Genomic DNA, 55,510 nt, shown 5'->3' with positions numbered 1-55,510 from the left:
GCGGGCGGCGACCACCGGGTTCTGCTCGGTGGACAGGATGAGCAGCGGGATCCCGGCGTCCCGCAGCGCGGCGATCCCCAGCCCGTCCCCGCGGTGCACGGCGACCGTCTCGCGGCCCTCGGCGTCGATGAGCACCCGGTCGTCGGTCTGCGTCCCGTCGAAGTCGAGGACGACGGCGTCGACGTCGCCGCGGGTGGGGTACGCCGCCGTGTCGAGGAGCGGCGCGAGCGCACGGGCCCGGTCCAGGTCGCGGGGGTCGTCGACCTCCAGCACGCGGGCGGGGTCGGTCCGTACGAGGGCGGTCCGCCCGAAGAACCGGTGCCGGTGCCGGCGGAACCCGGTGGCGTCCATGGCGTAGGCGGCCCCGGTCTCCAGCAGGTCCTCCGGCCGGTCCTGGCGGCGCGGGCGGGTGGCCTTGTCGTGGTTGACCCCGGTCCCCTTCCGGGCGCCGGAGCGCGGGGTGACGGCGGAGGCCGCGCTGTCCGCGCCGGGCGGGGACGTGACGGCGGGGGCCGCGCCGGGGGCGTCCTGTTCCTCGTCCTCCTCCCGCCACACGAAGCCGTGGAACGCCGCCACCGTCACCGCCGTGTCCGCCCCGTCGAGGACCGCACGGGCGACCCCGTCCACGTCCTCCCCGGTCACGAAGGGGCTCGTGCACTGCACCAGGAGCACGACGCCGGGCTCGTCGGCCCGCACGTCGAGTGCGTCCAGGGCGTGCAGCACGGCCGCCTCGCTGCTCGCGGTGTCCCCGGCCAGCGCGCCCGGCCGGACGACCACTTCGGCTCCCGCCGCCAGCGCGGCCGCGGCTATCGCGTCGTCGTCCGTGGAGACGACGACCTCGGTGACGTGCCGGGCGGCGAGGCAGGCCCGTACCGCCCGTACGACCAGGGGTACGCCGCCCACCGGCGCCAGGTTCTTGCCGGGGACGCCCTTGGAGCCTCCCCTGGCGGGGATCACCGCCAGGACCCGTCGCGCGCGTTCCATCAGAGTTCTCCCATACGTCGGATGACCGGTGCCACTCGCTGCACCCCGTGCCGGTACGCCCCCCGGGCCGCCTCCCGCACCGCGTGGCGCACGGCCTGCCGCACGCCGCTGCCGCGCTCGGGCGGAGCCTCGTCGAGGCGGTGGCGGGCGAGAATGCCGGGGAGGTAGCCGGTGGCGGTCCCGGCGGTGTAGTACGGGGCCGGGGGCGCGAGCCGGGGCTGTGCGAGGAGAGCGGCGAGCTTCGCCCGCACGGCGTCGTAGGGGTCCCCCGGCGTCCGCACCCCGTGCCGCACCAGCCACTGCTCGTCGGCCTCCGGCCGGTGCCCGGCGTCCAGCCGGTCCCACGAGGTGAGGCAGCCAGAGCCGAGGAAGTGGTGGTTGCCGAGGGGTTCGCGTACGCCCAGGTCTGTCAGCACCGCCGTCGGGATCCCCCGGTGCAGGGACTCCAGCGCGGCGGTGGAACTGACGGTGACCAGCAGCCCGGTCCGGTCCAGCACGTCACCCATGTGCCCGTATGCCAGACGGAAGTTGGGCGGCGGTGCCAGGTCCCGCACGAGCCGCTGGTAGGGCAGCTCCTCGATGTGCGTGGTGTGTTCGCCCGGCTTGCTGCGCAGCTTGAGGACGACCTCGCGGTCCGGGTGGAGGCGGGCATGCCCGACGAGCCGCCGCAGCAGGTACGTCCGGTCCGCCCGCCGCTCGGGCACCGAGGGCTGGGCCGCGAAGACGACCGTGTCGGCGACACCGCCGTAGGGCGTCCCGCCCAGGAAGGGCAGGGCGGCCCGGGTCACGCAGGACGCGTCGGCGCCGACACCTTCGTACACCGCCCTGAACCTCTCCTCGTCGTACGGCGAGTTGGCGAGGACGAGGTCGGCGCCGTGACGCAGCAGGAGACCGTCGGCGAGCTTCTCGTAGACGACGCCCACGTACCCGGTGACGAGGACCGGGCGGCGGGCCGGCTGCGGCCAGAGCCGGGCGAGACCGTGCAGCAGGGCCTGTACGGAACCACCGACGAGAGCGAGGACGATCACGTCGTACGGCCCGCCGCGCACCAGGCCGAGGAACTCGGTCCCCGTCACCTCACGGGGCGCGGGCAGGCCCGCGCCGACCTCGCCGAGCTGGCGGGCGGTCGGAGTCGCGCGTCCCCGCAGCAGGAATCCGGTGATCGCCGCGTCGGCGCCGGAAATGTCCCCGGCAATCCGCCGCGCCGTGAGTGCTCCCCATTTCCATCGGGTGTCCGAGTCTGCGAGTACGGCGACCCGCAGCGTTTTGCGGCTGCTTGTTTCTGCTGGCACGAGGAAAAAATTAGAGACCGGTTCCGTTTCCCGGCCCAACTCGACAGCAACAGACGGTTAACAGCAGTCGACGGACGGACGGGACACCGGGAAAAGATTGCGATTCACCTTTGCGACACGGCCAGTTCACCCGGCATCCGCCGCCACGCCCTAATGTCCGGCGGGTGGTCAAGCTCTCCGTCGTCGTGCCGTTCTACAACGTGCAGACATACGCCCCAGATGCCCTGAGAAGTCTCCGCGCGAACGCACGCGACGACTTCGAATTCCTTCTCGTCGACGACTGCTCGACGGACGAGACCCCGGAGCTCCTCAACCGCGCGGAACGCGACCTGCCCGGTGCGGTCCTGCTCAGACACGAACGCAACGGCGGTCTGGCGACGGCCCGCAACACCGGGCTGGACGCCGCGCGCGGCCAATACGTGACCTTCCTGGACGGGGACGACTGGTACGCCCCCGGGTACCTCACCCAACTGGTCGACACCATCTCCTCCTTGGGCTGCGACTTCGTCCGCACCGACCACGTGCGCTGCGACGGCCGCAACCGGTCGGTGCAGCGCGTCCCGCACGGCAGGCGCGGCGAGTGTGTCCCGCCGCGCTCGGCGATACTGCCCGCCGACCGCTCCACCTCCGTGGACTACGCGTTCGCCTGGGCCGGCGTCTACCACCGGCGCCTGCTGGACCGCGGTCTGCTGCATTTCACCGACGGACTGCGCACGGCGGAGGACAGGCCGTGGATCTGGCGGCTGCACCGGGAGGCGGAATCCTTCGCCGTAGTGGGACTTCTCGGCATTTTCTACCGGCGCGGAGTTTCCTCCTCGCTCACCCGGATCGGCGACGTGCGACAACTGGATTTCATCCGCGCCTTTGATCAGATACTGGAGGAAACGGCACGCGACCCGGACGCGTCGTCCCTGCTCCCGAAGGCCGTACGGACGTACTGCGCCATCATCTCCCACCATTTGGGGAGTGCGGCGGAACCGAACAGATTCGAACCGGCGGTGGCGAGACAATTGCGGGCGATGAGCGCGGCGGCCCTGCGGCGGATGCCGCAGGACGTCCTGACGGAGGCACTGAACTCGATGGACGCACAGCGCGCGGGGCGTCTGCGTCGGCTGCGGCGGGGCCTTTCGGGGGTGGCGGCCTGATGTCCCGTACGACCGACTCCGCGCCGGACCCCACGGCAGCCGGTTCCTCGATGTCCGGCCCCACCGCGACCGACCGCACGACGGGTGCCGCGACGGCGACCGGATCGGCATCGAGCCGTCCCGTGCCGACCGGTTCCGCACCCGCGACGCAGATCTTCCTCGCGTCCACCCTGTACGGGACCGCGACGCTCGCCGCCGCCATCGACAGCGGCTGCTTCCCGCCCGCCGCCCGCCGCATCCTCCTGGCCAGCAACAACGCGGCCGTCCCGGAGACCACGCCGCCCCTGACGCAGTCCCCCGGCTTCGCCCGGCTCCGTACCCGCTTCGACGACGTGCGCGACTGGAACGAGGCGATCGCCCCGCTGCACCCGAGCGGCTGGACGCCCCGCGCCGACGACGTGCCGCTGTGGGAACGGCGGTTGAGGAGGGAGTGGGGCGTCGCGGACGACGAACCCGTCTCCCTCGTCCTGGAGTCGATCCAGGTCGCTCCCGCCCAGGCGGTCGCCCAGCTCTTCCCGGACGCGCCCGTCGACGTGTACGCGGACGGCCTGATGAGCTACGGGCCCACCCGCAACAAGCTGGACCCGCTGATCGGGGGCCGGGTCCGTCGTCTCCTCCACCTGGACCTGGTGCCGGACCTGAGGCCGCTGCTGCTGAGCGAGTTCGGGGTGCGGCCCGCCCTCGTACCGACGGACGCCTTCCTGGACGTCCTGTCGGAACTCTGCGACGCCGAAGCGGACTTGGCCGTCGGCGACTTCGACGAGCGGCCCGCGCTCCTGCTCGGCCAGTACCTCTCCGCCCTCGCCATCCTCACTCCGGAGGAGGAAGAGGACCTGCACATCCGGATGCTGCGGGGCGCGGTGCGGCGGGGGCACAAGCGCGTGGTGTTCAAGCCGCACCCGTCGGCGCCGTCCCGCTGGTCGTCGCGGCTGGAGCGGGAGGCGGCCGAGCTGGGCGCCGAACTCCTGGTATTCGACACTCCGTTGCTTGCGGAGGTCCTCTTCCGCCGACTGCGCCCGGCTCTGGTGGTCGGCTGCTTCTCGACGGCCCTGTTCACGGCGCACGCGCTGTACGGGATCCCGACCGCACGCGTCGGCACCGAACTGCTGCTCGAACGCCTCACCCCGTACGAGAACAGCAACCGCATCCCGGTGACACTGGCCGACGCACTGCTCCCGGACCTGGAGGAGGCTTCCCCCGCCGCGCCCCCGGCCGACCCGACGGCACTCGTGGCGGCCGTCGGGTACGCGATGCAGCCGCAGCTTCTGCCCGCCCAACGGCCGCACGCGGAGCGCTACTTGCGCGCTCACTCGCACCGGCGCTACTTCAAGCGACGGCGGCTCACCGCGCTCGGGCTGCCCGGCGGCCTGCCGCAGCGCCTGGCCTTCGTACCGCGCAACGCGACCGTGCGGAGGATGGCCCGCAGGGTCCGCAGGCTCACGGCTTGACGCCGAGGACGTGCACGATGCCCCGTCGTGTCGCCGAGCCGTCCCTCCCTCCCTCCACACAGGCGGAAACCGGGTCGCCGTCCTCGTACCGGAGTACGACAGCGGAATCGGGCCCGTGGTGTGACGCCGCGCGCCCGTTTCCCGGCCTACCTTCCTCTCCTCGCCGGCTCATCGGCCCGTCTCGCGGCAAACCGGGCCGGCTGCCGTACTGCCCGCCCACCCGGGAGAGGAATTCCGCCATGGTCACCCGACTCCCGCGCCGGCACGTGATCCTCGCGGCCGTCGCGCTGGTCCTCCAGCTCGTACTGCTGCACGCCCACGCGTCGCAGCCGCCCGCACGCCCGGCCCTCACGCACGAGGCGGGCCGGCTCGCCCCGTGAAGCCCGGCTTCCCCGTCGGTCCGCCGGCTCCGGTGATCACGTCCGGTGCCAGTAGTCGACGTCGCCGCCGAGCCCCGGGGCGACCACCAGGCGGTGCCGCTCCCGGCCGGCCGCGTCGCTCACCACGAGGCGGCCGTCGCGGTACGAGACATGGGCGCAATCCGCGGTCCACAGCCGGGCTGTACAGGCCGCCTTCTTCGCGTCGTACGAGAAGGCGGTGACCGTGTGGCTCGTACAGGCCAGGTAGTGGCCGGCCGGGAGCATCACGTACGGCAGCCGGCCGCTCGCCTCGCGGACCGGCACCACGAGACGCACCCGGTCGCGCCGCTCGCCGCTGGGGGCGTCCCACGTCTCGTACCGCGCGCGGACCTCGTCGAGACCCACCGGCGGCCCGTGCCGTTTCCAGCGCAGCCAGGTCAGCGCGCCCACCAGCACGGCGAGTCCCGCGTACGCCCAGCCCTTCACCCAGGGGCTCCAGTCCACCCGGACAAGCACCTGCGCCAGCAGGGCGCAGGAGAACAGCGGCGTAAAGAGGCCGAGGGTCCGTAGAACCGCACGCGGGAGGTCCGCACCCTCCCGGCTCACCGGGGGTGGCCGTCCGCGTGCGGCGGCAGGTGCGTGGGGACATCGAGCGTGGTCACGACCTTTGGCACCCGGTGCGGCACCGTCGTCCGGATTCCGTCCACCGCTCTCGCCCCCTGCGCGCCCGTTCCGCCACCCGCCCCCCGTCTGCCCCTCGCCACGAGACGTATCCGCCTGCCCGCGGTCCCGTTCCTCCGGGACTACGCGGCGGTCGGGGGCGGACCCGAGGGCAGGGGGATCTCGGACAGGACCGGGAGGACGACGGACTCCTCGTAGTCCATGTGGGCCGTCAACTCGTCTGCGATCACGCTGAGTTCGGCGAGGAAGACCGCAGGGTCGGCTGTTGTGAAGGCGTCGAGGTGGGCGACGAGCCGGGACTTGAGGGCGGCCACCTTGCGGTGTTCCTCGCGCAGCCGGCCGATCGCTTCCGCGAGGTGGGGGTGGTGGAGCTCGATCTGCGGGAGGACGGCCGCGTCCTCGCTCCTGTGGTGGAAGTCGAGGGTCTCGCAGAACGCCAGGCAGTGCTGGCGGATCTGGAGGCCCAGACCGGGGAGGGTGGGAGCGCCGGGAGCCGTCCGTGCCGCCGCGAAGTGGGCTTCGGCGTCGGCTTGTACGCGCTGGAGCTGGCCGCGCAGCCAGAGGTGGATTTCGAGGAGCTTGTCGCCGACGGTCAGGACCGGGCGGGGACCGCCGCCGGGGGCGGGCGGGCCGTATGCGGTGGGCTCCAGGACGACCACGGGAAGGGTGCGGGTGGTCTGCGCCTGGTACTCGGCGTAGCCGGGCTCGGCGCTGACCACCCGCTCGAAGAGGCGGTCGCGGTGCTCGCCCTCCGCGGGCACGGCCACCGCGTCGTAGGACCTCCTGCCGACCTCCACTTGCACGGCGGGGTGGGCGAGCACGTTGTGGTACCAGGCGGGGTGGCGTGGCGAGCCGAGGTGGGAGGCAACGATGAGCAGCCGGCCGTCCGTGTCGGTCACATGGCCGAGCGGGACGGTGTGCGGTGTGCCGGACTTCGCGCCGGTGGTGGTCAGCAGGAGCAGGTCGGCGCCTTCGAAGGGGCCGCCCACCGTGCCGCCGTTGGCGCGGAACTCGTCGATGACCCACTGGTTGAAGGAGGCGGGTCCGGTCTCGGACGTGACGGACGCGAACGCGGAGGGGGATTCGGATGCTGCGGACGACATGAGGTGTCGACACTCCTGAACAGGTGTGGGTGAACTCCGCGGCAAGCGAGGCGCGACGCGCGCTCGTGCGGCACGGAGCAGAGGAGAGGAGAGGGAAAAGCGGGCGGCGCAGAGCTGCCGGACGCCTCAGATACGGGGTGCGGAGCAGGTACTCATCACACGGGCCCCTTGGGGTGAAGGTGCTGGCTCGGTTGCCGGCCTGCCCACTTCTCTGTGGCCGGCGCCGCGCTGCACGGCGCTCATTACAGCCCGGCCGTTCGAGGGTGTCAACCCTGCACATGACGGTGGGCGCACGCCCGCCCGGAGGCGGCGCGAAGGGGACCCATCGGCGATCGGCCTCCGATGGCCGGGCGAAGGGGAAGGGAGAAAGAGGCGCGGACGGGACCGGGGGAACGGATCCCGCCCGCGCCAGGTGCGCAGAGCCGCAGGTACGGGGGGAACCCCGGCTCGTGCGCAGCCGATGACCAGTCGGCTCACTCAGTACTGCGCCGTCGCGCCGAAAAGTGTCACACCCGTGCGCGCGAGGGGCCCGCGAGCGGTACGGACGGCACATGCGCGGCGGACTCCGCCTGTGCGCGCCGAGGCGTCGGGGCGCTCTCGTCGAAACCCTGAAGGACGGCGGAGCTGCGGTTGACGACGGAGCTCCGCTTCGCGGCGCTGTGGCCACTGCCGAGCTGGCCGTTGCCCTTGCCGTCCCCGCTGTCGCCCCTGCCCTTGCCGTCGCTTCCGTTTCCCTCGTCCGGAGCGTGCCCGCCGGCCCCGCTTCCGCTTCCGCTTCCGTTTCCGCCGCCCTGGTTCCCGTTGTCCTGGCCGTCGCCACGGGGCGGCCTGGGGGCGGGGCGGGTGCCGTTGCCCTTTCCGCCCAGCAGGTCGTCGCAGAAGCGGGTGATGCGGCCGGCGCCCCTGGCCTCGGCCTCCAAAAACGTCCGGAGGTTGTCCGGCAGGCGGTTGGCCCGGTAGTCCCGGCAGGCCTTGACCGCGTGCTGCCGCCGGTCGCCCGACGGCCTGCCCCGCCCGTCGGAGGCGTTGGGCTGCCCGGCGTCCGAGGAGCCGGACGCCCCGGCCGAGTCGGACGCGCCCGAGGCACCGTCCGCACCGGAGGAGTCGGACGAGCCGGGCCCGCCGGTGGCCGGGCCGGTGCCCGCGCCGTCGGTCGCGCCGTGCGCGCCTCCCGCGTCGGAGCCTCCGCCGGACACCCCGGCGCTCGCTTCCGTACCGGCCGGCGCGTTGTCGCGACGGGGGTCGGCGGAGCTGCCGCCGGGCTGTCCGGGGCGTTCCGGATCGGTGTCCGGCCGGGGGTGCGGATCGTTGTCGGTGGATTCCGTTTCCTCGGGATCCGCCGCCGCGGAGACGGAGGAGGCGGGCTCGGGGCCGCCGAACGGGAACGGCGACGGCAGGACGCCCACCCCGGCGGCGACGGCCACCCCTCCCAGCGCACCGGCCGCGAGTGCCGACACCACGCCTATCCGCATCGGCCGCGCCCAGCGGGAACGCCGACGGGCCGGCGCGGTACCGGCCCTGGACTGCCGGAACGCGGCCAACGCGGCTGCTTCGCCCGGGAGTTCACCGCTACCGGTCGTACCGTCGGCCGTGCTGCCCGACCCTGCGAGGCCTGCCCCGGAGCGCAGCACGGCAAGCGCCTCGGCAAGCCGCTCGGCCTCGGCGCCCCCGGCCTGCGCACGACCCGCCGCACCGCCGGTCCGGCCCTGCGGACCCGCACCCGTGGCACTGCCCGCGCCTGCGGCACGATCCCCGCCGTCGGTACGACGCGCGCTTGCGGCGCCGCCCGCACTCCCGGCGTGAGGCGCGTCACCAGCGCCGTCCGCACCGTCCGCGTGGCCTGCCTCGCCGCGCAGCAGACGTTCCGCCACGTCCTCGTCAAGCCACTCGTAGCGCTCGTCGGCCATCACATGTCCTTCTGCGTCCGCGCGCGCGATTGCGTCACACCCTTGCCCCCGTGCGCACCGCGCGCCGGCCCCGCCACCGCGGCCGGACGCCGGCCCCGTTGCAGCGGTACACCTTCCAGTTCGGGCGATGGTACGGACGTACCGCCCCCCTCCGCCCGCCCCTCCGCCGCAGCCCCGGCGGGCGGTCCGCCCGCCGGCTGCCCGTCCTGGCCGCCCAGGAGTTCCGCGAGCCGCTTCAGCCCCCGGTGCGCGGCGGTGCGCACCGCGCCCGGCCGTTTGCCGAGCGTCTGCGCCGCGCTCTTCGCGTCGAGTCCGACCACCACGCGCAGCACCACCGCCTCCGCCTGGTCCTGCGGAAGCTGGGCGATGAGCGCCATCGTGTCGTGGGTGGCCAGGGACTCCATCGCCTCGCCCACGGTGTCCGATTCGGCCGGTTTCTCAGTGAGTTCGGTGTCGTCGCCGCCGATGGCGGGGCGGCGGCCCCGCATCCGGATGTGGTCGAGCGCCCGGTTGCGGCCGATGCGCGCGGCCCAGCCCCTGAACCGGTCGGCGTCGCCGCTGAACCGGTGCAGGTCGCGCGCTATCTGCAACCACGCCTCGGATGCGACGTCCTCGGCCTCCGGCTCGCCGACCAGTGTGCGTATGTAGCCCAAAAGCCGTGGATGCACGGCGCGGTACACAGTCCGGAAGGCCTGCTCGTTCCCGTCCTGCGCCGCGAGCACCGCGGCGGTCAGCTCCGCGTCGTCCCCCAGCACTATCTCAACCTGTCCCCAGTCGATGCTGGTCTCCCTGGCGCACCACCCCAGCGCGAATGTGCACGCTACGACGTCAACGGGCGATTCGTCCATGACTTGTACAACGCGCAACGACCTGCTGACACAGCGGGGTGTGACAGAAAACGCATCCCCGGCGCAGTACGGAGTACGGGCTCGTCGCACAGCCCGTACGGACAGACGGCCGGGGTCACTCCTGTGGGGGGTGGCGGCCCCGGCCGTCCTTCCGGCACATCCGCTCCGGCCGGGGAAGGCCCCGGCGCAGTCCGCTCGCACGCGCGGGGCGCCGTTACCGCCGCCGGGCCCGTCGCGCCGCCGCCGCGCGCAGCACGCGTTTGCCCTCGTCGGACTGGACCAGGACGGCGCGCAGGCCGTCGCCCCCGGCGGCGAGCAGGTCCAGCAGACGTTCCTGGCGGCGGAGTTCTCCCGTGGCCAGCGGGCCGCCGTCGGGGTCTCCGTCCAGGTAGCGGTGCACCGCCAGGGCGGCGGCCGAGCAGGCACCCGCCCACCGGTGCAGTTCCGCCGCCTCGTACACCCGGGGGACGTCGGCCGCCCGGCGCAGTTCCGCCACCGGGCCGGGGTGCGGGCGGCCCTCGGCGGCCCGTACGACACCGACGGCGGCGGCCCGCAGCCGGCCGAGCCACGCATCGCCGCCCTCTGCCGCCTCCCAGAGCGGGCGCAGTGCCGCTCCCGTGTCGACGGCGAGGGCGGCGCCCGTACCGTCCTCGACGTACTCCAGGAGCGGCAGGCAGCGGTCCAGGCAGGCGAGCGCGCTGATGCCGAGGCTGCGTTCGTCGGCGCGGGCGAGCCGCTGTGTCAGCTGGGTCGGTACCACCAGGGGCAGACTCATGCGTTCTCCTCGGTACGACGACACGGCGGCCGTACGGCGGGCAGCGGCGCGACGAGTCGTACGGCAGTCGGCGCGGCGGGGCGTGGACGGCGGCTGTCCGGGTCCGTCCGATACGGACCCACTGCTCCCGTCTGCGTACCGGCGCCCGATTGCGTCACAGCGAGCGGCGGCCCGGACCGGGCACCGGGGCCCGCCGCCGGAACGTCACTGCTGTCGTTCCAGCCCCAGTACGTCCAGGAAGTAGCCGAACAGTTCCTCCGCCAGCGGGTCCGCCTCCGCGGACAGCACGGTCACCAGTGGCTCCAGCTCCACGGTCTTCCCGGCCTCCGCGGCCCAGGCGACGCCCTTCTCCGCGGCGTCCTGCGGCGACAGGAACAGGTCCTCCAGCAGCAACCCGTCCGCCTGGAGGTAACCGGCCATCGCCTCGCGCCCCAGGCACGCGAACCACGAGCCGCCGTCCGGCATCGCCGCTTCCACGACCACGCAGTCGCTGCCCATCACGAAGGCGAAGAGGGCGGGCGCCCCGGTCTCGCGGCACACGCCGCGCGCCAGCGCTCCCATGTCGCCGACCTCGAGCTCGCTGGGGCGCTCCCAGACCTGCCAGCCGCCCACCCGCTCGTCGTAGAGCGCGAGATCCTCTCTGACCTCGGACAATGCTTCCAGTCCCGAGAGCGGCCCGGTGTTCTTCCCCACGACGAAGTAACCCCAGAAACCCATTTGCTCCACTCCCCCCACGCGCTGATCCCAAGAAGCTCAAGCCTCACCCGAGCTGGGCCGTAACGGCCAGTTGCGCACGTATCCACCACAGCCCTGGCACATTGTGCCCACACGACGGGGGGTCATGGCCATCGAGGGTCACGAAAAGCGCCTCACCCACTCATTCCACCTCACCTGCCAGCTCCTTGAACCCCTCCCAGTCCAGCGCCGGCTTCTTCGGATCCCAGAGCTTCTGTGCCGTCGCGAACAGCGGCAGGCGGATGCCCCGGGCGACCTGGTCCTGCGTCTGCGCGCCGTGCAGGTCGCACCAGACGGCGAACTGGCCGCCGGTGATCTGGGCGTCGTAGCGGGCCGGGACGGCCTCGCCGCCGCGCAGCACGCGCGGGTGCCACTCCTCGTAGATGCGGCGGCCGGTGGGGTACCGGAAGGTGTTGGGCTCGCCCAGGACGTAGTAGAGGTACTCGTCGTTGACGTTCAGGACCCTGCGGCCCTCCCGCAGGTACTCCAGCGGCTTGCGGGCGCCGATCTCCTTGCCCGTCCAGTACGCGACCTCGCGGGACTTCGGCGCGTCGACGACGCCGCCCGCGAAGTAGCCGTCGTTCCAGGCACGGACGTCGGTCTTGCCGTGCCCGGCGATCACGGCTGCCCGGTCGTTCAGCCAGCCGGTCGCCAGGTCCTGCACCCGGGCCCTGGGGCCGTACTTCCGTTTCGCCTCGCGGGCCAGCCGCGGGTAGGTGGCCTCCGGGTCGTCCACGGTCAGCGCACGGTACTCGTCGCCGCCCAGGTGCCAGTACGTGCCGCGGAAGAGCCGCGCGTACTCGGCGAACAGTTCGTCGACGATCCGCGCCGCCTTCGGGTTCGCGATGTCGACGGCGCCGCGCGACGGCTTGCCCGAGACGCTGCGGAGCTGCAGGTCGGGGTGGGCGGCGATGACCGCGCCCAGGTGGCCGGGCGAGTCGATCTCGGGGATCACCCGGATGTGCCGGGAGGCGGCGAGGGCGACGATGCGGCGGACCTCGGCATGGGTGAGGTGGCTCTCGGAGACGATCTCGGGGTGGGAGGCGGAGGCGATGCGGAAGCCCTGGTCGTCGGAGAAGTGCAGGCCGAACTCGTTGAGCTTGAGGTCGCCCATCTCGCGGATCCGGTCCTCGATCCACTCCGCGTCGAAGTGCTTGCGGGCGGTGTCCAGGGCGAAGCCGCGCCGGGGCTTGGCGGGGGCGTCCCGCAGCACCCCCTCCGTCAGCCCGCCACCGGAGCGCACCGCCTGCTTGAGAGTGCGGGTGCCGTAGAAGACGCCCGCCTCGTCGCCGCCGGTGATCCGGACCCGGCCGTCACCCGTCGTCACCGTGTACGACTCGGGGGTACGGGAGACGCCCGCGACCCCCGGTGCGCCCAGCACCAGCTCGACGTCGCCCGGCCGGGCCGCGACGCCCTGTGCGTACCGCTTGCCCAGTTCGCCCGCGAGCAGCCGTCCCTCGTCGGCGAGGGCGTGCTCGCTGCCCGCGGCGACGACGACCCGGGTGGAGGCCAGGGGCCGCCAGCCCTGCCCGCCGACCGGCCGCTGCTCCCGTACGAGGGGCACGGACCGGGCCGGGCCGGTCACCGGACGGGCGGAGACGCCGGGCGAGGACGGCGCGGCGGCCTTCGCGTCGCTCCGCGCGCTCTCCGAGGGGGCACCCTCCGACCAGGCGGCCTCCGCCGGTCCTGTCGGCCGCCCCGTCGCGTCGGGCCAGGCCGCCACCGTCACCGTGGCCGCCGCACCGATCACGACGGCGGCCCCGACGGCCAGCGCCGCGCGCGGCACCCGGCTGCCCGGTCCGCGCGAACCCGGCCGTTGCGTCTCTCGGGAATCACTCATGCGCACTCAACTTTCGCTTCTGTCGCATACCGTACCCAATTCACCCGAAAGAGGGAGTTTTCCCTGGTCGCGCTGTCCACTCCGCGCACATAAACCCTCTCGTTCGGATGAAATTCGTGCATTCGTCGGACGCTTGCTTCGTCCCGTCGATAGCGTTTGCGACCCCGCCATCGACCGGGCCGCCCGCGATTCGAGGAGTTCCGCTGCACCCCTCCGTCTCCCTTACAACGAGCGGCCGTGGCGGCCGGAGCCCCCTCACCTCACTCGACGGGTTCAACGCCGCCCCGGCGGACGCCGCCGAGGCGGCCCTCCTGGCCTGCTGCCGCAGCCACCGCTGGGCCGCACGGGTCGCCGCACACCGCCCCTACCCGGATCCGGCGTCGCTGCTCGCCGCCGCCGAGGAGGCCTCGTACGACCTGTCGGGGGAGGAGGTGGTCCGCGCGCTCGCCTGCGAAAAAGCGCCCGCTCCCGGCCCGGACGCACCGCCGTCGGCGCGCACCGCGCTGCACGCCGCCCGTGCCGCGTACGAGAGCCGCTTCGGGCACGCCTTCGTGATCTGCCTGGACTCCTATCCGCCCTCCCGGCACCTGGACCGGACACTGTGGGCCATCCGCTACCGGTTGGGCAACGAACCCGACGAGGAGCGTGCGGTCGCCGCCGACGAGCTGCGGCTACTGGCCCGCGGACGGCTCGCCCGGCTCGTGGGGGAAACCGGGCCTTCGGGCGCCGGGCCCGTGCCGGTACCGCGGTGACCCCTTCCAGCAGCCTCGCCGCGGGCTTTCCCGGTCCCCTCCGTTGCGCTGTTGGACTGCCTGTTTGATCACACCGGGGGCCCCCGCGCGAGGGAACCGACAACTCGTCGCTACGATGACCGGGGCCGGTGGACCGTACCCGGCCGGGTCAGACCGACATAACCAAGCCGGCCGACCCCAATCCCCGCTCCCGGAGGGTATTTCCGTGCCGGCTGGAACGCTGTATCGCGGCCGGGAAGGCATGTGGTCCTGGGTGGCTCATCGAGTCACCGGCGTCCTCATCTTCTTCTTCCTGTTCGTACACGTCCTCGACACCGCTCTCGTCCGCGTCTCTCCCGAGGCGTACGACGATGTCGTGGCCACCTACAAGACCCCGCTCGTAGCGCTGCTCGAATACGGGCTCGTCGCCGCCATCCTGTTCCACGCGCTGAACGGCCTGAGGGTCATCGCCGTGGACTTCTGGTCCAAGGGCCCCCGCTTCCAGAAGCAGATGCTCTGGACAGTCATGGGCATCTGGATCGTGCTGATGGTGGGCGCCCTGTACCCCGTGCTCGGTCACGCCGTACGCGAAGTCTTCGGGAGCTGAGACAACACATGTCCGCAGAGACCTCTTCCGCAGGCGTCGGCCCCGTCGAAGGCGTGAGCCTCTACGACGTCGACAACCCGGCGCCCGTCATCGAGCCCCCGCGCAAGCGCACCTCGAAGACCCCCCGCACCACCCGCACCAACTTCGAGCTGTACGGCTGGCTGTTCATGCGGCTGTCCGGCATCGTGCTCGTGGTCCTCGTCCTCGGCCACCTGCTGATCCAGCTCGTGCTGGACGGCGGCGTGTCCAAGATCGGCTTCGCCTTCGTGGCCGGCCGCTGGGCCTCGCCGTTCTGGCAGGCCTGGGACCTGATCATGCTGTGGCTGGCCATGCTGCACGGCGCCAACGGCCTGCGTACCGTCATCAACGACTACGCGGAGAAGCCCAAGACGCGCTTCTGGCTGAAGAACCTGCTGTACACCGCCACGGTGTTCACCGTCCTTCTGGGCACGCTGGTGATCTTCACCTTCGACCCGAACATCCGCTAGGCCCGGGGCTGAGGCAACCACTCATGAAGATTCACAAGTACGACACCGTCATCGTCGGCGCCGGTGGCGCGGGCATGCGCGCGGCCATCGAGTCGACCAAGCGCAGCCGCACCGCCGTGCTGACGAAGCTCTACCCCACGCGTTCCCACACGGGCGCGGCGCAGGGCGGCATGGCCGCGGCGCTGGCCAACGTGGAGGAGGACAACTGGGAGTGGCACACCTTCGACACGATCAAGGGCGGCGACTACCTGGTCGACCAGGACGCCGCCGAGATCCTGGCGAAGGAGGCCATCGACTCCGTTCTCGACCTGGAGAAGATGGGCCTGCCCTTCAACCGCACCCCGGACGGGACGATCGACCAGCGCCGCTTCGGCGGTCACTCCCGCAACCACGGCGAGGCCCCGGTCCGCCGGTCCTGCTACGCCTCGGACCGCACCGGCCACATGATCCTCCAGACGCTGTACCAGAACTGCGTCAAGGAGGGCGTGGAGTTCTTCAACGAGTTCTACGTGCTGGACCTGCTGCTCCAGGACGTCGACGGCGTCCAGAAGTCGGCCGGCGTCGTGGCGTACGAGCTGGCCACCGGCGAGATCCACGTCTTCCAGGCGAAGTCGATCATCTTCGCCTCGGGCGGCACCGGCAAGTTCTTCAAGGTGACCTCCAACGCGCACACCCTGACCGGTGACGGCCAGGCCGCCGCCTACCGGCGCGGGCTGCCGCTGGAGGACATGGAGTTCTTCCAGTTCCACCCGACGGGCATCTGGCGCATGGGCATCCTGCTGACGGAGGGCGCCCGCGGTGAGGGCGGCATCCTCCGCAACAAGGACGGCGAGCGCTTCATGGAGAAGTACGCGCCGGTCATGAAGGACCTCGCGTCCCGTGACGTCGTGTCCCGCTCCATCTACACGGAGATCCGTGAGGGCCGCGGCTGCGGTCCCGAGGGCGACCACGTCTACCTCGACCTCACGCACCTGCCGCCGGAGCAGCTGGACGCCAAGCTGCCGGACATCACCGAGTTCGCCCGTACGTACCTCGGCATCGAGCCGTACACGGACCCGATCCCGATCCAGCCGACCGCGCACTACGCCATGGGCGGCATCCCGACGAACGTCAAGGGTGAGGTCCTCCGCGACAACACCACGGTCGTTCCCGGCCTGTACGCCGCCGGCGAGGTCGCCTGCGTCTCGGTGCACGGCGCCAACCGCCTGGGCACCAACTCGCTGCTCGACATCAACGTCTTCGGCAAGCGGGCCGGCATCGCCGCCGCCGAGTACAGCCACTCCAACGACTTCGTCGAGCTGCCGGAGAACCCGGCCTCACTGGTCCAGGAGCAGGTCGAGCGGCTGCGCAACTCCACCGGCACCGAGCGCGTGGCCGCGCTCCGCCTGGAGCTGCAGGAGACGATGGACGCCAACGTGATGGTGTTCCGCACCGAGCAGACGATCAAGGCGGCCGTCGCGAAGATCGCCGAACTGCGCGAGCGGTACCTGAACGTGTCCATCCAGGACAAGGGCAAGCGGTTCAACACGGACCTCCTCGAAGCCGTCGAGCTGGGCAACCTGCTCGACCTGGCCGAGGTCATGGCCGTGTCCGCGCTGGCGCGCAAGGAGTCCCGCGGCGGTCACTACCGCGAGGACTTCCCGACCCGCGACGACGTCAACTTCATGCGCCACACCATGGCGTACCGCGAGGTCGCGGCCGACGGCACCGAGTCGATCCGGCTCGACTACAAGCCGGTCGTCCAGACCCGCTACCAGCCGATGGAGCGTAAGTACTGATGGCTACCCCGACATTGGACAAGGCGGAGAAGTCCGGCAAGGGCGCGCCCGAGCCCGGCTTCGCCGACTCCCCGTACATCAAGGTCACCTTCCGGATCCGCCGCTTCAACCCCGAGGTGTCCGAGGACGCCCAGTGGCAGGACTTCGAGCTGGAGATCGACCCGAAGGAGCGTGTCCTCGACGCCCTTCACAAGATCAAGTGGGACCAGGACGGCACGCTCACCTTCCGCCGCTCCTGCGCGCACGGCATCTGCGGCTCGGACGCGATGCGGATCAACGGCAAGAACAGGCTCGCCTGCAAGACGCTGATCAAGGACATCAACCCGCACAAGCCGATCACGGTCGAGGCCATAAAGGGCCTGACGGTCCTCAAGGACCTGATCGTGGACATGGACCCGTTCTTCCAGGCCTACCGCGACGTGATGCCCTTCCTCATCACCAAGGGCAACGAGCCGACCCGCGAGCGCCTGCAGTCCGCCGAGGACCGCGAGCGCTTCGACGACACCACCAAGTGCATCCTGTGCGCCGCGTGCACGTCCTCGTGCCCGGTGTTCTGGAACGACGGCCAGTACTTCGGCCCGGCGGCGATCGTCAACGCGCACCGCTTCATCTTCGACAGCCGTGACGAGGGCGGCGAGCAGCGGCTCGAAATCCTCAACGACAAGGACGGCGTGTGGCGCTGCCGCACCACGTTCAACTGCACGGACGCCTGCCCGCGTGGCATCGAGGTCACCAAGGCGATCCAGGAAGTCAAGCGCGCGCTGATCACGCGCCGCTACTGACCTTCCGCCGCAGCCCGCAAGACGCACCGCACCACGCGCCGTACGCGACGTGAGGTACGGGAAGGGCCCCGGCCCCCGGTCACTCACCGGCGGCCGGGGCCCTTTCGCATCGCTCCGCGGCCCCTACAGCCGGTGCAGCTCCCACAGCCGCCAGATGCCCGTGCCGTCCGACAGGTACTGGGCGCCGCCGACCTGGTTGCTGCTCAGCACGTAGTCCTTGGTCTGCCACAGCGGCAGCAGCGGCACGTCCTGGGCCACGATGCGCTGCATCGCCTTGAAGTCGCCGACGGCGTCCGAGCGGTTGGAGGCGCCCTGGGTGCGGATGATGAGCTTCTCGACGTCGGGGTTGACGTACCCGTTCGCGTTGCTGTTGCCCTTGCCGACCAGGGGCTGGCTGTAGTTGTCGGGGTCCGGGAAGTCGGCGACCCAGCCGATGTTGTACGCGTCGTACTTGCCGGCCTTGTAGTCCGCCTGGAAGTCGTCCCAGACCTTCCGCTCGACGAGTTCCACCGCGAAGAGGCCGCCCAGCTCCAGCTGCCTCTTGAGCTCCTCCGCCTCGGGCCTGGTCGCGCCGCCCGTGGCGAACCCGAGCGAGAACTGCACCGGGAGCCGCACGCCCGCCTTGCGCAGCTCCCCCTGCGCCTTCGCGAGGTCCGGCTTGGGGGCCCGGTCGAAGAACGGCGTGCCGTGGGCGAGGACGCCCTTGGGGATCACGTCGTACAGCGGGTCGACGGTGTTGTGGTAGACGTCGATCGCCAGCTTCGGCCGGTTGACCAGGTACGACACCGCACGGCGCACGGACGCGTCCTCGAAGGCCGAGCCCTTGCGCACGTTGAAGACCATGTTGCGGATCTCGGTCGCCTCCACCTCGCTGATCCGCACGTTCGGGTCACCGACGGCCAGGTTGGCGAGCATCCTGGGCGGCAGCTGCCGGTGCGTGACGTCGACCTCCTTGGTCTCCCACGCCTTCTGCAGCTCCTTGGACTCCGCGTAGTAGTGCACGTCGATCGGCGCGCCGACCTTCGCCACGGCCCCCCGGTACGTGCCGCTCGGCACGAGGCGGGCGAGCCTGCCCTTCTCGTACGAGGCCATGGCGTACGGTCCGGAGCCGTCGACCCCGGGGTCCTTGCGCTCGCCCTGCGCCGGGTACTTCGTACGGTCGACGATCGACCCGCCGCCCGAGGCGACCTTGAACGGGAAGGTGGCGTCGCCGGTGTGCAGGTTGAACGTCACCGTCTGCCCGCTCACGGACACCGACTTCAGCGACGTGAACAGCGAACGCGGGCCCACGTCGGGCCCGTTGCGCAGGATCCGGTCGAAACTGAACTTCACGTCCTCGGCGGTGAGCTTGTTCCCGTTGGCGAACGTCAGGTCGTCCCGCACCTCGCACTGGTACGTCATCAGCTTCTGCCCGACGAACCTGCAGCTTCCCGTCTTCGCCGCGTCCTCGGTCGGCGTGGCGGAGCCCGTCCTGAGCGTCAGCAGCGACTGGAACACATTGCTGTACAGCGCCCAGGAGCCCGCGTCGTACGCGTAGGCCGGATCCAGTGAGGTCGACTTGTCCGTCGTGCCGACGCGGATCGCCGGGACGTCGCTGTCGTCCGACGACGGGAGGAACTGCCACCCCCCGACGGCTGCGGCGGCGACCACGCCCGCCGCGACGACGACACGCAGACGCACGGAACCCATCGACGGCATAGTGCCTGGCTCTCCTCGCAGTACCCCCGCCCAGGGACGGCGGAAGTGCACACGCCCGCCCCACGATTCGTTCACCTAATCACACGAATTGGGCCCACGGAAGGGGCGTTTCTTTCGTGAGCGACGCTTGTGGGCACAGATTCGGTGGAGTGCTGATCACTCGGGGACAGAATCGCGATGTCATGGCACGTCTCGGCACGAAGACGTCGGCATCGCTGCCAGGGGGAGGCAAGTCATGGACATGGTGGGTCTGTTGGTCTTCGGAGCGGGACTGCTCTGGATGGGCGTGATGGTCCACCTCGTGCGGAACCACGTCACGAAGGGCGGTATGGGCCGCAACTCTGCGATCGGCATCCGGACCAGGGCGACGACCTCCTCGGACGCCGCGTGGGAGGCGGGCCACGCCGCCGCCGCTCCCCTGCTGACGGCGACCTGCCGGGCGGCGTACACGGCGGGCGCGCTGACGTGGGTGTCGGTCCCCGTACTGACGCTCAGCGGCAGGGCGACCCCCGCGGTCGTCGCCCTGCCCGCGTGCGGGACCGTCGCGGTCGTCGTGCTGCTCGCGGTGGCGGCGGGCAGGGCGAACGCGGCGGCGCGCGCGGCCGGGGACGCGGACGGCTAGCCGGATCGGACGGCCGGCCCTGCTCGGCCTCCCGGCCCGGCGCGCCCGCGTGGGGTGGGCTGTCAGGCCTGGAGGGACGCCAGTTGCACGAGAGTGATGTCGGCGGGGGCTCCCACCCGGACCGGCGGCCCCCAGGCACCCGCGCCCCGGCTGACGTAGAGCTGGGTGTCGCCGTAGCGGTCGAGACCGGAGACGGTGGGGTTGGCGAGGGCGGCGACGAGGTTGCCGGGCCAGAGCTGGCCGCCGTGGGTGTGACCGGAGAGCTGGAGGTCCACCCCGTGGCGGACGGCCTCGTGGATCTGTACGGGCTGGTGGGCCAGGAGGACGGCGGTACGGGTGCGGTCGCGGTCGCCCAGCGCCCGGCCGAAGTCCGGCCCCTGCCCCGTGGGTTCGCCGCCGATGTCATTGACTCCGGCCAGGTCGAAGGCGGGCAGGGCCGTACGGGCGTTCTCCAGGGGACGCAGGCCCAGTTCGCGGAGGTGGGCCAGCCAGGGGGTGACGCCCGCGTAGTACTCGTGATTGCCGGTGACGAAGAAGTTGCCGTCGCGGGAGCGGAGCCGGGCGAGCGGCTCGGCCGCCCGGCCGAGGTCCTCGACGCTGCCGTCCACCAGGTCACCGACGACGGCCACCAGGTCGGGCTGGGTGGAGTTGACGGCGTCGACGATGCGCTGGGTGTGGGCGCGGCCGAGGATCGGTCCCAGGTGGACGTCGCTGACGACGGCTATGCGGTAGCCGTGGGCGGAGCGGGGGAGCTTGGCGAGGGGGACGGTGACGCGTTTGACGCGGGGCCCGGAGAGGACGTTGTGCGCGCCGTACGCGACGGTACCGACCGCGGCCGTCGCGGCGGAGGCTCCGACGGCCCTGGAGATGAAGAGGCGGCGGCTGGGGGCCGGCCCGGGGCCGGGGACCGGCGCGGCGTCGGGCGCGGGGTCCGGGGCGGGCGTGACGTCGGAAGCCGGCGCGGTCCCGGGAGCAGGCGCGGGGGCGGGCGCGCCCTCGGGGCCGGCCGGGGCGGGGGGTGCCGCGTCCGCCGGGGAGTTGTCGCGGCGCAGCAGGACAGCCCGGACGAGTTCACCGGCGAGGAGGGCCAGGGTGACGTACAGGAGGAGGGCCAGCCAGAGGTAGCCGGGCCAGGCGACGAGTTGCTGGAGCCGGAAGGGGACGCCCGCGCGGGCGGAGACGAACGCGCCGAGCGAGAGGAGGGGCAGGACGGTGACCGCCACCGTGCCCGCGCGGCGGATGCGCCGGCCCCGTACGGAATCGGTCGTCGTGTCGCGGATCAGCCGCAGCCAGACGTAGCGGTGGACCGCGGCGAGCAGGGCGAGTACGCACAGAAGGATCAGGACGGCCACCACGGTCACGGAATCCCCTACGCCTTTTCGCGGCGCAACGTGCGCACCGAACGGAACCCGATCACACCGATGCCCGTCCCCAGAAGAAAGGACGTCACTGCGAGCAGCAGGTGGACCCAGAAGTACCCGGTCGGGTCACCGGCGTCGTCGAAGGCGAGGCCGCTCCCGTCCTTGATCAGGTTTTTGACGAAGGTGACCCAGATGAACCAGCTCCACACGCCGAAGGCGAGCAGGAACCAGGACAAGGAGCGGTTGAGCTTCATGGGGCCAGTATCGCCGTCCGGCCTCCTCCCCTTGCCACGGGGGGCGGCGGCCCGTGGGACGGGCGGGGCGGGAGGGCTTGGGCTGTCCCGGCGGCTGTTGCGGCGGGTCCGTACCGCGCTGACGGGTTCGACGTGTGCGCCCTGTACGTTCTCGTCCGTGTCTGCCGTGAAACGGACCGCGCTCGCGGTCGCCTCCGCCGCCCTGCTGCTGCCCACGATCGCCGTTCCGGTGACGGCCGCTCATGCCGACGGCAGGAAGCCGGCGTCGGACGACAAGCCGAAGCCGCCGCCCGTCATGTCGACGGTGGGCGGGGAGCGGCTGGGGCTGCCCGGTACCCAGGTGAACCTGGCGCCCGGGGTTCCCGTGCTGCCCAAGGCGCTGTCGGGGCGGTCGTGGATCGTCGCGGACGCGGAGAGCGGGCAGGTGCTGGCCGCGCACAACGCGCACTGGCGTCTCGCCCCGGCGTCCACGCTGAAGATGCTGTTCGCGGACACGGTGCTGCCCCGGCTGCCCAAGGACCAGGTCCACACGGTGAAGCCGGAGGAGCTGACGGGGGTCGGTTCGGGGAGCAGCAAGGTAGGGGTGAAGGAGAACCACACCTACAAGGTGCACGACCTGTGGCTGGGAGTGTTCCTCCGTTCGGGGAACGACGCCGTGCACGTGCTCACGGCGATGAACGGCGGGCCGGCGAAGACCGTCGGGGACATGAACGCGCACGCGCGCGAGCTCCAGGCCGTCGACACGAAGGTCGTCTCGCCCGACGGGTACGACGCGCCGGGGCAGGTGAGCAGCGCCTACGACCTCACGCTGATCGCCCGCTCGGGCATGCAGAAGAAGGACTTCCGGGAATACGCCTCCACGGTGCGCGCCCGGTTCCCCGGCGGGATGAAGGACGGGAAGCGCGAGGACTTCGAGATCCAGTCCACCAACCGGCTGCTGACCGGGGAGGGGGCCGACGTCGACCCGTACCCGGGCATCGCGGGCGTCAAGAACGGCACCACCACGCACGCCGGCTCCACCTTCACCGGAGTCGCCCAGAACCGCGACCGTGTCCTGCTGGTGACGGTGATGAACCCGCAGTCCCACGAGAGGCAGGCCGTCTACAACGAGACGGCCCGGCTGTTCGACTGGGGTTTCGCGGCGGCGGGGAAGGTCAAGCCGGTGGGCGAGCTGGTCCCGCCGAGGTCCGCGGACCTCCGCTCCGGGAAGAACGCACCTCCGTCCGGCAAGGCGGCCAAGAGCCCGGCCCCGGTCGAGCTGGCATCCGCCGAGGACGGTTCCAGTGGGATGGGGATCGCGCTCGCGGTGGCGGGCGGGGTGCTCCTGGTGCTGGCGGGAGCAGTGTTCCTGGTCAATCGGCGGTGGCCGGTGCCCGCCCTGGCGCGTCGGGCGCCCCGACGCTGACGGCGGGCTTCTCCTCCGAGGCGTGCGGCGCCGCCGTCCAGGCGGCGCAGCACAGCATCAGTTTGGCGGTGAAATTGATCCACAGCAGCAGGGCGACGGGCACGCCGAAGGCGCCGTACATGCTCTTGGACGCCACTCCGCTCATGTAACCGCCGAGCAGCATCTTCAGGAGTTCGAAGCCGACCGCGCCGATGAGGGCGGCGGTGATCAGGCGGTGGCGTTCGGGGTGGACGCCGGGCAGGAGGGTGAGGACGTAGAGGAGGAGCAGGAAGTCGGCGGCGACGGCCACCAGCAGGGCGGCGATCCGCAGCAGTACGCCGCCTGCGCCGCTCTCCGGGATGTCGAGGGTGCGGGCGGTCCAGCCGACCGCGGTCGAGCCGACGGTGGAGGCCAGCAGCGAGCCCAGGCCGGTGCCCCCCAGGCCCAGCAGCACGAGGGCGTCCTTGGCCTTGCGCACGATCGGGTTGCCGGTGTCGGCGTCGTCCAACTGCCATACCGCGCGCAGGCATTCGCGCATCGAGCCGACCCAGCCGATACCGGTGAACAGCAGCAGCGCGCCCGCGACGAGGCCGACCGTGCCCGCGTTGGCGATGAGCGCGTCGATGTCGAGCTGGTCGGAGATGCCCGGGACCTGTTCGGCGATGCTGCTCTTGAGGTCGCGGATCTGCTGCTCGGAGAGGAAGGCCGCGCCGACCGCCGCGGCGACGGTGATCAGGGGGAAGAGGGCCAGGAAGCTGATGAAGGTGACCGCGGCGGCGAGCCTGCTCCAGTGCGCCCGGTCGAGGGTCTCGTACGTGCGCCAGGCGTGCGTGCCCATCAGGCGCGTGACGAGCGGCCCGATGACGGGGAGATTCTTCAGCCAGTCCATGTCCCTTATGTACCTGCCTGTCGGTGTGTACGGAAAACCAGGGTTCTCGTACCCCAGAAACGGAGGCAGGTCGCGAGGGCCATGCCGATGACGGACCCGGAGAGCGCGTCGGCGCGGGGGGACGTCAGGCCGAGGCCGTGGTGGGAGACGGCGAGGCACGTCAACTGGACGGCCGCGCCCGCCGCGTTGACGGCGAGGAAGACGCCGTACCGGCGGAGGCGGGAGGTCCCGGCCGCCCGGTCCCCGGCGGTGCTGTGCCGGTACGTGCCCAGGGCGTTGCCCGCGTACGCGACCGTGCATCCGGCGAGGAAGGCGACGGCCTTCGCGGCGAGCGGGTCCCAGTCCAGGGGGCCGCGGAACCAGACGAAGAGGGCGAGGTCGACGAGGTAGGCGCAGCCGCCGACGGCGGCGAAGGAGCGCAGTTCGGACCAGTCGGGTGTGCTGCGGGGCATCGGGCCGGCTCCTGTTTCTCGCGGGTCGTCACAGGCCGGCGACCGCCAGTGCGTACAGCGCCGTCCAGAGGAGGCCGATGAGCTGGAGTCCCCGGTCGCTCAGGACGACGTCCTCGGGGGCGCCCGCGGTGCCCCGGTCGGCGAAGACCGCGTATCTGAGCACTCCGGCGATGAAGCCGATCATGGAGATCTCGCGCCAGGGCAGCAGGGCGCCGTCGTCCACGCTGCCGCGCTCCAGGGCCCAGAGGCAGTAGCCGAGGACCGAGACGCCGGCCGCCAACTGCCAGACGAAGCGCAGGTATCCGGTGGTGTATTCGCTGAGCAGGGCACGGGTGCTGCCCTTGTGGGCGCTGTCGGCCAGCTGCACGGCTTCGGAGTAGCGCTTCGCCGAGACCATGAACAGCGCGCCGAAGCCGGTGGTGATCAGGAACCAGCGGGAGAGCGGGATGCCGAGGGCGATGCCGCCGATCATCGCGCGCATCAGGAATCCGGCCGTGACGACGACGAGGTCCACGACCAGGACGTGCTTGAGGCGCAGGCAGTACGCCATCTGCATGACGACGTAACAGGTGAGGAGGGCCGCCGTGAGCGGGTTGCACAGGAGGGCCGCGGCCGTGGGGGTCGCGACGGCCAGGACGGCACCGGTGGCGTGGGCGACCGGCACGGGTACCTGGCCGGCGGCGACCGGGCGGCGGCACTTGGTGGGGTGCGCGCGGTCGGCCTCGGCGTCGAGGGCGTCGTTGATCAGGTAGACGGCGGACGCGGCAGCCGTGAACAGGACGAACACCAGGGCGAGTTGTACGGCGGCGTGGGCGGAGAAGAGCTCACCGGCGGCGGCGGGCGCGGCGAGGACAAGACCGTTCTTGATCCACTGTCGGGGGCGCGCGGTGCGCAGCAGTCCCAGCGGGAGGGCGAGCGGGCGCAGGGCGCGGCGCTGCGGGGGCAGGGCGGCGGCGGACGCCTCCGGGCGACGGTCCTGCTGCTTGTCGTGGCGGTCCTGGTGGTCCTGGTGGTCCTGCTGCTTCTCCAGGAGGGGGGCGACGGTCGGCTCAGGCACCGGTGGCCCCCCGTCCCGCGGCCAGCCATGTGGCTCCGAGGCCCGCGGTCAGTCCGCCGAGCAGCGCACCGGCGGCGACGTCGCTCGGGTAGTGGACGCCGACGACCAGCCGGGAGACGCACATCGCGGCGGCCAGCGGTGGCACGACCCGCCGGGCGACGGGGCTCAGAGTGCCGAGGGCGACGGCGGCGGCAGCGGCCGAGGCGGCGTGCGAGGAGGGGAAGGAGTGCCGCCCGAGGGTCTTCACCAACGGCTGATGGGCGGCGAGCCGGGGACGGGGCCGGCGCACGGTGCGCTTGACGCCCATGCTCGCCGCCTGAGCCGCGGCGATCAGTGCCGTACCGCGCAGCCAGGCCGCCCGCCGGTCGCGGTCGAGGGCCGCGCCGGTCAGCCCGGCGGCGAGCCACAGCGCGCCGTGTTCGCCGCTGAAGGAGAGCGCACGCGCGGCGGCGGCCACCTTGGGGTCCGTTCCGCAGTCGCGCATCGCGGACAGCAAGCGGTGGTCCACTTCTCGCATCTGTCATCCCTCGGATCGGGTGGGCGTGGCCGGGGGGCGCACGTCAGGGGTGACTCTTGTCTACAAAAAGCAAATATTCATGACATTCCGGATTGACACCCCAATCAACCACCCGTTCCGCCGAAACAGGGTCCAACTCGGCGAAAAGCGGCATTTCTCCGGATACCGTCACGCCATGCCTGACTTCATCACCGCGCTCTCCGTCGACGACTTCGCCTCCGTGACCGGTTGGGGACGCACCGCCCCGACGACCGCCCTGGTGGTCCGGCCCCGTACGTACGAGGAAGCGGCGGCGGCGGTGCGCGGCTGCGGGACCCGCGGCTCGATCGCCCGGGGCCTGGGGCGGGCGTACGGCGACGCCGCGCAGAACGCGGGCGGCTCGGTGCTCGACATGACGGGTCTCGACCGCATCCGCACCGTCGACGCGGACACCGGAATGGTGGTGTGCGACGCGGGGGTGAGCCTGCACCGGCTGATGGAAGTGCTGCTGCCGCTGGGCTGGTTCGTGCCGGTGACGCCCGGCACGCGGTACGTCACGGTGGGCGGGGCGATCGGCGCGGACATCCACGGCAAGAACCACCACGTGTCCGGCGGCTTCGCCCGGCACGTGCGGTCGCTGCAGCTGCTGACGGCGGACGGGCAGGCCCGGACGGTCCTGCCGGGCACGGACCTCTTCGACGCGACGGCCGGCGGCATGGGCCTGACCGGGGTCATCCTCTCGGCGACGATCCAACTCCTGCGCGTGGAAACCTCGTTGATGTCGGTCGACACCGAGCGGGCCACGGACCTCGACGACTTGATGACACGGCTGACCGAGACCGACCACCTCTACCGGTACTCCGTCGCCTGGATCGACCTGCTCGCCAAGGGTGCGGCGACGGGGCGCTCGGTGCTGACGCGCGGCGACCACGCCCCGCTGGACGTGCTGCCGCCCCGGGCCGCCCGCCACCCCCTGGTGTTCCGGCCGGGGCAGCTGCCTGCCGCGCCCGCCTTCGTACCGGAAGGGCTGCTGGGGAAGCGGTCGGTGAGCCTGTTCAACGAGCTTTGGTACCGGCGGGCGCCCCGGGCCAGGACCGGTGAACTCCAGAAGATCTCCACGTTCTTCCACCCGCTGGACGGGGTGCCGCACTGGAACCGGATCTACGGGCGCGGCGGCTTCGTCCAGTACCAGTTCGTGGTGCCGTACGGGCAGGAGGAGGCGTTGCGGCGGATCGTCATGCGGATCTCGCGGCGCGGCTGCCCGTCGTTCCTGGCGGTCCTGAAGCGGTTCGGACGGGGGGACTCCGGGTGGCTGTCCTTCCCGGTGCCCGGGTGGACGCTGGCCCTCGACATCCCGGCGGGCCTGCCGCGCCTGGGCGTCTTCCTCGACGAACTCGACGAGGAGGTGGCCGCGGCGGGCGGACGGCTGTACCTGGCGAAGGACTCGCGGGTGCGGCCCGAGACGCTCGCCGCGATGTACCCGCAGATCGACCGGTTCCGTTCCCTGCGCGCCGAGCTGGACCCCCACGGGGTCTTCACCTCGGACCTGTCCCGGCGCCTCGCCCTCTAGCCCGACGGCCCCGCGGCACGCCCGCCCCGCCAGCACCCCACCCAAGGAGTACGCAGTCATGAAGGACGCCTTCGGCACCCCGCAGTCCCTGCTCGTCCTCGGCGGCACGTCCGAGATCGGACTCGCCACCGCCCGCCGTCTCGTCGCCCGCCGCGCCCGCACGGTGTGGCTCGCCGGACGGCCGTCCCCCGCGCTGGAGGCCGCCGCCGGACAGCTCCGCAGGCTCGGCGCGGACGTGCACACGGTCGCCTTCGACGCGCTCGACTCCGCCTCGCACGAGGAGGTGCTGGGGAAGGTCTTCGCCGAGGGCGACATCGACATGGTGCTGCTCGCCTTCGGGCTGCTCGGCGACCAGGCCAACGACGAGGCCGACCCGATGGCGGCCGTGCGGGTCGCCCAGACCAACTACACGGGGGCCGTCTCGGCGGGCCTGGTGTGTGCGAACGCGCTCCAGGGGCAGGGGCACGGCTCGCTGGTCGTGCTGTCGTCGGTGGCGGGCGAGCGGGCCCGGCGCGCCAACTTCATCTACGGGTCGAGCAAGGCGGGCCTGGACGCGTTCACCCAGGGGCTGGGCGACGCGCTGGTCGGCACGGGAGTGCACGTGATGATCGTCAGGCCCGGTTTCGTACGGACGAAGATGACGGAGGGCCTCCAGGAGGCCCCGCTGGCCACGACGCCGGAGGCGGTCGCCACGGCGATCGAGGCGGGGCTGCGCAGGCGCGCGGAGGTGGTGTGGGTGCCGGGGACGCTGCGGGCGGTGATGTCGGCCCTGCGGCACGTCCCCAGGCCCCTCTTCCGCCGCCTGCCGATCTGACGCACCCACCGAACCCCCGCAGGGCGCCCCTCAGGAGGCGCCCCCTCAGGGGCGCGGGGAACTGCGCGACCAGCCACCCACGCACCCGCAGAGACACACGGCCGGCCCCCGCCTCCGTACGGCCCCCGCCTCAGTACAGCACCGGCGCGTCGTGCGGCAGCCCCTGCGGCGGCAGGTCGCCCGCCGCTCCCCCGCCGAACGCGTAGTCGCACAGCTTGCGCCAGACCCCGTCCGCGCCCTGCTCGTACAGCGCGAACGACGTGCACGACCACTGCGCGACGAACTCCGCCAGTTCCCCGTACGCCCGGTCCATGCCCTCCTCGCTGATCCCGTGCGCGACGGTGACGTGCGGGTGGTACGGGAACTGGAGCTCGCGCGCCAGCGGCCCCGAGGCGTCCCGCACCCGCTTCTGCAGCCACGCGCAGGCCGACGCGCCCTCGACGACCTTCACGAAGACGACGGGCGACAGCGGGCGGAAGGTGCCCGTGCCGGACAGCCGCATCGGGAAGGGCCGGACGGATTCGGCGAGGGCCGCCAGGTGCGCCTCCACGGCCGGCAGCGCGTCCGCGTCGATCGCGGTCGGCGGCAGGAGCGTGACGTGCGTGGGGATGCCGTGGGCGGCCGGGTCCCCGAAGGCCGCACGCCGCTGCTGGAGCAGGCTGCCGTACGGCTCCGGGACCGCGATCGAAACGCCGAGCGTTACGGTCCCCACGTCGTTCTCCTCCGTCGTCGGTGCGGGCGAATGGCTGCGGGCGATGGTGCTGTACGGGTGCAGTGTGGCGGGCGCAGGGGCCTCGGGGCCAGAGCCCGAGGTCCAGGGCTCGCGGGACCTGCGTCACGTCCCTGTGCGGGTCAGTGCTTGGCGGGCAGGAAGCCGATCCTGTCGTACGCCTGGGCGAGGGTCTCGGCGGCGACGGCGCGGGCCTTCTCCGCACCCTTGGCGAGGATCGAGTCCAGCGTCTCGGGGTCGTCGAGGTAGCCCTGCGTGCGGCTGCGGAACGGCGTGACGAACTCGACCATCTGCTCGGCGAGGTCCGTCTTCAGCGCGCCGTACATCTTGCCCTCGTACTCCTTCTCCAGCTCGGCGACCGGCTTGCCGGTGAGCGTGGAGGAGATGGACAGGAGGTTGGAGACGCCCGGCTTGTCCACCGGGTCGAAGCGGATGACGGTGTCGGTGTCGGTGACCGCGCTCCTGACCTTCTTCGCGGTGACCTTCGGGTCGTCGAGCAGGTTGACCAGGCCCTTGGGCGTGGAGGCGGACTTGCTCATCTTGACCGACGGGTCCTGGAGGTCGTAGATCTTCCCCGTCTCCTTGAGGATGTACGGCTCCGGGAGGGTGAAGGTCTCGCCGAGACGGCTGTTGAAGCGCTCGGCGAGGTCGCGGGTCAGCTCGATGTGCTGGCGCTGGTCCTCGCCGACCGGGACCTGGTTCGCCTGGTACAGCAGGATGTCCGCGACCTGGAGAACCGGGTAGGTGAACAGGCCGACCGTCGTCCGGTCGGAACCCTGCTTCGAGGACTTGTCCTTGAACTGCGTCATCCGGGAGGCCTCGCCGAAGCCGGTGAGGCAGTTCATCACCCAGCCGAGCTGGGCGTGCTCGGGCACGTGACTCTGCACGAAGAGCGTGCACCTGTCCGGGTCGAGACCGGCGGCGAGCAGCTGGGCGACGGCGAGCCGGGTGTTGGCGCGCAGCGCGGCGGGGTCCTGCGGAACGGTGATGGCGTGCAGGTCCACCACCATGTAGAAGGCGTCGTGCGTCTCCTGCAGCGCCACCCACTGGCGCACCGCGCCGAGGTAGTTGCCGAGGTGGAACGAGCCTGCGGTGGGCTGGATGCCGGAGAGCACACGGGGTCGAGAGGCCATGTACGCCATTCTCTCAGGTACGGGAGAGGCACTCGTCCCGGGGAGCGGCGGGCAAGTGGGGGAATCCGGACCGGGCCGGCCCCCGCGCACGGCCGGCCCGGCTGCCTCCGGCGACAAGGTTTCCGCACGGCCGCGCCGACCGACGATAGAAAGGAGCGCCGTCCGCGCCTTTCGCCGGACGGCCGCCCCGGTAGACCACTGACGATCAACGATGATCGGAGTTGCCCACGTGTCGACAACGGACGCCACGACCGCCGCCGCCCTCGCTTCCGCCGAGGCGCACAGCGCGCACAACTACCACCCGCTGCCCGTCGTCGTCGCCGAGGCCGAGGGTGCCTGGATGACCGACGTCGAGGGCCGCCGCTACCTCGACATGCTCGCCGGGTACTCGGCGCTCAACTTCGGCCACGGCAACCGCCGCCTCATCGACGCCGCCAAGGCCCAGCTGGAGCGGGTGACGCTGACCTCGCGGGCCTTCCACCACGACCGGTTCGCCGCGTTCTGTGCGGAGCTGGCGGCCCTGTGCGGCAAGGACATGGTGCTGCCGATGAACACCGGCGCGGAGGCCGTGGAGACCGCCGTGAAGACCGCCCGGAAGTGGGGCTACCGGGTCAAGGGCGTACCGGACGGGCGGGCCAGGATCATCGTCGCCGCCGACAACTTCCACGGCCGTACGACCACCATCGTCAGCTTCTCCACGGACCCCGAGGCGCGCGCCGATTACGGCCCGTACACCCCCGGCTTCGACATCGTCCCGTACGGCGACCTGGAGGCGCTGACGGCGGCGATCACCGACGAGACGGTGGCCGTGCTGCTGGAGCCGATCCAGGGCGAGGCGGGGGTGCTCGTGCCGCCGCCCGGATACGTGGCGGGCGTGCGGGCGGTGACCCGGGAGCGGAACGTGCTCTTCGTCGCGGACGAGATCCAGTCGGGGCTCGGCCGTACCGGGAAGACCTTCGCGTGCGAGCACGAGGGCGTGGTGCCCGACGTCTACGTGCTCGGCAAGGCCCTCGGCGGCGGGGTGGTGCCGGTGTCGGCGGTGGTCGCGTCGGCGGACGTGCTGGGGGTCTTCCGGGCGGGCGAGCACGGGTCGACGTTCGGCGGGAACCCCCTCGCGTGCGCGGTCGCGCTGGAGGTCGTCGCGATGCTCCGCAGCGGCGAGTACCAGCAGCGCGCCACCGAACTCGGCGACCACCTGCACCGCGAGCTGAACCTGCTCGTCGGCGGCGCGGTGCGCGCGGTGCGCGGGCGCGGCCTGTGGGCCGGGGTCGACATCGACCCGGCGCGCGGCACCGGGCGGCAGATCTCCGAGCGGCTGATGGAACGGGGGGTGCTGGTCAAGGACACCCACGGGTCGACGATCCGGCTCGCCCCGCCGCTGGTGATCAGCAAGGAGGACCTGGACTGGGGGCTGGACCAGCTGCGGGCCGTGCTGAGCGAGTAGGGGCCCGCGCGGGACGAGGGGCCGCTCGGAGGGCGAGGGCTCCCGCGGAGGCGCCTCGGAAGGGGGCGGGCCCTCAGAGAATGACGTGGGGCAGGAAGCGGGCGTACTCGTCCGTGACCGGCCCCGCCGACTCCCGGATGCCGAGCCCCGCCGCCTCGTCCTCGACGACCCATGCGCCGAGCACCGTGCGGTTGCCGTCGAAGTCGGGCAGCGGGGCCAGCTCCTGGTAGCAGACGGGGTCCTGGGAGACCTCGGGCGGCGCGGAGCCCGGCGCGTGGACGGTGACTCCGGCGCCCTCGCGGCCGAGGAGGGGCTTGGCCACGTACCCCTTCTCCCGCGCCAGTTCGCGCGGGCCGTCGAGGTAGGAGGCGAGCAGGTTCGGGTGGCCGGGGTAGAGCTCCCAGAGGACGGCGAGGAGGGCCTTGTTGGACAGCAGCATCTTCCAGGCGGGCTCGATCCAGCAGGTGCTGCCGGTGCCGCCGCCGTTGTCGAGGGTGGACAGCACGTGCGGGCCGAACCGGTCGGTGGCCAGCCACTCCCACGGGTAGAGCTTGAAGCAGCTGCGGATGAAGCGGAGCTTCTCGTCGACGAAGCGGCCGGAGAGCCGGTCCCAGCCGATCTGCTCGACGGAGAGCGCCTCGGTGCGCAGGCCCGCCTGCTCGGCGGTCTCGCGCAGGTACGCGACCGTCATCAGGTCCTCGCCGAGTTCGTCGCCGTCGGAGTGCGCGAAGTGCAGCGGTCCCGGCGGCAGGAGGCGCGCCTGCGTCCTCCACGCGTCGACCAGGCGCTCGTGCAGGGAGTTCCACTGGTCGGCGCCGGGGAACAGCTCCTCCATCCAGAACCACTGCGCACTGGCCGCCTCGACGAGGGACGTGGGGGTGTCGGCGTTGTACTCCAGCATCTTGGCAGGGCCGGTGCCGTCGTAGCGCAGGTCGAAGCGGCCGTACAGGGAGGGCAGTTCGGCGCGGCGGTGCCAGGACTCGGCGACCAGCCGGGCCAGCTCGGGGTCGGTGATGCCGAGGTCGGCGAAGCGGCCGGTGGCGACGATGTGCGCGGCGGCGGCCAGGCACATCGCGTGCAGCTCCTCCACGACCTCTTCGAGCGCCTCGACCTCGGGGAGCGTGAAGGAGTAGTACGCGCTCTCGTCCCAGTAGGGGCGCAGGGTGTCGTCGGGGTAGCGGGTCAGGGGGTAGATGACGCCCTGTTCCTCGACGATGCGCTGCCAGTCGGGGCGGGGGGCGGTGGTGTGGCGTTTCACGGGGTGCCTCTGGGGTGGCGGTCGGGCCGGATGGACGCGTACGGGCTTGCGGGGCCGCCGTCCCGGCCGGGAGAGACCCCACGCGGGCGGAGCAGGAGCTCGTACCGGCGCGAAGGCTCGGTACGGACGGGGTGCCGGCGGGGCGGGGTCAGCCGCCGCCCGAGCCCGAGCAGCCGAAGCCGCCCCGGCTCACCGCGGACTTGTCGAAGCTGCCGCCCTCGACCTTGCTGTTGTTGACCTTGCCGCCGTAGTAGTAGCCGGCCGAGCCGCCGCGTCCGCCGCTGTCGCAGTCGGAGTCGGACCGCACCTCGCGGGTGCTGCGGTCCGCGCACCGCTTGTCCGGCTCCGAACCGCAGGACGTGAGCGCCAGTGCGAGCAGTCCCATGCTGCCGAGCGCCACCGTGCTGGACCTCATTTTGCGCCGTTGCGCCGCCATGCCCCGCCACTCCCCCGTGATTCTCCGCCGGTGCGCTCCACCGGCTCCGGACCGTCGACAGACTAAAGGGCTCCTGCCCCGGGAGGAACGCCGGAGTCCGCACCGCGTCGATTTGCCCGGTGGGCCGGACACCCCCAGCAATGGTTTATTATTCATCTATGCGCGGGTCCTTCACCGCGCCCCCCGAACCGCCCCGGCCGGTCTCCCCCGTCCGGCCGGGGCTTCCGCTCGCCCGAGGCATCCGTTTCCCCACGGTGTCCGCCGCGTGTTCGTGCGGCCGGGTGATCCGTGAGCGGCGCCAGTACCCGGGGGCGCCCGGGGCTCGTTGCAGACGGCGTGAACACCACTGCAAGCCCCTCCCACATACTGCCGAAGAAGCACTCCCCCGCTCCCCGGGTCACCTCCGTGGTCGCCTCCTGCCGCACCGAGGGGAGCACCCTCTCCATCGCCGTCCAGGGCGAGATCGACCACTTCACGGCGGCCCCGCTGAGCGCGCTGCTCACCTCGGCGGCGGCCTTCGGGCACACCTGCCTCGTGGTCGACGCGTCCCGGGTCACCTTCTGCGACTCGGGCTTCGTCAACGCACTGCTGGCCTGGCGGCGCGGCGGCAGACGGCTCGTGCTGGCCGCCGCGTCCACGGCCGTGAGACGGCTGCTGGCGGCGACCCGGTGCGGGCACCTGCTGGCGAAGGAGGCCCGGGGCTGAGCCGAGGCCGACGCACGGGCCGCACCCCGGCCCCCTTCCCCCGACCCCGGGCTCCGTACGGCGACGTACGGAGCCCGGGGCCGGCCCCGTACCCGCCACAAAAGCATCCGGCGCTACGGCAGGGCCCTGATCAGCGTCTCCAGGGTGCCCGCCCAGGCGCTGTCCGTGGGCGTCGCGTAGCCGACCATCAGCCCGTCCCGGCCCTCCCCGGGCGCCTGCGGGTGCCGGAAGCCGGAGAGCCCCACCACCGCCAGCCCCTGCCAGTGCGCGGCCCGGACCACCGACCGCTCGGTGCCGCGCGGGAGTTCGAGGATGGCGTTCAGCCCGGCCGCGATCCCGCTGACCGTGACGTGCGGAGCGTGCCGGGCGAGTGCGGCCACCAGGTCGTCGCGCCGCCGCCGGTAACGCAGCCGCGCGGAGCGGATGTGCCGGTCGTACGCGCCGGAGGCGATGAACTCGGCGAGGGCGAGCTGCTCCAGCGCACTGGAGGTGTTGTCGTGCGGGGAGAGCAGGCCGAGGCAGTCCTCGGGCAGCACCGCCCAGGACAGCCGCAGTCCCGGCGCGAGGGCCTTGCTCGACGTTCCCAGGTAGACGACGCGCTCCGGATCGAGCCCCTGGAGCGCGCCGACGGGCTGGCGGTCGTAGCGGAACTCGCCGTCGTAGTCGTCCTCCAGGATCAGCGCGCCCGTGCTCCGCGCCCAGTCGACGGCCGCCGCGCGCCGGTCCGGGTGCAGGGCCGCCCCGGTCGGGAACTGGTGGGCGGCGGTGAGCAGCACCGCCCCGACACCGCCGCCCAGCTCCGCCAGCGTGCCTGTCCGCGCGCCGAGTTCGTCGACGCCGATCGGCGGGATGCGCAGCCCGGCCGCCCGGAAGCACTCCCGGTGGAAGTCCAGTCCGTACTCCTCGACCGCGACGGCCTTCGCGCCGGGACTGCGGCGGCGCAGCGCCCCGGCGAGGAAGGTCAGCGCGTTCACGTACCCCGACCTGATCACGATGCGCTCCGGGTCGGCGTGCACGCCCCGCGCCCGGGCCAGGTACTCGGCGAGCACGGTGCGCAGCTCGGGCCGGCCGCGCGGATCGCCGTACCCGAAGGCCTCGTACGGGGCGGCGGACAGCGCCTTGCGGTACGCCTTGACCCACTCGGCGCGCGGAAAGGACGACAGCTCGGGCGAGCCGGGCAGCAGGCTGTACGCGGGCGCGGTACGGGCCGGGGGCCGGGCCCGCCCGGCGGGCGGGCGGTGTCCTGCGGGAGCGGGCGCGGTCCGCACGGGGCCGGTCCGCACGGGGCCGGCCTGGGAGCGATCGGTCTGCGTGCGGCCGGTCCGGGTGTGCCCCGCCTGTGGGTGACCATCCTGCGCGTGCCCGGTCCGTGTGCGCCCCGGCTGCTTGCGTGGCGCGGCGGGGGCGGCCCGCTCGGCGACCCGTGTCCCCGATCCCTGGCGGGCGGTGAGCCATCCCTCCGCGACCAGTTCCGCGTACGCGTCGGCGACCGTGTTCCGGGCGATGCCGAGATCGGCGGCGAGGGTGCGGGAGGAGGGCAGCCGGGTGCCGGGGGCGAGCCGGCCGCTGCGGGCGGCCTCGCGCAGGGCGTTGCGCAGACCGGTCCGCAGACCGGGTCCGTGCAGGTCGAGATGGAGGTCGACGCCGGAGGACGCCAGGAAATTGGCCCAGGAATCTTTCACGGAAATGGACCATACCGGCGGGCCGCGCGCTCCGTACCGTGGTGCCCATGACCACGAACGAGAACACCTCAGCAGCCACCCGCGTCCCCGAGCACACGCCCCGCATGAACTGGACCGAGCACGCCCCCGAGGTCTTCAAGGCGATGCTCCAGCTGGAGAAGGCCACCACGAAGCGGCTGGACCCGGTGGTCGCCGAACTCGTCAAGATCCGGTCCTCGCAGCTCAACCACTGCGCCTACTGCCTCGACATGCACACCAAGGACGCCCTCGCGGCGGGCGAGAGCGTGGAGCGCATCATCCAGCTGTCGGCGTGGGAGGAGTCGCAGCACTTCTACACGGCGAAGGAGATCGCCGCGCTCGAACTCACCGAGGCGATCACGGTGCTGACCGACGGTTTCGTCCCGGACGAGGTGTTCGACAAGGCCGCCAAGCACTTCGACGAGGTCGAACTCGCCCACCTGATCGCCGCCATCAACACGATCAACGTGTGGAACCGCTTCGCGGTCTCGACCCGGATGGTCCCCGGCCACTACACGGCGGGCTCGCACAAGGGCTGACGGCGGGGCGAGCACGCGGACCGGCCGGAGAGCGGTTCGCCGTCCCATCGCTTCCTCCGCCACCGGCTCCGCCGCCGGTGACGGGTGCGCACACCGCGCCGGGCCCGACGGACTGATCCGTCGGGCCCGGCGCGGTGTGCGTGTGCGGTCCGGCTACTTCTTCGGGATCCAGGCCTTCCAGGTGGACTCGTTGGCCTTGACCCACTTCTCGGCGGCGGCCTCCGGCGAGAGCTTCTGGTCGGCGATCATGAGGGCCACGTCGTTCTGCTGGTCGGTGGTCCACTTGAAGTTCTTCAGGAAGGTGGCTGCGTCGCCGCCGTCCTTCGCGAAGTCCTTGTTGAAGAACTTCTGCAGCGGGGTGTTCGGGTAGGCGCAGGCGATCTTCTTTAGATCGGCGTCGCAGCCCTCCTTGTACTCCGGCAGCTTGACCTCGACCATTTCGATCTCGTTGTTCAGCCACTGCGGGTTCCACCAGTACGTCAGGAAGGGCTTCTTCTCCTTCGCGTACTTCCTGATCGCGGTGATCTGGCTGGCCTCGGAGCCGGCGAACTTGGGCTTGAGGTTCAGCTTGAGGTTCTTGATGAGGGCTTCGTCGTAGGTGACGTAGTCCGGGGAGCCTTCGAGGATCTGGCCCTTGCCGCCGCTCTCGACGGTCGCGAAGTCCTTGGCGTACTTGTTGAGGTTCTTCCAGTCCGTGACGTCCGGGTGCTTGTCCGCGTAGTACTTCGGCACGAACCAGCCGATGTGACCGGTGACCCCGAGGTCGCCGCCCTTGACGACGGTCTTCTTGTTCTCGACGTACTGCTTCTCCTCCTTGGGGTGGCCCCAGTCCTCCATGATCGCGTCGATGTCGCCCTTGGACAGGGCGTCCCACGCGAGGACCTCGCCCATCTGCTGGGACTTGACCGTGTAGCCCATCTCCTTCTTCAGGAGGTACGAGGCGACGGCGACGTTGGCCTGGGCGCCGACCCAGGAGGGGACGGTGAGGGACACGGTCTTCGTGCCGCCCGCCTCGGTGCTCCTGCCGGTCTCCGCGGCGCCGCAGCCGCTGAGGGCGAGCAGGCCGAGGACGGCGGAGGAGGCTATGGCGGCGCGGGCCGCGGTGGTGCGCGTGAGCTGCGTGCGATTCATGACGCTGATCTCTCTTCTCTGGCGGGAAAGCGAAGACGGAGGAGCGGGAGCGAGTGGTGCGGCAGGCTCAGGCACCCTTGCGGGCACGTGCCTTCGCGGGCTGGGTGAGGCGGTCCAGGACCAGGCCGAGGCAGACGATCGCCGCGCCGGCGGTCATGCCGATGCCCATCTCGCCGCGGGACAGGCCCTTGACGACGTCGTAGCCGAGCGCGCCGCCACCGACGAGGCCGCCGACGACGACCACCGCCAGGACGAGCACGACACCCTGGTTGACGGCGAGCTGGAGGGCGGGGCGGGCCAGCGGGAGCTGGACCTGGAGGAGCTGCTGGCGGGACCCGGCACCGAGGGAACGGGATGCTTCCATGGCGGCCGGGTCGACCTCGCGCAGCCCCTGGGTGGTGATGCGGATGACCGCGGGCAGCGCGTACACGACGGCCGCGATGATCGCGGAGGCGCGGGTCACCCCGAACAGGGCGACGACCGGGATCAGGTACACGAACTGCGGCATCGTCTGCATCGCGTCGAGCACCGGTCGTACGACACGTTCGAAGCGGCGGGCGCGGGCGGCCATGATGCCGACCGCGAAGCCGATCACGAGGGTGACGACGAGGGCCGCCAGGACCTGGGAGAGCGTGTTGAGGGACTTGTCCCAGACGCCCAGGACGCCGATCCCGGCCATCGCGAGGGTCGCGGTCAGCGCGGTGCCCCAGGTGCCGACCAGCCAGGCCACGCCCGCGACGAGCAGCAGCAGTGCCCACCAGGGGAGCCAGGTCAGGCCGTCGTGCAGGGGGTTGAGGACCCACAGGGTGAAGTTCTGGGACCACACCTCGGTGCCGCCGAGGACCGGGACGCCGGACGACAGGTTCTCGGTGATCCACTCCTGGGCCTTGTTGACCGGGGTGGAGATGCCGTACGTCCAGGCCTCGGGCCACAGCCGGGCACCGGCGAGGCGTCCCGCGACCGCGGCGGCGACGGTGCCCGCGGCCACCAGGGCCCAGGCCCACCGGCCGTGCAGGAACCTGCCGCGGCCCGAGGGCGCGGCGGAGGAGGCGGAGTCGCCGATGCGGTCGCCCGCGGCGGCGGTCGTACGGTCCAGCCAGATCGCGATCAGCACGATCGGGATGCCCGCGGCGAGCGCCTTGCCGACGTCGACCGTGGACAGCGCGGAGTAGACCTCCTCGCCGAGGCCGCCCGCGCCGACCAGCGCCGCGATGACCACCATGGAGAGCGCCATCATGATCGTCTGGTTGAGGCCGAGCAGCATCTCCTTGCGGGCCAGCGGCAGCCGGGCCGTGCGCAGCCGCTGCCAGCCGTTGGAGCCGAGCGAGGTGGCGGCCTCCAGCACTCCGGCGTCCGCGCCGCGCATGCCGAGCGCGGTGAGGCGGGCCATCGGCGGGGCGGCGTAGATGACGGTGCACAGCAGGGCGGCGGGCGTGCCGGTGCCGAAGACCAGCACGAACGGCAGCAGGTAGGCGAACGCGGGCAGTACCTGCATGGTGTCCAGGACGGGGCGCAGGATCCGGTCGAAGCGGTCGGAGAGCCCGGCCGCGAGACCGAGGACGACGCCGACCAGGGACGCGGCGGCCACCGCGACGATCATCAGGGCGATCGTCATCAGCGTCGGGTCCCACATGCCGAGCGCACCGCAGACGGCGAACGCGGCGAGCGCGGTGGCCGCCACCTTCAGTCCGCTGCGGCCCAGGCCCCCGGCCCGCCAGGCGAGCAGCACGGCGCCGGCGGTGACGCCGACCCAGCCGAGCTGGGCGAGGCCCGCGTACACGGCGTCGACGGCGCTGGTGGCGGAGTTGGAGAGGTGGAGCAGGAAGTAGAGGAAGAGGGGGTGGGTGTCGCGGTTGTCGAGGACCCAGTCGTTGGCGTCGTCGAGGGGTCCGGACACGTCCACGGTCTGGGCGGCGGGCCAGCCGCCGCCGCCCCACAGTGCGGCGCCCAGCGGCAGCAGCACCAGGACGGCGACGGCGAGCGGCAGGAGCTTGCGGCCGGCGCGGTGGTGCAGGACCGTGCGGAACTTCCCGGCCGGGGCGGGCCTGCCGTCCGCGGGGGAGGGTTTCTCGCGCTGGTCGCGCGCGGTGGCGGAGATCGTGGGAGCCGTCATGCGGGGATCACCTCGCCGGTGGTACCGGTGGCGGCGTCGGGCCGCGGTACGCCCGCGCCGGCGGACGTACCCGTCGCACCCGTAGCGGCCGGGAAGTCGGCGCCCAGGCCCGCCACCACGGCGAGCAGGCCCTGGTGGTCGACGACGCCCAGGCAGCGGCCGTTGTCGACGACCCGGACGACGCCTCCGGTGCGGACGACCGCCTCGATGGCCTCGGACACGGTGACGCCGGGGGCGACGGACGCGCCCTGCTCGGCCTCGTCGCCCACCGGGGGGCGCATCGCGGTGCGGGCCGTCATGACCTGCTCGCGCGGCACGTCGCGGACGAAGTCCCGTACGTAGTCGTCGGCGGGCGAGCCCACGATCTCCTCGGGGGTGCCCATCTGGACGACCCGCCCGTCGCGCATCAGGGCGATGCGGTCGCCGATGCGCAGGGCCTCGCTGAGGTCGTGGGTGATGAAGACCATGGTGCGGCCCTCTTCGTCGTGCAGCCGGCAGACCTCTTCCTGCATGTCGCGGCGGATCAGCGGGTCCAGTGCGCTGAACGGCTCGTCGAACAGCAGGACCTCGGGGTCGACGGCGAGGGCGCGGGCCAGGCCCACGCGCTGCTGCTGGCCGCCGGAGAGCTGGCCCGGACGGCGGTTCTCCAGCCCTTGCAGGCCGACCTTGGCGACGACCTCGGCGGCCTTGGCGCGGCGCTCGGACTTGCCCATGCCCTGGATCTCCAGGCCGTAGGCGACGTTGTCGAGGACCGTGCGGTGCGGGAGCAGGCCGAAGTGCTGGAAGACCATGGCGGCGCGGTGCCTGCGCAGTTCGCGCAGCCGGCCCTTGTCCATGGCCAGGACGTCCTCGCCGTCGATGGCGAGCGAGCCTGAGGTCGGCTCGATGAGCCGGGTCAGGCAGCGGACCAGCGTCGACTTGCCGGAGCCGGAGAGGCCCATGACGACGAAGACCTCGCCCTTGCGGACGTCGAAGGAGACGTCGCGGACGGCGGCGGTGCAGCCGGTGCGGGCGCGGAGCTCCTCGACCGACAGGTCGGCGTACTCGGCGTTGCCGGGGATCTTCTCGGCCTTGGGGCCGAAGACCTTCCACAGGTTGCGTACGGAGAAGACGACGTCGTCCCCGGCGCTCTGCGCGGTCCCGGTGGCCTCTGCGGTTCCTGCGTGGGTACTGGACATTACGCGGCGCCTCCCGGAGCTGCGGTGGGACGGACGAGCAACTCCGCGCACTTCTCGCCGACCATCAGGACGCCGATCATCGGGTTCACGGCGGTCATGGTCGGGAAGACGGACGCGTCGGCAATGCGGATGCCTTCGAGGCCCTTGATCTTCAAGTCTGGTGTGACGACGGCGAGTTCGTCCTCGGCGGCACCCATCTTGCAGGTGCCGGCCGGGTGGTACACGGTGTGCGCGACCTTGCGGGCGTACTCGCTGAGGTCCTCGTCGGAGACGACGTCGGGACCGGGGCAGACCTCTCGGGTCAGCCAGCCGGCGAGCGGTTCGGTCTTCGCGATCTCGCGGGCGATGCGGATGCCGTCGACAAGGGTGCGGCCGTCGTAGTCGTCCTCGTCGGTGAAGTACCGGAAGTCGAGGGAGGGCTTCACGGCCGGGTCGGCGCTGGTGAGGAAGAGCCGGCCGCGGCTGCGCGGCTTGGGGATGTTCGGGGTCATCGACACACCGTGGGCGGGGCGTTCGTACCCCAGCCGCTCCGGGTTGTCGGTGAAGGGGATCTGGTAGAAGTGGAACATCAGGTCCGGACCCGCGTGCTCCGGGTCCCGCTTGACGAACAGGCCCGCGTCGGAGTCCATCGCCGAGTTCTCGGGGATCGGCCCGTCGGTCTCCCAGACGATGACCGACTCGGGGTGGTCGAGCAGGTTCTCGCCGACGCCCGGGAGATCGAGGGCCACGGGTATGCCGAGCGCTTCGAGGTCGCGCGCCGGGCCTATCCCGGAGTGCATGAGCAGTCGCGGGGTGTCCACCGCGCCCGCGCAGACCAGGACTTCGCGGGTCGCCCGGACGAGGACCTCCTCGCCGTCCTTGGTGCGGACGTGGACGCCGCGCGCCCGGGTGCCCTCCAGCTCCAGCCGGTACGCCCAGGTCTCCAGCATCAGGTGGAGGTTGGGGCGGTCCAGGAACGGGTGCAGGTACGCGACCGAGGCGGAGGACCGCTTGTTGTCCTCCGGGTGGTAGGCGAGGTCGAAGAAGCCGACGCCGTCCTCGAAGGGCTTGTTGTTGAACCCTTCGACGCGCGGCACGCCGAGGGCGCTCTGCGCGGCGTCGACGAAGTCGCGGGCGATCGCGTTCCGGTCCTTCCGGTCGACCGGGACGATGTTGTTGCGGAGCTTGGAGAAGTACGGGTCCATGGCCGCCGCACCCCAGCCCTCGGCGCCGTTCGCCTCCCACTCGTCCCAGTCGGACGGCAGCGGCTTGAACGCGATGAGGGTGTTGTGCGAGGAGCAGCCACCGAGGACGCGGGCCCGGCTGTGCCGGATGTGCGAATTGCCGCGTGGCTGCTCGGTGGTCGGGTAGTCGTAGTCCAGCTCGCCGCCGAGGAGGCCCATCCAGCGCCGGAGGGTGAGGACGTCGGGGCGGTCGACGTCGGAGGGGCCGCCCTCGATGACGGCGACACGGACGGAGGGGTCCTCGGTGAGGCGGGAGGCGATCACCGAACCGGCGGTTCCGCCGCCGACGACGACATAGTCGTACTCGTGGGTGGGATCGGGCATGGATGCTCTCCTGTTCGTACGGAAGGTGCTGCGCGTAAGAGGGCGGTCGGGACGGGTCGGGGCCAGGGGTCCTGGCCCCGCCGCCCGGCGCGACGGGGTGAGGGGGCGGCAGGGCCGCTCAGGTGGGTGGGCCGATGGGCCCGGCGGGGGGCCGGTGGCCGCGACGGGCAGGCGGTCCTCCGGGCCCCCCGGGGCGCGGTCACCTCGGTCGCCGCCTCCCGCCTCGGCCCGAGGTGTCAGCCCGCGAACCAGCGAACCGGCTTCGGGGCCAGGTTCTGGTAGATGTGCTTGGACTCCCGGTACTCGGCCAGGCCCGCCGGGCCCAGCTCCCGGCCGATGCCGGACTTGCCGAATCCGCCCCACTCGGCCTGCGGCAGGTAGGGGTGAAAATCGTTGATCCAGACGGTGCCGTGCCGCAGCCGCGCGGCCACCCGGCGGGCGCGGCCGGGGTCGGCGGACCAGACGCCGCCCGCGAGCCCGTACTCGGTGTCGTTGGCGAGGGCGATCGCCTCGTCCTCGGTGGTGAACGTCTCGACGGTGAGGATCGGCCCGAAGGTCTCCTCCCGGACGACACGCATCTCGCGGTGGCAGCCGTCGAGGACGGTCGGCCGGTAGAAGTACCCCTCGTAGCCGTCGCCCTCGGGCCGCTTGCCGCCGGCGCGCACGGTCGCGCCCTCTTCGATGGCCGCGGCGACGTAGTACTCGGTCTTCTCCAGCTGCTGGGCGGAGACCAGCGGTCCGCACTCGACGCCCTTCCCGGTGCCCCGCCCGATCCGGATCCGCTCGGCACGGCGGGCGAGTTCGGCGACGAAGCGCTCGCGCACGGACTCCTCGACGATGAGCCGCGCTCCGGCGGAGCAGACCTGCCCGCTGTGGATGAAGGCGGCGTTCAGGGCCTGGTCGACGGCCGTGTCGAAGCCCTCCTCGGTCGCGCAGGCGTCGGCGAAGACCACGTTCGGGTTCTTGCCGCCCAGCTCCAGGGCGACCTTCTTGACCGTCTCGGCGGCCGCCTGCATCACCTTCGTACCGCTGACCAGGCCGCCGGTGAAGGAGACGAGGTCGACGTCCGGGTGCTCGGCCATCCGGGCGCCGACCGAGGCGCCGGGTCCGGTGACGATGTTCGCGACGCCCGCGGGCAGGCCCGCCTCGACGAGCAGGGCGATCAGCGCGACCGTCGTCATCGGCGTGATCTCGCTGGGCTTGATCACGAAGGTGTTGCCCGCGGCGAGCGCCGGGGCTATCTTCCAGCTGGCCTGGAGCAGGGGGTAGTTCCACGGGGTGATCAGCGCGCACACGCCCACCGGCTCGTGCACGACGACGCTGTGGATCTCCGGCGAACCGGCGTCCACGACCCGGCCGCCGCCCTCGCCGATCACCAGGTCGGCGAAGTAGCGGAAGGCGTCGGTGACGCAGTCGATGTCGACGCGTCCCTCCTCCACGGTCTTGCCCGCGTCCTGGGCCTCCAGCCGGCCCAGTTCCTCGCGGTCGCGCTGCAGGAGGTCCGCGACACGGCGCAGCAGGGCTGCGCGCTCGGCGGTGGGGGTCCGCGGCCAGGCGCCCTCGCCACCGGCGAAGGCCTTGCTCGCGGCGGCGACTGCGGCGTCGACGTCTTCGACCCCACCCTCGGCGACCACGGCGAACGCCTTCGCGTCCGCGGGGTCGAGGATGTCCCGCGTGGCACCGGACATGGCTTCCTGCCACACCCCGCCCACATGAATGGTCTTTTCAGCCGACACGTCGTTTTCGCCTTCCGTTTCCCGTTTTGTTCCACACCGGTGGAACTGGCGGCGGGACCCCTCCCCCGGCGGGCCGAAAGCATGCCGAATACGTGGCCGAAAGTGCCATGAGTCACTTACAGGCCGGACATAAGACCCGATCAGGCTTGCTGTGCGTCCGGGGCGGCCGCGAGCTTGGTGAGGGCCAGCGCCTGCACGAGCCGCAGGCCGGGCTCGGCCTTGCGCAGGGCCCGGACGGCGGCGATCGAGTCGGGCTTGAGGTCCGCCAGGGGAAAGCCCGTGGATGCGATGCGCTCCCGGGCCCACAGGCCGCGCAGTTCGGCCTCCGAACGGGACGGGACCGCTTCCACGAGAGCGATGGCGCGGCCGAGGCCGGGGCGCTCGGCGTCGTCGGCGGACGCGAGGGCGCGGCGGAGTTCGCCGAGGATCTCCTCGCGGTCGCTCAGAGCGACGACCAGGGTGTCGGGCTTGCTGCGGAACAGTTCGGGCATGGGGTGCCTCCGGGCGCGGGATGTTCGCGGGTGAACTTGATCAAGATATGAGGCCGCCGGAACGCTCACGCGTGCAAGGGTCGGAGCTCGGAGGGGTCGGAGCTCCAAAGGCCCGGAGTTTCCAGGGCCCGGAGTTTCCAGGGCCCCGGGCGGAAGCGCCGAGATCCGGGGGTGCTGCGGGTCACTCCTCGCCGGGGGCGAAGTGCCGCAGGGCCGTTTCCAGGACGGTCCGCTGGCGGGGCCACTCGGCGGCGGGCCCGGCCACCGCGAGGACGTGGCGCCGGCCGTCGGTGGTCGGGAACACCCGTTGGACGAGCGTCAGCCGCTGCCCGGTCCGCGGGCTGTCGTACGAGTGGACGAGCTCGGCCGAGCCGCGGGTGGTGGGGTGCAGGGCGTGCAGCTCGTAGCCGGGCCGTTGCCGGTGGGACGCGACGGTGACCCGCAGCGCACGGGTCGCACTCGTCCGGGTCCCGGCGAGCGGCCAGAACCGGAGGAAGCGGGAGTGCGGGGAGTCGGACGACCGGTAGTGCACGGAGCCCGCCACCTCGCGCCGCCAGCCGACGGGAACGGCGAGGGTGACACCGGAGGGGTCCCGGATCACGGCGGAGTCGGGAGGAAGTACGGGGGTCCCGGACGCCCCGGGCAGCCGCGAAGTCACCTTCTCCGATGGGGCCTTGACCGGAGGCCGGGGCTTCGGCGCCAGCGGCGCGGCCTGCCGCGCCGCGGGCGGGGCAGGCGACGGCGTGGCCGGAGCGGCAACGGGGTCCTGGACGATCCACCCCGTGCCGACTCCGACCAGGAGCCCGAGCACCACGAGGAGGACGTTGGGCGGCGTGAAGCGGAACCGGAACCGTCCTCGCGGCTTCGCCGCGCTGAACGGGGAGCGCGCATACAGGGGTTGCCCGCCGTCCCCCTCCCCCGCTCCCGCCCCGTCCCGAACCGCGCGCGCCGGGTCGTCGGCCTGCGCCATGGCCCGTCCCCCTCCGCCGCTTGAACTCCTGTACCGGCAAGGGGACATGGTAGGTCCCGGGCAGCCGACCGGAACAGGTCGTGGGGATTCAGCCGTAAGAAGGGCCCTCGCCGTCGTCGGCGGAGTCGTCCGCCGGGGCGTCCTGCGCGAGGAGGCCCGCGATCCACAGCGGCATCATCCAGTGGAGGACGAAGACACCGGCGAGCAGCGGCGCGACGTACGCGCGCGTGAGGTGACCGTCGCCGAGGACCGTACTCACCCACAGGCCGACCGCCGCGCCGAAGATGAGCGCCCCGGTCATCATGTGCGCCGCACTGCGGGCCCGCTCGCGCTCCAGAAGCTGACGTTCGTCCAGGGCCCGGACGCGCAGCTCGAACAGGCCCCGGGTGGCACTGTTGAGCGCTCCGGTGGCCAGGCACCAGAGGAGGAGAACGGGGAGGAGGGCGAAGGCGGCCCACAGCTCGTCGTACGTGAACATCCGCGCGACGAGGGTCACCGCCGCGGCGGTGAGACCCACGCTCGCGGCGACAGCGGCCCGGCGACGGCCCTTCGTCGCGTGCAGGACGCGTCCCCGCGGATCGTTCATCAGCGCCCGCATGCGCCGGTCGTATCCCGTCAACTCGGTCTTGTCGGCGGTCGAGTTCATGGCTGTGCCTTCCTCCCGTAGATCTCCTGCGTGAGCGGGCCGAACGGCTCCAGGGAGAACAGCGCCTCCACCGGCAGCTCGAAGAACGCGGCGACCTTCAGGGCGAGATCGAGGCTCGGGTTGTACTGCCCGCGCTCGATGTAGCCGATGGTCTGGTAGTGGACGCCCACCGCCTCGGCGAGAGCCTGCCGCGACACCTTCCGCTCGGCTCTCACGACAGCCATTCTGTTGTGCACCTGCTCGCTCATGTATAAGAAGTACTACATTCCACAGCAGGAGCACAACACTCTGGCGCACACAAAGCCCCCCGGCGGTAGGACCGCCGGGGGGCTTTATTGGGTTCTGTCTCGGATCAGGCCGAGCACGCACAGCGATACGCGTAGATCCTGCGCGGTCGGATCGGGCCGAGCTCACGCACCGCGTCGCGCACAGCTCCTCCACGCGCCCCTCGCACCCATCGGCCCCTGAGGGCCTCCCGGGCTTCGGGACGCTGCGCCGGACTCCGTCCGTCGACCGGTCAGATCAGGCCGAGCTCACGCACCGCGTCGCGCTCTTCCTTGAGCTCCTGGACCGAGGCGTCGATGCGGGCGCGGGAGAAGTCGTTGATCTCCAGGCCCTGGACGATCTCGTACTTGCCGTCCTTGCAGGTGACCGGGAAGGACGAGATGAGACCCTCGGGGACGCCGTAGGAACCGTCCGACGGGATGCCCATCGAGGTCCAGTCGCCGGCGGCCGTGCCGTTGACCCAGGTGTGCACGTGGTCGATCGCGGCGTTGGCGGCGGAGGCGGCCGAGGACGCGCCGCGGGCCTCGATGATCGCGGCGCCGCGCTTGGCGACGGTCGGGATGAAGGTGTCGGCCAGCCACTGCTCGTCGTTGACGACCTCGGCGGCGTTCTTGCCGGCCACCTCGGCGTGGAAGATGTCCGGGTACTGGGTGGCGGAGTGGTTGCCCCAGATCGTGAGCTTCTTCAGCTCGGAGACCGGGGTGCCGGTCTTCTTCGAGAGCTGCGAGAGCGCACGGTTGTGGTCCAGGCGGGTCATCGCGGTGAAGCGCTCCGCCGGTACGTCCGGGGCGGCGGCCTGCGCGATGAGCGCGTTGGTGTTGGCCGGGTTGCCGACGACGAGCACACGGATGTCGTCCGCGGCGTTGTCGTTGATGGCCTTGCCCTGCGGCTTGAAGATGCCGCCGTTGGCGGAGAGCAGGTCGCCGCGCTCCATGCCCTTGGTACGGGGGCGGGCGCCGACGAGCAGCGCGACGTTGGCGCCGTCGAAGCCGACGTTCGGGTCGTCGGTGATCTCGATGCCCTGGAGCAGCGGGAAGGCGCAGTCGTCGAGCTCCATGGCGGTGCCCTCAGCGGCCTTCAGGCCCTGCGGGATCTCCAGGAGACGCAGCTTGACCGGCACGTCCTGGCCGAGCAGGTGGCCCGAGGCGATGCGGAAGAGCAGCGCGTAGCCGATCTGGCCGGCCGCGCCGGTGACGGTGACATTCACGGGAGTGCGGGTCATGGCGATCTCCGTAAGACAGGCGAAGTGGCGGGGGTCCCGGCCCCTCTGTGCGGGATATCTCGATGTGGAGAGATATCCGCCCGTCAGGCTATCGGACCCCGGCAGGACGGGATCCCCGGGTCCCTGTGGGACGCCGCACATCATCCGCCCCGGACGGTACGAAACCCGGCCGCACCGTCCCGGCGCGCCGCCGCGGGGCGCGGAGACGCCGACGGCCGCCCGCGCAGAGGGGGGGGAGCGCGGACGGCCGTCCCGGGGTTGGCGTACACCCGTGGGGGGATGAGGTCCGCCTTCCCCGGAGGGCGGCGGACATGCATCCGGCGTCGTGTTTTTCTTTACCCGGCCCCTACTCGGCGACCGTGCAGCCCTTCTGGCCGGACTTCAGCGTCGCGCAGGCCTTCGCCTCGTCGGCCGTGGCCGCCTGGACCATCTTGGTGTAGGCGCTGCTGTCCGCGCCCGCCACCCCGTTCTGCCCCGCGGCCGAGGTGTCCGAGGACACGGTCACCTTGTCGCCGCCGGCCGCGCCGGTGATACGGGCCCAGGCCGCGCCGCAGGTCTTGCTGTAGCGGACCTCGATGCTGGTCGCGCCGACCTTGCCGCGCGCGGACGTGACGGCGTACTCGCCGCCGCAGCCCATCGCCTCGGGGTCCTTGCCGTCGCAGTCCTTGCCGGTGCACTTGACGCCCGGCGGCAGCTTCTCCGCGGGCGCCTCGGTCTGCGAGGCCACCGGCGTCTTGCCCGCCGTCGGGTCCTTCTCCTTGTCGTCCCCGCCGGTCAGCAGAACGGCGGCGACGATCACGAGCAGCGCGCCGACGACGCCCGCCAGGAACATCGTCAGCTTGCGCCGCTGACGCTGCCGGTCCGGCGCCGAGTTCGGCGGCGACTGGTGGGAGGGGTGCGACGGCTCGGGCACCGAGGGGCGGCTGTGTCCGCCCGGACCGCCGGAACCGGAGCCGGGCCGTCCCGTCGGCGCGGAGGCCGACGGGCTGTTGTAGCTCTGGCCCTGGTGGAAACCGCGTTCGAAGTCGCTGGCGAAGTCACGCTCGGCGCGCGCGGTGCTCCGGGCACCCTTGCCCGCACCCAGGCCCGCACCGGCGCCGAGAGCGGTGCCCGCGCCCGGCGCCGAAGGCTTCCCCTGCCCCGTGCGCTGCCGGAGCTCGTCGGGGATCTTCAGGTTGGTGGTCATGTCGAACGCGTCGGTGTTCGGCTTGGCCGCCCGCTGGGAGCCGGTGGTCGTCAGCGGGCCGGAGTCCGAGCCGGGGCGCGCGGGCGGAGCGGCACTGCTCTGCTTGCGCGTCGCCCGGCCGGTCTTCGCGGCGGGCTGCCCGAACTCGCCCAGCGCGGCACGCGCCTGCGAGATCCGGATGGCCTCCATCGTCATGTCGTGGCGCATCTCGGAGCGGCTCCAGGCGCGCTCGGCGAGCTCCCACATGGTGGTGAGGTGCACGGGATTGGTCCCGGTCACCTCGGACAGCGCGACGACCGCGCCCTTGGGAGCGAGCAGCCGTCCGCCCAGATAGCGCTCCCAGGACGTCTTGCTGTACCCGGTGCGGTCCGCCACGGCAGCGATGCTCAGACCGCTGCGGTCCACGAGCCTGCGCAGCTGGTTCGCGAACTCCCTGACCTGCGGGTCGAGTCCCTCCGGCAGCGCTTTCCAACGAGGCATTGCTTCCCCCTTGTCCCCCCGTACGTTCCTGATGTGCCCCGCGCTCTTTCCCTGCCCCCTGCCCGTGTCCCCGAGAACCTGGGGAAACCTGGCTACCCAGAGGGATGCGCGAAGCCAGGATGTCAGTTCCTGGGGTGGGAGCGCACGGGAGCGGATCGGAACACCGGCGCACGCCGTTGCGCGCCTCTCGTCCCGATCGCCTGAACCAGTGTCCCACCGATGCTGTGTGCGGATTGCCGTAGCCCTGCCCTCTGCCTCCCGGCATCCCTCATGTCACTACAAGTCCACCTTTCGATGCCTTCGCGTGAAACATGTTTCTTGCGGTGTTCCGCAGTGGAACGCCAGGCTCCGGCCGGACACCAAGACGACGTCCAATACCGGAACGGTTCCCTCCACTTCTGCCCGCGGATCTTTCGTTCGAACGCTCCGCGGCACCCCCGGCCACATGGTTTCCCGGGTCCTACCTGACGGCGTGCAACTGCGCGCCACCGCCCCGTCTGTGGCATCCCCCACACCGGGCGCGGGCGCCGCGGCGTGGGCCCGTACATGACGGTGGCCGGTTCCTCCCCGCGGAACGGGAAGGAACCGGCCACCGGCCTTTCGCGGGGAACGGCCGTTCCCCGCGGCGCGTGCTCAGCGCACCGTGAAGCGGACCACCGACTCCAGGATGGGGATCTTCAGCCCGTTGGGCTGCGCCATCATCGCCAGCAGCGTGATCGTCAGGCCCAGCGCTCCGTAGGTCACGATGTCGGTGAAGCGGGAGCGGACCGCGAGCATGCCCACCGACGGCAGGAACCAGCGCAGTACCGCACCGGTGAGCAGCGCGACCCCCACCAGCACCGTGCCCAGCCGGAATCCGATCCCGAACGCGTCCACCGCGACGAGCAGCAGCCCGAGCGCCGTCATGCCGAGGACGGCGATCAGCGGCCACTGGCGGGCGGGCGCCGGGGCGTCGCGCGGCGCGGCCCGCCCGCCGCCCTCGGGGCGGGCGGTGTCCCGGGTGAACAGGGGAAAGCGGCGGGTGGTGCGCACGGGCCCGTCGGGGCCGGGAGCGCTGACGACGCCCTTGGCCCCGTCGACTCCGTCGACCGCGTCCGCCTCGTCCGGCACCTCGAACGCACCGGAGCCGGCGGGAACAGCGCTCGCCCCGGCCCTCCGGTTCGCGTCGCTCTGCTCGGTCCCGGCGGTCGCTCCGGTCGCCTCCGCGGCGCCGGTCCCGGCGGTCGCTCCGGTGGTGGCCGTCACCTCGGCCGCGCCCGCCGTGTCGGCCGCGGCCGTCGGCCCGGTCGCTTCCGGTTCGGTGCCGCGCGCGCCGCGGTCGTCTGCCTTGCCGGGCATCGGGGGTGGCCCCTCAGCCCGCGTCTGCGGCGTCGGCGGCGCGTTCGGCCGCCTCGACGACGTTGACGAGGAGCTGGGCGCGGGTCATCGGGCCGACGCCGCCCGGGTTGGGAGCGACCCAGCCGGCGACCTCGGTGACGCCCGGGTGCACGTCGCCGACGATCTTGCCGTTCTCGTCGCGGCTCACGCCGACGTCCAGGATGGCCGCGCCCGGCTTGACGTCCTCGGGCTTGATCAGGTGCGGCACACCGGCGGCTGCCACGATGATGTCGGCCTGGCGCAGGTGGTGGGAGAGGTCGCGGGTGCCGGTGTGGCACTGGGTGACGGTCGCGTTCTCCGACTTGCGGGTGAGCACCAGCGGCATCGGGCGGCCGATGGTGATGCCGCGGCCGACGACGACCACGTGCGCGCCGGCGATCTCGACGCCGTGGTGGCGGAGCAACTGGACGATGCCGTACGGGGTGCAGGGCAGCGGGCCGGTCTCACCGATGACCAGGCGGCCGAGGCTCATCGGGTGCAGGCCGTCGGCGTCCTTGGCCGGGTCCATGAGTTCCAGGACGCGGTTGGTGTCGATGCCCTTGGGGAGCGGGAGTTGGACGATGTAGCCGGTGCAGGCGGGGTCCTCGTTGAGTTCCCGTACGACAGCCTCGATCTCCTCCTGGGAGGCGGTGTCCGGCAGTTCGCGCTGGATGGACGCGATGCCGACCTGGGCGCAGTCGCGGTGCTTGCCCGCCACGTACCACTTGCTGCCCGGGTCGTCGCCGACAAGCAGGGTGCCGAGCCCGGGAGTGATTCCCCGGCTCTTCAGGGCCGCCACGCGGCCGGTGAGTTCGGACTTGATCGCGGCTGCGGTGGCCTTGCCGTCGAGAATCTGGGCAGTCATGCCCCCATCTTCGCGGAAGACGGGGGCGAGGTTCCAATTCGCCGGTTCCGCACGGCCGTCAGCGGCGGTCGAACATTGCACTTACACAACGCATAGTGCTTCCGGCTGGACAAAAAGCCGACGGTAATACCACGATGTGGCGCGCAGCACGCGGCACGCAGGGGGGGCACACCGCTGGTTCTCACGTATCTTCCTCCGCTCGGCCCGCACCGTCCCCAGCACCGTCAACGGAGGAATCGCTAGTGAGCTTCGGCGACCCCAACAGTCCCTACGGCCAGCCCCAGGGCGGCCAGCCCCAGCAGGGCCAGCCCGGCTACGGCTACCCGCAGCAGGCCCCGCAGGGCGTCCCGCAGCAGGGTTACGGCTACCCGCAGGGCCAGCCCGCCGACCCGTACGGCAGCTACGGCGGCCCGCAGGAGATGCCCGGCGGGGTGAAGGCCGCCCGCGTGATGCTCTTCGTCATCGGCGGTCTCCAGGTCATCGGCGCGATCCTGTTCGCACTGTCCGCCGCCACGATCAGCGCGGCCCAGAACTCCGAGGAACTCAAGAAGGACGTCCAGTTCGAGCAGCTGGCCGACTTCTCCACCGGTGCCCTGTGGGCGGCCACGGTGGCCGTGCTCGCCTGGGGTGTCCTGGCGATCGTCCTCGGCGCGAAGTTCGGCAAGGGCGGCAACGGGATCCGCATCACGGCGCTGGTGTTCGGCATCATCACCGCGATCCTCGGCATCTACCCGTTCATCCTCGTCGGCCTGGCCCACACCGTCATGGCGATCCTGATCGCCGTGTTCGTCGGCAAGTCCGACGGCGCCGCCTGGTTCAACCGCCCGCGCGGCTGATCCACCGCCGCACCCGGCACGACGGAGGCCGCCGGTACCCCGCTCCTCGCGGGGTACCGGCGGCCTTTCGCGTGCGCCGCCGCCGAGGTACTAGTGGAAGAAGTGACGCGTACCGGTGAAGTACATCGTCACGCCCGCCTTCTTCGCGGCCTCCACGACCAGCTCGTCACGGACCGAACCGCCGGGCTGGACCACGGCCTTGACGCCCGCGTCCAGCAGGATCTCCAGCCCGTCCGGGAACGGAAAGAAGGCGTCGGACGCGGCGTACGAGCCGCGCGCCCGCTCCTCGCCCGCCCGCTCGACGGCCAGCTTCGCGGAGTCGACCCGGTTGACCTGGCCCATGCCGACGCCGACGGACGCGCCGCCCCTGGCGAGCAGGATCGCGTTGGACTTGACCGCGCGGGAGGCCTTCCAGGCGAAGGACAGTTCCCGCAGCTCCTCCGCGGACAGGGCCTCGCCGGTGGCCAGCGTCCAGTGCGCCGGGTCGTCGCCCTCGGCCTGGAGGCGGTCGGTGACCTGGAGGAGGGCGCCGCCGTCGATCGGCTTGACCTCGACCTCGGCCGAGGGGGCGCCGTCGCAGCGCAGTACCCGGATGTTCTTCTTGCGGGCCAGCACCTCGACGGCCCCGTCCTCGTACCCCGGAGCGACGATGACCTCGGTGAAGATCTCCGCGACCTGCTCCGCCATCGCGACGCTGACCGGGCGGTTGACGGCGATCACACCGCCGAAGGCCGAGAGCGGGTCGCAGGCGTGCGCCTTGCGGTGGGCCTCGGCGACGTCGTCACCGATGGCGATGCCGCACGGGTTGGCGTGCTTGATGATCGCCACGCAGGGCTCGGCGTGGTCGTAGGCGGCACGGCGGGCGGCGTCGGTGTCGGTGAAGTTGTTGTACGACATCTCCTTGCCGTGCAGCTGCTCGGCCTGGGCGAGACCGCCCGTGCCGTCGACGTAGAGCGCGGCGCCCTGGTGCGGGTTCTCGCCGTAGCGCAGGACGTTCTCGCGGGTGTAGGTCCGCCCGACGAAGTCGGGGAAGCTGGCCGCGGCGGAGCCGTTGCCGGACTCCGTGTCGGGCGCCGCGTAGCCGTCGGCGAACCATCCCGCCACCGCCACGTCGTACGCGGCCGTGTGCTGGAAGGCCTCGCCCGCGAGGCGCTTGCGGGCGGCGAGGTCGAAGCCGCCGTCCTTGGCCGCCGCGAGGACGTCCGCGTACCGCTCGGGGCTGGTGACGACCGCGACCGACGGGTGGTTCTTGGCGGCGGCGCGGACCATGGAGGGGCCGCCGATGTCGATCTGCTCGACGCACTCGTCGGGGGTGGCACCCGAGGCGACGGTCTGCGTGAACGGGTAGAGGTTCACCACGACCAGGTCGAAGGGCTTGATCTCCAGCTCGGCCAGCTGCCGCTGGTGGTCCTCCAGCCGCAGGTCGGCGAGGATGCCGGCGTGCACGCGGGGGTGCAGGGTCTTGACCCGGCCGTCCAGGCACTCCGGGAAGCCGGTGAGCTCCTCGACCCTGGTGACCGGCACGCCGGTGGCGGCGATCTTCGCGGCGGTGGAGCCCGTCGACACCAGCTCGACGCCCGCCTCGTGCAGGCCCTGGGCCAGCTCCTCAAGACCGGTCTTGTCGTAGACGCTGACCAGCGCCCGCTCGATGGGCTTCTTGTTGCTGGAGTTGGCCGGGTTAGCGGAGTTCACCGACATGAACCTTTCGTCCCTCTATGCGGTAGCCGTTGCGGGCGAGACGCCCCACGACCTCGACGAGCAGCGTGCGCTCGACTTCCTTGATGCGCTCATGGAGCGCGGCTTCGTCGTCCTCCTCGCGGACCTCGACCACGCCCTGGGCGATGATCGGGCCGGTGTCGACGCCGTCGTCGACGAAGTGGACCGTGCACCCGGTGACCTTCGCGCCGTACGCGAGGGCGTCACGGACACCGTGCGCACCGGGAAAACTGGGCAGCAGGGCGGGGTGGGTGTTCACCAGCCGGCCGCCGAAGCGGGCGAGGAACTCCTTGCCCACGATCTTCATGAACCCCGCGGAGACGACGAGATCGGGCTCGTAGGCGGCGGTGGCGGCGGCCAGCGCCGCGTCCCACTCCTCCCTCGTCCCGTAGTCCCTCACCCGGCGGACGAACGCGGGGATCCCGGCGTCCGCGGCCCGTTCCAGGCCGGCGATGCCGTCGCGGTCGGCGCCGACCGCGACGATCTCCGCTCCGTACCCCTCGTCCGCGGCGATGGCGTCGAGCAGGGCTTGGAGGTTCGTACCGGAACCGGAGACCAGGACGACGACACGGGCAGGACGCCCGGCGGCCGGTGGGTGGACCGAGGAGAGGGCGGATGCTGCGGGGGGCGGGGAGGCCACGGCGGGTCTCTTTCTCGCGGCTCGTGCGGTTTGTGTGGTCGTACGAACGACTCGCACCCCCCGATACGGGGAACCCTACGAAGGCGTCGACCGCTGGCAACGATACCGGCACACCGGGCCGCCCCCACGGGACGGGTGCGCGGGCGGGAGGTAGCGTCAGGGCAGGACTCCGTCCCGTTCCGCGCCCCGGGCGACGAAGGGCGCGGAGAAACCAGACGACATACGACCTGCCGCATTGCGGAGCACAACGCTCCGGGAGCCGACGGAGGTCCGAGGGGAAGACGTTCACCAGATGACGGACCGACGCCGCCGCACCGCGGCTCTCCGCCACCCGTTCGCTCCGCTGCCGGTGCAGCCGCCGCTGACGGCCGTGCCGACGTCGCCGGGATCCCCGGTGCCGCCGGCCGATGGGAGGCTGCTCCGGGAGGGCCCGTCGTCCTCCTCGTCCCCGTCCTCCGAGACGGAGGAGCCGGGAGCCTCCGCGCGCGAGGACAACCCGTTCGCCCCGCCGCCCGAGGGCAGGCCGGATCAGCCCTGGCGTCCCCGCAAGCAGGACGAGGGCGACACCCCGGACAACGACTCCTCCTCCCGGTCCCCCTGGGCGGGCCAGTGGAGCAACCGCCAGCCGGGGCGGGGCAACGGAGGCTTCGGCGGCAACGGCGGAACTGGCCGCGGCCAGGGCGGACCCGACGGCACCGGGAACGGCCCCGGCGCCGGGCTGCGCTGGGACCCGACGGACCCGACCCAGCGCAGGGCACGCTACGCGCTGCTCGCGGGCATGTGGGCGTTCTTCTTCGCGGTGTTCACCCAGCGGGAGATCGCGCTGCTGCTCGGGTCGCTGGCGCTGTACTGGGGCATCAGCGCCCTCCGCGACAAGCCGGCCGCGAGCACGGCTGCCGCCGCCACCTCCCCGCCCGCCACCGCTGCCGCCCCGCCCGTTTCCACCAGGCAGCAGACGACGGCAGCGGTGAGCGGACTGGTGACGGCGGGCCTGGCGCTGGCGATCGTGGCGGCGACGTTCACGGTGCAGATGGTGTACCGGGACTACTACACGTGCGTGGCGGACT

The 55,510-nt window shown here is 72.0% G+C and carries 53 protein-coding genes (2 of these 53 only partly in view); 17 read left to right on the top strand and 36 right to left on the bottom strand.

The genetic code is table 11. The features are described from left to right. Both HNQ79_RS07515 and HNQ79_RS07510 read right to left on the bottom strand, forming a co-directional pair. Nucleotides 1–984, bottom strand: partial view of an acylneuraminate cytidylyltransferase gene (locus HNQ79_RS07515; protein WP_185028254.1) — the 5' portion only. The gene continues 402 nt to the left of window position 1, outside the view; 984 of the gene's 1,386 nt are visible here — the first part of the coding sequence; it begins with the start codon at nt 982–984; its stop codon lies off the left edge, out of view. Further along, entirely contained in the window at nt 984–2,276 is a 1,293-nt protein-coding gene (locus HNQ79_RS07510; protein WP_185028252.1) for a DUF6716 putative glycosyltransferase, read from the bottom strand. Before HNQ79_RS07510 ends, HNQ79_RS07515 begins: the two co-directional genes overlap by 1 nt. 164 nt (nt 2,277–2,440) lie before the next feature. Here HNQ79_RS07510 and HNQ79_RS07505 point away from each other — a divergent pair, with 164 nt between their 5' ends. The 3 genes from HNQ79_RS07505 (at nt 2,441) to HNQ79_RS07495 (ending at nt 5,249) form a co-directional block, all read left to right on the top strand. Next, the gene (locus HNQ79_RS07505; protein ID WP_185028250.1) at nt 2,441–3,421 is read left to right on the top strand and encodes a glycosyltransferase family 2 protein; all 981 of its coding nucleotides are present in this window, start codon (nt 2,441–2,443) and stop codon (nt 3,419–3,421) included. Between the two features lie 50 nt (nt 3,422–3,471). Beyond that, nucleotides 3,472–4,869, top strand: a complete 1,398-nt coding sequence (locus HNQ79_RS07500; protein ID WP_221507509.1) for an alpha-2,8-polysialyltransferase family protein — start codon at nt 3,472–3,474, stop codon at nt 4,867–4,869. A 239-nt stretch (nt 4,870–5,108) separates the two neighbouring features. Beyond that, entirely contained in the window at nt 5,109–5,249 is a 141-nt protein-coding gene (locus HNQ79_RS07495) for a hypothetical protein (RefSeq protein WP_185028248.1), read from the top strand. Nucleotides 5,250–5,285: 36 nt separating this feature from the next. Here the strand turns inward: HNQ79_RS07495 and HNQ79_RS07490 are convergent, their stop codons facing one another. The 7 genes from HNQ79_RS07490 to HNQ79_RS07460 form a co-directional block, all read right to left on the bottom strand. After that, nucleotides 5,286–5,834 carry a hypothetical protein gene (locus HNQ79_RS07490; protein WP_185028246.1) on the bottom strand — a complete coding sequence of 183 codons (549 nt, stop codon included), beginning with the start codon at nt 5,832–5,834 and terminating at the stop codon, nt 5,286–5,288. A 197-nt stretch (nt 5,835–6,031) separates the two neighbouring features. Beyond that, entirely contained in the window at nt 6,032–7,012 is a 981-nt protein-coding gene (locus tag HNQ79_RS07485) for a nitroreductase/quinone reductase family protein (protein WP_185028244.1), read from the bottom strand. A gap of 506 nt (nt 7,013–7,518) precedes the next feature. Then, entirely contained in the window at nt 7,519–8,919 is a 1,401-nt protein-coding gene (locus tag HNQ79_RS07480) for a hypothetical protein (RefSeq protein WP_185028242.1), read from the bottom strand. After that, the gene (locus tag HNQ79_RS07475) at nt 8,919–9,674 is read right to left on the bottom strand and encodes an RNA polymerase sigma factor (RefSeq protein ID WP_185028742.1); all 756 of its coding nucleotides are present in this window, start codon (nt 9,672–9,674) and stop codon (nt 8,919–8,921) included. Before HNQ79_RS07475 ends, HNQ79_RS07480 begins: the two co-directional genes overlap by 1 nt. 307 nt (nt 9,675–9,981) lie before the next feature. Next, nucleotides 9,982–10,542 carry a hypothetical protein gene (locus HNQ79_RS07470; protein WP_185028240.1) on the bottom strand — a complete coding sequence of 187 codons (561 nt, stop codon included), beginning with the start codon at nt 10,540–10,542 and terminating at the stop codon, nt 9,982–9,984. 204 nt (nt 10,543–10,746) lie between these two features. Continuing rightward, nucleotides 10,747–11,259, bottom strand: coding sequence for a hypothetical protein (locus tag HNQ79_RS07465; RefSeq protein ID WP_185028238.1), 513 nt, complete (start codon nt 11,257–11,259; stop codon nt 10,747–10,749). A 160-nt stretch (nt 11,260–11,419) separates the two neighbouring features. Then, nucleotides 11,420–13,117, bottom strand: a complete 1,698-nt coding sequence (locus HNQ79_RS07460; protein ID WP_185028236.1) for a beta-N-acetylhexosaminidase — start codon at nt 13,115–13,117, stop codon at nt 11,420–11,422. Nucleotides 13,118–13,224: 107 nt separating this feature from the next. Between HNQ79_RS07460 and HNQ79_RS07455 the strand changes: the two genes are divergently transcribed. The 5 genes from HNQ79_RS07455 (at nt 13,225) to HNQ79_RS07435 (ending at nt 17,503) form a co-directional block, all read left to right on the top strand. Next, nucleotides 13,225–13,869, top strand: a complete 645-nt coding sequence (locus HNQ79_RS07455) for a 2-oxo-4-hydroxy-4-carboxy-5-ureidoimidazoline decarboxylase (RefSeq protein WP_185028234.1) — start codon at nt 13,225–13,227, stop codon at nt 13,867–13,869. 205 nt (nt 13,870–14,074) lie between these two features. Continuing rightward, nucleotides 14,075–14,455: a succinate dehydrogenase, cytochrome b556 subunit gene (sdhC, locus tag HNQ79_RS07450; RefSeq protein ID WP_185028233.1), complete on the top strand. Its 381-nt coding sequence runs from the start codon at nt 14,075–14,077 to the stop codon at nt 14,453–14,455. An 8-nt stretch (nt 14,456–14,463) separates the two neighbouring features. Then, nucleotides 14,464–14,943, top strand: a complete 480-nt coding sequence (locus HNQ79_RS07445) for a succinate dehydrogenase hydrophobic membrane anchor subunit (RefSeq protein ID WP_185028231.1) — start codon at nt 14,464–14,466, stop codon at nt 14,941–14,943. A 23-nt stretch (nt 14,944–14,966) separates the two neighbouring features. Further along, nucleotides 14,967–16,721 carry a succinate dehydrogenase flavoprotein subunit gene (gene sdhA / locus HNQ79_RS07440; protein WP_185028229.1) on the top strand — a complete coding sequence of 585 codons (1,755 nt, stop codon included), beginning with the start codon at nt 14,967–14,969 and terminating at the stop codon, nt 16,719–16,721. Beyond that, complete coding sequence (locus HNQ79_RS07435) at nt 16,721–17,503, top strand: succinate dehydrogenase iron-sulfur subunit (protein ID WP_185028227.1); 783 nt, start codon at nt 16,721–16,723, stop codon at nt 17,501–17,503. Before sdhA ends, HNQ79_RS07435 begins: the two co-directional genes overlap by 1 nt. A 123-nt stretch (nt 17,504–17,626) precedes the next feature. Here HNQ79_RS07435 and HNQ79_RS07430 read toward each other — a convergent pair whose 3' ends face one another. Then, nucleotides 17,627–19,192, bottom strand: coding sequence for an ABC transporter substrate-binding protein (locus tag HNQ79_RS07430; RefSeq protein ID WP_185028225.1), 1,566 nt, complete (start codon nt 19,190–19,192; stop codon nt 17,627–17,629). A gap of 244 nt (nt 19,193–19,436) precedes the next feature. Between HNQ79_RS07430 and HNQ79_RS07425 the strand changes: the two genes are divergently transcribed. Then, the gene (locus tag HNQ79_RS07425; protein ID WP_185028223.1) at nt 19,437–19,823 is read left to right on the top strand and encodes an SdpI family protein; all 387 of its coding nucleotides are present in this window, start codon (nt 19,437–19,439) and stop codon (nt 19,821–19,823) included. Between the two features lie 62 nt (nt 19,824–19,885). Here HNQ79_RS07425 and HNQ79_RS07420 read toward each other — a convergent pair whose 3' ends face one another. Both HNQ79_RS07420 and HNQ79_RS33500 read right to left on the bottom strand, forming a co-directional pair. Continuing rightward, complete coding sequence (locus HNQ79_RS07420; RefSeq protein ID WP_185028740.1) at nt 19,886–21,178, bottom strand: metallophosphoesterase; 1,293 nt, start codon at nt 21,176–21,178, stop codon at nt 19,886–19,888. A gap of 14 nt (nt 21,179–21,192) precedes the next feature. Continuing rightward, the gene (locus HNQ79_RS33500; protein ID WP_229923337.1) at nt 21,193–21,438 is read right to left on the bottom strand and encodes an SCO4848 family membrane protein; all 246 of its coding nucleotides are present in this window, start codon (nt 21,436–21,438) and stop codon (nt 21,193–21,195) included. A gap of 157 nt (nt 21,439–21,595) precedes the next feature. Between HNQ79_RS33500 and HNQ79_RS07415 the strand changes: the two genes are divergently transcribed. Beyond that, nucleotides 21,596–22,843, top strand: coding sequence for a D-alanyl-D-alanine carboxypeptidase family protein (locus HNQ79_RS07415; protein WP_373312510.1), 1,248 nt, complete (start codon nt 21,596–21,598; stop codon nt 22,841–22,843). On the opposite strand, the gene HNQ79_RS07410 is transcribed toward HNQ79_RS07415, so the two are convergent. The 4 genes from HNQ79_RS07410 to HNQ79_RS07395 form a co-directional block, all read right to left on the bottom strand. Further along, nucleotides 22,791–23,711 (bottom strand): YihY/virulence factor BrkB family protein, encoded by a 921-nt coding sequence (locus HNQ79_RS07410; RefSeq protein ID WP_185028219.1) that lies wholly within the window; start codon nt 23,709–23,711, stop codon nt 22,791–22,793. The two genes, HNQ79_RS07415 and HNQ79_RS07410, sit on opposite strands and share 53 nt — an antisense overlap. A gap of 5 nt (nt 23,712–23,716) precedes the next feature. Continuing rightward, nucleotides 23,717–24,163: a GtrA family protein gene (locus HNQ79_RS07405; protein ID WP_185028217.1), complete on the bottom strand. Its 447-nt coding sequence runs from the start codon at nt 24,161–24,163 to the stop codon at nt 23,717–23,719. 28 nt (nt 24,164–24,191) lie between these two features. Then, complete coding sequence (locus HNQ79_RS07400; protein ID WP_229923359.1) at nt 24,192–25,109, bottom strand: decaprenyl-phosphate phosphoribosyltransferase; 918 nt, start codon at nt 25,107–25,109, stop codon at nt 24,192–24,194. Nucleotides 25,110–25,212: 103 nt separating this feature from the next. After that, complete coding sequence (locus HNQ79_RS07395; protein ID WP_185028216.1) at nt 25,213–25,737, bottom strand: phosphatase PAP2 family protein; 525 nt, start codon at nt 25,735–25,737, stop codon at nt 25,213–25,215. A 175-nt stretch (nt 25,738–25,912) separates the two neighbouring features. Between HNQ79_RS07395 and dprE1 the strand changes: the two genes are divergently transcribed. Both dprE1 and dprE2 read left to right on the top strand, forming a co-directional pair. Next, entirely contained in the window at nt 25,913–27,286 is a 1,374-nt protein-coding gene (gene dprE1 / locus HNQ79_RS07390; protein WP_185028214.1) for a decaprenylphosphoryl-beta-D-ribose oxidase, read from the top strand. A 58-nt stretch (nt 27,287–27,344) separates the two neighbouring features. After that, on the top strand, nt 27,345–28,100 hold the full coding sequence (dprE2, locus tag HNQ79_RS07385; protein ID WP_185028211.1) for a decaprenylphospho-beta-D-erythro-pentofuranosid-2-ulose 2-reductase: 756 nt from the start codon (nt 27,345–27,347) through the stop codon (nt 28,098–28,100). 130 nt (nt 28,101–28,230) lie between these two features. Here the strand turns inward: dprE2 and HNQ79_RS07380 are convergent, their stop codons facing one another. Together HNQ79_RS07380 and trpS are read right to left on the bottom strand one after the other, a co-directional pair. Then, nucleotides 28,231–28,812 (bottom strand): 2'-5' RNA ligase family protein, encoded by a 582-nt coding sequence (locus HNQ79_RS07380; protein WP_185028209.1) that lies wholly within the window; start codon nt 28,810–28,812, stop codon nt 28,231–28,233. A gap of 140 nt (nt 28,813–28,952) precedes the next feature. Further along, nucleotides 28,953–29,963 (bottom strand): tryptophan--tRNA ligase, encoded by a 1,011-nt coding sequence (gene trpS, locus HNQ79_RS07375; RefSeq protein ID WP_185028207.1) that lies wholly within the window; start codon nt 29,961–29,963, stop codon nt 28,953–28,955. A gap of 229 nt (nt 29,964–30,192) precedes the next feature. On the opposite strand from trpS, the gene rocD reads away from it, so the two are divergent. Next, nucleotides 30,193–31,407: an ornithine--oxo-acid transaminase gene (gene rocD / locus HNQ79_RS07370; protein ID WP_185028205.1), complete on the top strand. Its 1,215-nt coding sequence runs from the start codon at nt 30,193–30,195 to the stop codon at nt 31,405–31,407. A gap of 73 nt (nt 31,408–31,480) precedes the next feature. Here rocD and HNQ79_RS07365 read toward each other — a convergent pair whose 3' ends face one another. Together HNQ79_RS07365 and HNQ79_RS07360 are read right to left on the bottom strand one after the other, a co-directional pair. Continuing rightward, nucleotides 31,481–32,665 (bottom strand): glutathionylspermidine synthase family protein, encoded by a 1,185-nt coding sequence (locus tag HNQ79_RS07365; protein ID WP_185028203.1) that lies wholly within the window; start codon nt 32,663–32,665, stop codon nt 31,481–31,483. A 148-nt stretch (nt 32,666–32,813) separates the two neighbouring features. Then, the gene (locus HNQ79_RS07360) at nt 32,814–33,101 is read right to left on the bottom strand and encodes a hypothetical protein (RefSeq protein WP_185028201.1); all 288 of its coding nucleotides are present in this window, start codon (nt 33,099–33,101) and stop codon (nt 32,814–32,816) included. A gap of 336 nt (nt 33,102–33,437) precedes the next feature. Here HNQ79_RS07360 and HNQ79_RS07355 point away from each other — a divergent pair, with 336 nt between their 5' ends. Further along, nucleotides 33,438–33,806: an STAS domain-containing protein gene (locus HNQ79_RS07355; protein WP_185028199.1), complete on the top strand. Its 369-nt coding sequence runs from the start codon at nt 33,438–33,440 to the stop codon at nt 33,804–33,806. Between the two features lie 113 nt (nt 33,807–33,919). Here the strand turns inward: HNQ79_RS07355 and pdxR are convergent, their stop codons facing one another. Then, on the bottom strand, nt 33,920–35,488 hold the full coding sequence (pdxR, locus tag HNQ79_RS07350; protein WP_185028197.1) for a MocR-like pyridoxine biosynthesis transcription factor PdxR: 1,569 nt from the start codon (nt 35,486–35,488) through the stop codon (nt 33,920–33,922). A 47-nt stretch (nt 35,489–35,535) separates the two neighbouring features. On the opposite strand from pdxR, the gene HNQ79_RS07345 reads away from it, so the two are divergent. Then, on the top strand, nt 35,536–36,045 hold the full coding sequence (locus tag HNQ79_RS07345; RefSeq protein WP_185028195.1) for a carboxymuconolactone decarboxylase family protein: 510 nt from the start codon (nt 35,536–35,538) through the stop codon (nt 36,043–36,045). 153 nt (nt 36,046–36,198) lie between these two features. Here HNQ79_RS07345 and HNQ79_RS07340 read toward each other — a convergent pair whose 3' ends face one another. From HNQ79_RS07340 to HNQ79_RS07280, 13 genes are all read right to left on the bottom strand, one after another. Further along, nucleotides 36,199–37,176 carry an ABC transporter substrate-binding protein gene (locus HNQ79_RS07340; RefSeq protein WP_185028193.1) on the bottom strand — a complete coding sequence of 326 codons (978 nt, stop codon included), beginning with the start codon at nt 37,174–37,176 and terminating at the stop codon, nt 36,199–36,201. A 67-nt stretch (nt 37,177–37,243) separates the two neighbouring features. Beyond that, nucleotides 37,244–39,289 carry an ABC transporter permease gene (locus HNQ79_RS07335; RefSeq protein WP_185028191.1) on the bottom strand — a complete coding sequence of 682 codons (2,046 nt, stop codon included), beginning with the start codon at nt 39,287–39,289 and terminating at the stop codon, nt 37,244–37,246. After that, entirely contained in the window at nt 39,286–40,467 is a 1,182-nt protein-coding gene (locus HNQ79_RS07330; RefSeq protein WP_185028189.1) for a quaternary amine ABC transporter ATP-binding protein, read from the bottom strand. Before HNQ79_RS07330 ends, HNQ79_RS07335 begins: the two co-directional genes overlap by 4 nt. Further along, entirely contained in the window at nt 40,467–42,014 is a 1,548-nt protein-coding gene (locus HNQ79_RS07325; protein WP_185028187.1) for a GMC family oxidoreductase, read from the bottom strand. Before HNQ79_RS07325 ends, HNQ79_RS07330 begins: the two co-directional genes overlap by 1 nt. Nucleotides 42,015–42,250: 236 nt before the next feature. Further along, on the bottom strand, nt 42,251–43,702 hold the full coding sequence (locus tag HNQ79_RS07320; protein WP_185028737.1) for an aldehyde dehydrogenase family protein: 1,452 nt from the start codon (nt 43,700–43,702) through the stop codon (nt 42,251–42,253). 188 nt (nt 43,703–43,890) lie between these two features. Further along, nucleotides 43,891–44,241 (bottom strand): hypothetical protein, encoded by a 351-nt coding sequence (locus HNQ79_RS07315; protein WP_185028185.1) that lies wholly within the window; start codon nt 44,239–44,241, stop codon nt 43,891–43,893. A 181-nt stretch (nt 44,242–44,422) separates the two neighbouring features. Further along, nucleotides 44,423–45,211, bottom strand: a complete 789-nt coding sequence (locus HNQ79_RS07310; RefSeq protein WP_185028183.1) for a serine/threonine kinase C-terminal domain-containing protein — start codon at nt 45,209–45,211, stop codon at nt 44,423–44,425. Nucleotides 45,212–45,299: 88 nt separating this feature from the next. Continuing rightward, nucleotides 45,300–45,857 carry a hypothetical protein gene (locus HNQ79_RS07305; protein WP_229923339.1) on the bottom strand — a complete coding sequence of 186 codons (558 nt, stop codon included), beginning with the start codon at nt 45,855–45,857 and terminating at the stop codon, nt 45,300–45,302. Further along, nucleotides 45,854–46,105: a helix-turn-helix transcriptional regulator gene (locus HNQ79_RS07300; RefSeq protein ID WP_185028181.1), complete on the bottom strand. Its 252-nt coding sequence runs from the start codon at nt 46,103–46,105 to the stop codon at nt 45,854–45,856. Before HNQ79_RS07300 ends, HNQ79_RS07305 begins: the two co-directional genes overlap by 4 nt. A gap of 269 nt (nt 46,106–46,374) precedes the next feature. Beyond that, a complete protein-coding gene (locus tag HNQ79_RS07295; RefSeq protein ID WP_185028179.1) occupies nt 46,375–47,364 on the bottom strand; it encodes a malate dehydrogenase in 990 nt (329 codons plus the stop codon). A gap of 346 nt (nt 47,365–47,710) precedes the next feature. Then, complete coding sequence (locus HNQ79_RS07290; protein WP_185028177.1) at nt 47,711–49,030, bottom strand: helix-turn-helix domain-containing protein; 1,320 nt, start codon at nt 49,028–49,030, stop codon at nt 47,711–47,713. 633 nt (nt 49,031–49,663) lie between these two features. Further along, nucleotides 49,664–50,368 carry a DUF3017 domain-containing protein gene (locus HNQ79_RS07285; RefSeq protein WP_185028175.1) on the bottom strand — a complete coding sequence of 235 codons (705 nt, stop codon included), beginning with the start codon at nt 50,366–50,368 and terminating at the stop codon, nt 49,664–49,666. 13 nt (nt 50,369–50,381) lie between these two features. Beyond that, on the bottom strand, nt 50,382–51,251 hold the full coding sequence (locus tag HNQ79_RS07280; protein WP_185028173.1) for a bifunctional methylenetetrahydrofolate dehydrogenase/methenyltetrahydrofolate cyclohydrolase: 870 nt from the start codon (nt 51,249–51,251) through the stop codon (nt 50,382–50,384). 242 nt (nt 51,252–51,493) lie between these two features. Here HNQ79_RS07280 and HNQ79_RS07275 point away from each other — a divergent pair, with 242 nt between their 5' ends. Beyond that, nucleotides 51,494–52,087, top strand: a complete 594-nt coding sequence (locus HNQ79_RS07275) for a hypothetical protein (protein ID WP_185028171.1) — start codon at nt 51,494–51,496, stop codon at nt 52,085–52,087. A gap of 90 nt (nt 52,088–52,177) precedes the next feature. Here the strand turns inward: HNQ79_RS07275 and purH are convergent, their stop codons facing one another. Together purH and purN are read right to left on the bottom strand one after the other, a co-directional pair. Further along, a complete protein-coding gene (purH, locus tag HNQ79_RS07270; RefSeq protein WP_185028169.1) occupies nt 52,178–53,785 on the bottom strand; it encodes a bifunctional phosphoribosylaminoimidazolecarboxamide formyltransferase/IMP cyclohydrolase in 1,608 nt (535 codons plus the stop codon). Continuing rightward, nucleotides 53,766–54,362, bottom strand: a complete 597-nt coding sequence (purN, locus tag HNQ79_RS07265) for a phosphoribosylglycinamide formyltransferase (protein WP_221507504.1) — start codon at nt 54,360–54,362, stop codon at nt 53,766–53,768. Before purN ends, purH begins: the two co-directional genes overlap by 20 nt. A gap of 373 nt (nt 54,363–54,735) precedes the next feature. On the opposite strand from purN, the gene HNQ79_RS07260 reads away from it, so the two are divergent. Next, nucleotides 54,736–55,510 carry the 5' portion of a hypothetical protein gene (locus HNQ79_RS07260; RefSeq protein WP_185028165.1) on the top strand. Its footprint extends 80 nt past the window's final position, so 775 of the gene's 855 nt are visible here — the first part of the coding sequence; its start codon is at nt 54,736–54,738; the stop codon falls past the right edge of the window.

The organism is Streptomyces candidus (assembly GCF_014207445.1).
Lineage (GTDB): Bacteria > Actinomycetota > Actinomycetes > Streptomycetales > Streptomycetaceae > Streptomyces > Streptomyces candidus.
This window is presented reverse-complemented; position numbering and strand designations above follow the sequence as displayed.

Excerpts from the sequence above, each read along its gene's own strand:
- HNQ79_RS07470 (WP_185028240.1), bottom strand. The coding sequence starts at position 10,542 with ATGAGTCTGCCCCTGGTGGTACCGACCCAGCTGACACAGCGGCTCGCC.
- HNQ79_RS07435 (WP_185028227.1), top strand. The coding sequence starts at position 16,721 with ATGGCTACCCCGACATTGGACAAGGCGGAGAAGTCCGGCAAGGGCGCG.
- HNQ79_RS07465 (WP_185028238.1), bottom strand. The coding sequence starts at position 11,259 with ATGGGTTTCTGGGGTTACTTCGTCGTGGGGAAGAACACCGGGCCGCTC.
- HNQ79_RS07405 (WP_185028217.1), bottom strand. The coding sequence starts at position 24,163 with ATGCCCCGCAGCACACCCGACTGGTCCGAACTGCGCTCCTTCGCCGCC.
- HNQ79_RS07445 (WP_185028231.1), top strand. The coding sequence starts at position 14,464 with ATGTCCGCAGAGACCTCTTCCGCAGGCGTCGGCCCCGTCGAAGGCGTG.
- HNQ79_RS07430 (WP_185028225.1), bottom strand. The coding sequence starts at position 19,192 with ATGGGTTCCGTGCGTCTGCGTGTCGTCGTCGCGGCGGGCGTGGTCGCC.
- HNQ79_RS07500 (WP_221507509.1), top strand. The coding sequence starts at position 3,472 with ATGTCCGGCCCCACCGCGACCGACCGCACGACGGGTGCCGCGACGGCG.
- HNQ79_RS07495 (WP_185028248.1), top strand. The coding sequence starts at position 5,109 with ATGGTCACCCGACTCCCGCGCCGGCACGTGATCCTCGCGGCCGTCGCG.
- HNQ79_RS07295 (WP_185028179.1), bottom strand. The coding sequence starts at position 47,364 with ATGACCCGCACTCCCGTGAATGTCACCGTCACCGGCGCGGCCGGCCAG.
- HNQ79_RS07320 (WP_185028737.1), bottom strand. The coding sequence starts at position 43,702 with ATGTCCGGTGCCACGCGGGACATCCTCGACCCCGCGGACGCGAAGGCG.
- dprE1 (WP_185028214.1), top strand. The coding sequence starts at position 25,913 with ATGCCTGACTTCATCACCGCGCTCTCCGTCGACGACTTCGCCTCCGTG.
- HNQ79_RS07480 (WP_185028242.1), bottom strand. The coding sequence starts at position 8,919 with ATGGCCGACGAGCGCTACGAGTGGCTTGACGAGGACGTGGCGGAACGT.
- HNQ79_RS07345 (WP_185028195.1), top strand. The coding sequence starts at position 35,536 with ATGACCACGAACGAGAACACCTCAGCAGCCACCCGCGTCCCCGAGCAC.
- HNQ79_RS07285 (WP_185028175.1), bottom strand. The coding sequence starts at position 50,368 with ATGCCCGGCAAGGCAGACGACCGCGGCGCGCGCGGCACCGAACCGGAA.
- HNQ79_RS07300 (WP_185028181.1), bottom strand. The coding sequence starts at position 46,105 with ATGAGCGAGCAGGTGCACAACAGAATGGCTGTCGTGAGAGCCGAGCGG.
- HNQ79_RS07305 (WP_229923339.1), bottom strand. The coding sequence starts at position 45,857 with ATGAACTCGACCGCCGACAAGACCGAGTTGACGGGATACGACCGGCGC.
- HNQ79_RS07410 (WP_185028219.1), bottom strand. The coding sequence starts at position 23,711 with ATGGACTGGCTGAAGAATCTCCCCGTCATCGGGCCGCTCGTCACGCGC.
- HNQ79_RS07425 (WP_185028223.1), top strand. The coding sequence starts at position 19,437 with ATGGACATGGTGGGTCTGTTGGTCTTCGGAGCGGGACTGCTCTGGATG.
- purH (WP_185028169.1), bottom strand. The coding sequence starts at position 53,785 with ATGTCGGTGAACTCCGCTAACCCGGCCAACTCCAGCAACAAGAAGCCC.
- HNQ79_RS07360 (WP_185028201.1), bottom strand. The coding sequence starts at position 33,101 with ATGGCGGCGCAACGGCGCAAAATGAGGTCCAGCACGGTGGCGCTCGGC.
- HNQ79_RS07395 (WP_185028216.1), bottom strand. The coding sequence starts at position 25,737 with ATGCGAGAAGTGGACCACCGCTTGCTGTCCGCGATGCGCGACTGCGGA.
- HNQ79_RS07310 (WP_185028183.1), bottom strand. The coding sequence starts at position 45,211 with ATGGCGCAGGCCGACGACCCGGCGCGCGCGGTTCGGGACGGGGCGGGA.
- HNQ79_RS33500 (WP_229923337.1), bottom strand. The coding sequence starts at position 21,438 with ATGAAGCTCAACCGCTCCTTGTCCTGGTTCCTGCTCGCCTTCGGCGTG.
- HNQ79_RS07340 (WP_185028193.1), bottom strand. The coding sequence starts at position 37,176 with ATGAATCGCACGCAGCTCACGCGCACCACCGCGGCCCGCGCCGCCATA.
- HNQ79_RS07335 (WP_185028191.1), bottom strand. The coding sequence starts at position 39,289 with ATGACGGCTCCCACGATCTCCGCCACCGCGCGCGACCAGCGCGAGAAA.
- HNQ79_RS07325 (WP_185028187.1), bottom strand. The coding sequence starts at position 42,014 with ATGCCCGATCCCACCCACGAGTACGACTATGTCGTCGTCGGCGGCGGA.
- sdhA (WP_185028229.1), top strand. The coding sequence starts at position 14,967 with ATGAAGATTCACAAGTACGACACCGTCATCGTCGGCGCCGGTGGCGCG.
- HNQ79_RS07280 (WP_185028173.1), bottom strand. The coding sequence starts at position 51,251 with ATGACTGCCCAGATTCTCGACGGCAAGGCCACCGCAGCCGCGATCAAG.
- HNQ79_RS07455 (WP_185028234.1), top strand. The coding sequence starts at position 13,225 with ATGAAATTCGTGCATTCGTCGGACGCTTGCTTCGTCCCGTCGATAGCG.
- HNQ79_RS07315 (WP_185028185.1), bottom strand. The coding sequence starts at position 44,241 with ATGCCCGAACTGTTCCGCAGCAAGCCCGACACCCTGGTCGTCGCTCTG.
- trpS (WP_185028207.1), bottom strand. The coding sequence starts at position 29,963 with ATGGCCTCTCGACCCCGTGTGCTCTCCGGCATCCAGCCCACCGCAGGC.
- HNQ79_RS07460 (WP_185028236.1), bottom strand. The coding sequence starts at position 13,117 with ATGAGTGATTCCCGAGAGACGCAACGGCCGGGTTCGCGCGGACCGGGC.
- HNQ79_RS07290 (WP_185028177.1), bottom strand. The coding sequence starts at position 49,030 with ATGCCTCGTTGGAAAGCGCTGCCGGAGGGACTCGACCCGCAGGTCAGG.
- HNQ79_RS07330 (WP_185028189.1), bottom strand. The coding sequence starts at position 40,467 with ATGTCCAGTACCCACGCAGGAACCGCAGAGGCCACCGGGACCGCGCAG.
- HNQ79_RS07485 (WP_185028244.1), bottom strand. The coding sequence starts at position 7,012 with ATGTCGTCCGCAGCATCCGAATCCCCCTCCGCGTTCGCGTCCGTCACG.
- dprE2 (WP_185028211.1), top strand. The coding sequence starts at position 27,345 with ATGAAGGACGCCTTCGGCACCCCGCAGTCCCTGCTCGTCCTCGGCGGC.